Below are 57671 nucleotides of genomic sequence, written 5' to 3'. Positions count from 1 at the left end.
ACGGCACCACGGCAAGATGCTCGGCCGCGGCAACAGGCGCGATGTCCCGCTCGTACCCGGCCCGCTCCACCAGGTTGTAGTGCGGCTGCACGGCCACCGGCAGCGTGAACCCCTCACGGCGGGCGATGGTGAACCACTCGCGGATCCGGTCACCGGTGTAGTTGGAGACGCCGATCGTGCGTACCTTCCCGCTCTTGACCAGGGCGTCGAAGGCGCCTGCGGTCTCTTCGAGCGGGGTGTTCGCGTCGTCGTAGTGCGCCCAGTACAGGTCGATGCGGTCGGTGCCGAGCCGCCCGAGCGACGCGTCCGCCGCGGCCGCGATGTTCGCCGCCGCGAGCCCGCGGAACTGCGGGTGCTGGCTGACCTTGGTACCGATGACGACCTGATCCCGGGTGCCGCGGGCCTTCAGCCAGGCGCCGATGATGGTCTCCGACTCGCCGCCGGAGTTCCCGGGAACCCACGCCGAGTACCCGTCCGCCGTGTCCAGGAAGTTCCCGCCCGCCGCCAGATATGCGTCGAGCACCTGGAACGAGGTGCTCTCATCGCTGGTCCAGCCGAAGGTGTTCCCGCCCAGTGCAAGCGGAAATACGTCGATGTCACTTCCGATGCTGACGTTGCTCATGAACGCCAGCCTGCCACCCCGTACCCAAAAGGTCTGAGTGATCTCATCTGGCGGCCAGGATCGGTACGCGTCGCAGCGCTCCCGCCAGCACGCCACTGACCGTCACGAAGACCGCGGCCAAGGCGACCACCGCGACCCATCCCCCGCCCGACCAGGCCGCACCCGACAGGCTGCCGAAGACCGACGATCCGGCGTAGTACGCGAACAGATACAGCGACGCGGCCTGCCCGGCGGGCACATCCCCGGCGTGCGCCCGCACCGGGACCCACCCGCTGGCGAGGCCGTGCACGCAGAAGAATCCGCCGGTCAGCAACGCCAGCCCGACGATCATGACCGGCAGGTTGTCCGGCAGCGTGAGCAGCAGCCCGGCCGCCGTGAGCAGGCAGCCGAACGGCATGACCGCCCGCCGCCCGTACCGATCGGCGAGCCGCCCGGCGACCGTGGAACTGAGCGTGCCCACCGGATAGATCAGGAACACCGCACCGGCGGCGGCCGCGCTCAGCCCGAACGGTGCGCTGGTCAGCCGGAATCCGAGCGCGTTGTAGACGGCCACGAACGCGCCCATCGAGCAGGCGCCGATGGCGTACAGGCTCAGCAGCGCCGGATCGGTGAGCGCCCGCCAGGTCATCGCCGCTTGCCGGCGGGGCACGAAGTTGCGGGACGCCGGCAGCAGCGCCAGCACCAGCCCGGCGCAGACCAACCCGATCACCGCGACGGCGGCCAGGGCCCACCGCCAGCCGAACGCCGAGGCAACCGTTCCGCTCGCGAGCCGGCCCACCATGCCGCCGAGCGCGGTCCCGCCGATGTACAGCCCGGCGGCCCGCGCCTGGAACGAGGCCGGCAACTCCTCCCGCAGGTACGCGGTCGCCACGGCGGGCAGTCCGGCGAGCGCCACTCCTTGAGCGAGGCGCAGCCCGAGCAGCGCGTGCCAGCCCGGCGCCGCCGCACACGCCAGCCCGATCAGTCCGGAAAGGATCAGCGACAGGTGGATCAGCGGGGTCCGGCCGACCTTCTCCGACAGCGGCCCGGTGATCAGCAGCGCCACCCCGAGCCCGATCGTGGCGAACGACAGCGACCACGCGCTCCGCGCCGGGGTGACGCCGAACGCGGCGGACAGCTCCGGCAGCAGTGCCTGAGTGCTGTAGAGCAGCGCGAACGTCGCCACGCCCGCGGCGAACAGCGCGATGGAGATCCGGCGGTAGGTGCTCACCAGGCCACTGTTCGCCGCTCGTCCGGATACGTCCAATGCATAGAATTCATGGCTGTCATGCGCTGAACGTATGATGAGCGTCGTGCAGATCGACGACCTCCGCGGCCTGATCGCCCTGGGTGAGCATCGCCACGTCACCGAGGCGGCCGCCGCGCTCGGCACCACCCAGCCGACGCTGTCCCGTCTGCTCTCCCGCCTGGAGTCCGAACTAGGAGCCCGCCTTTTCGAACGCGATGCGAAAGGCGTCCACCCCAACCCGCTCGGCGACCTCGCCCTCGTCGCGGCGCAGGACCTCGTCGACCGTTACGACCGTCTGCGGATGGACCTGGCCGGCCTGTTCGACCCGGAGTCCGGCACGGTCCGGCTCGCGTTCCTCGATTCGATGGCCACATCCCTGGTCCCGCGCATCCTGCACGACGTCCGCGAACACGCCCCGCGCCTGCGCGTCGAGCTGCGCCAGGAACCCGGCCACGAAATCCTCGCCGACCTGGACGCCGGCGTCTCCGAGCTGGCGCTGACGTCACCGCGCCCACCCGGCCCGTACGGCTGGCTCCCCTTGCAGACGCAGACCCTCGCCCTGATCGTCCCACCGGGCCACCGCCTCGCCACCCGCCGCGAATGCCGCCTCTCCGAAGTGGCCGGCGAGGACTTCGTGACGATCCCCCCGGGCTTCGGCTTCCGAGCCCTGGTCGACGACCTCCTGACCACGGCAGGCGTGACCCCGCGCATAGCCTTCGAGATCGGCGACCTGGCTACCGTCGAAGGCCTAGTGGGTGCGGGCCTGGGCATGGCACTGGTCCCCGAGCGCTTCGCCGGCGCCACCGGAACCATAAAAATCACCCTGACCGCCCCCACCGCCGAACGCGTCGTCGGCCTGACCTGGCGCAACGACCGCCCGTTGACCCCGGCCGCGGCCCGCTTCCACACTTTCCTGGCCACCACCGCCCCGTACCCCTGAAAAACCGCGACGGTCGCGCCAAGCGCGCCCACTCACCCCCTTCCCTGGGTACGCCTGACGTCAGGCCCATCCCTGGGTACGCCTGACGTCAGAGGCTCCGGTGCGGCGCGAGCCCGTCGAAGACGATCGTCAACGCCCGCTCCCTGACCTCGGCGTCCCGATGAGCGGCTCGCGACATGGCGACCAGCAGCGCATAAACCTCAGGCAACTCGACATCGTCCCGAACAGCCCCAGCCTCCTGAGCGTTCCGCAGCAGCGCCCCCACCACCTTGCGCAGCTCGTTGGACGCCCGAAAAGCCGCGTCCTCCTTCCCGGTCTTCGTCTGGCCGGGACTCTCCTGATCGGCGTCGAACAGCGCGGTCCCTATCGCAATCTTTGTAGGCGCATCCGCGACAAGCCGCCGGAAGACCCCGAAGAACGCAGCACCAGCATCCGCAGCCCCGAGCTGAACCGAAGCCTCCTCCCGCAACCGGTCGAACCGCCGCACCAGCACAGCCCGCAACAGCTCCGCCTTGGTCGGAAAGTGCCGAAAAACCGTGGCGACCCCAACCCCGGCCAGCCGAGCCACCTCCTCAGTAGAGGCCGAAGCCCCACCCGCCCCGAACACCTCCTCCGCCACATCCAGGATCCGAACCCGATTGGCCTGAGCATCAACACGAAGAGCCTTGTTTTCCGAAGTCACCACTCCATAAAATCGGAGTCTCCACTTCGGATCAAGATGTTCCCACGACAGGAGCCCCGTTGAGAACCCCGAGCGAAGTCTTCAAATCCCTGGTCAACGGCGTGTCAGAGGGCAACTGGCAAGCCCTCCCCGATCTGTACGCCGAACACACCGACGTGTCCCACCCCTTCGACCCGCACCGCTCCCCCGCCCTGCGAACCCGGGATGAGCTACGCGAACACTTCCACCCCACAGGCGAAGGCCCCGACATCAGACGCCAAGCCACCAACATCACCATCCACGAGACAACCGACCCCGAGGTATTAGTCGCCGAGTTCACCTACGAAGGCACCGCCGACCAAATCCCCTTCACCCAGCCGGCCATCTTCGTCCTCCGAATCCGAAACGGCCAGATAGTCGAATCCCGCGATTACCTGGACCCCCTAACCACAGCCCAAATCCACAACCGCTTGGACGCCGCAGTAAAAGCCACCAAAGCGCGAACCAAACCCACCAATCAACCGCAATAGAACCCCGAAGAGCCCGCGCCCCCAAGCAGGCCGACCGAACCCACCCAGCCGGCGGACCCCGACCACCAAGTGCTGAGCCAACAGGTTCTCGCCCAACCAAGCCCGAACGCGCGGACTCCGAATCCGCAAACGCGACAGCATCAGGCTCAAGAGCAGCGGAAACAAAGCCCTCCGACTCCTCCAACGCGACACCCTCAACCACCGACTCCGCAGCCCCAGGCACAACGAACGGCACTAGAACGGCCTGCCCAGACGCGGGCACGGGCGGGGACGGCTCTGGCTCAAATGCGGACGGCCCAGACATGGGCACGGACGGCACGGGCACGGACGGCACGGGCACGGACGGCACGGGCACGGACGGCACGGGCTCAGATGCGGACGCCGGTGGCGTTACGGCACTGACTTGCCCGCTGCCAGCCTCAACGCCAGGCCGATCATCGGCGCTGCCCGGTCGGCCGTCCGCAGCCTGGCGCTCCACCGGGCTCCCCTCCGGACGCTCCACCAAATTCCGCCCTGGCCGCTCCACCGGGCTCTGCCCTGTGCGCTCCACCGGGCTCTGCCCTGGCCACTCCACCGGGCTCTGCCCTGGCCACTCCACCGAACTCTGCTCTGACCGCTCGACCGCGAGGCCAGAGCCGGTATCACCGGCCACCTCACGAAGGCGCCGCAGCTTCTCGGCATGACGGCGCTCAAGGCCCCAAGCGCGGTGCCGCTCATGCTGGCGGCGGAATTCCTCAGCCTCGCGCGAATAGTTGCGGCGTGCCGTCCGATCACGCCACGTCGCCAATTCGGCCCTGCTGAACAATCCCTGCTGCCCCCGCATGGCACCATTATTTCAGGCCCCGGCAGCGCCATATCAGTATTCGATCACGCCAATTCCAGCCCAGAAATTCAGCAGACGAAAATAAAGTCACGCCAAAGCTATCCCCGCCCGCCACGAGGTCGCGCTATAAAGGACGCCGCGGCCCCGGCGAGGGGCCGCGAGGGATTCGTCTATATTTATGATTTTGCTCGGTGCCTACGAGACGGGTCGAGACATGAGGCGTAAGCGGGGGGCGCTCGCCGCGGCGGCGGTGGTCATCGTCGGCGGTCTGGTAGCGGTTGCCGTGCTGTCCGGCAGAGTGAGCCACCAGGCTGCGGCCTCGCAGCCCAGCGACCTGACCATCGACGCGTCAGTGCCCGAACACAAGCTGCTGCAGGACGCCTTGCGCATCGACATGGACAGGCAGTCGGGCGAATCGCGGCACTTCGCCATGGTCCCGGCGAGCCGGCCCCCTGACCTGCTCAGGATGGGCAGCGGCTCCAATCGGACCGCCTCCGATGGGACCGGCTCCGATGGGACCGACTCCGTGGTGGATTCCTATCAGTTCGGCGAGCAGTGGTTGCACGCCCTCGTGGAGCTGTCCGAGCAACCGACCGAGACCTGCGCGAGCATCCGTGCCGAGCAATCGCTGGGGATGTGTGTGCGGGATGGAGACCTCGACGCGCCGGCGCTGCGGCACCTGACGGTCTACTTCACTGGCAACGTCAGCACCACGCCACGGGCCGGCGACCCGGAGACGGACCGGGCGCAGAAGTTCTGGAGCGAGACCGACATGGTGCCCATCACCGAGGCCGCCTGGTTCGCCGACCTGGTCGCCCGCGGCAAGGCCGCAGCCGACCTGGTCGCGCGCGGCAAGGCCGCCGGTCACCCGTGAGCCTGGAGGACTGAATGAAGCTGGGCCCGCCGGACGTCAGACTGCGGGAGGCCTGGCTCGCTCACTACGCGGCGTGGCCCGCCGGGGCTCACCTGGACGCTGCCGGGCTGCGGGACGGGGATGACCCCCGCAGTGAACAGGGCTTCGCCGTCTGGGTCGCCAAGTTGCTGGCGTGCGCGGACCCGCACCAAGCTCTCCCACCAGGCAGGTCGCGCGCTCCACCTACTCGTGGATCACCGAGGACGATGCGGTTCTGGGTTCGGTCGAGCTGCGGCACGACATCGACCACCCACTGCTGCTCGATGCGGGCGGGCACATCGGATACAGCGTGCGCCCCGACTACCGCGGGCGTGGGATCGCGACGTGGGCGTTGAACAATGCCCTTGACCAGGCCAGGGACAGGAGCATGGACCGGGTGCTGCTGACCTGCTCACCGGAGAACACCGCGTCGGCACACATCATCGAGAAAGCCGGCGGGATCCTCGAGGACGTCCGCGAGACTGTCATCGGACCCAAGCGCCGGTACTGGATCAAGCTCTGAAGAAAGAAGAAAGAAGAAAGAAGAAAGAGGTGGGCGCAGGCTGGTCAAGGAGGGTCGACCTAGCCTGCGCCCTGCTCACAACCTGAGCGGCTAACCGCTCAGGACGTCGTCGTGCTCGGCACCGCCTCGGCGGTCAGCCGCTCGGCTGACGCGATGACCCCGGCCGGGGTCGGGGCGGTTCCGGGGGCGTGCGGCTTGCCCTCGAGGTCGTACGCCAGCTCGGCGTGCTCGACGATGTCGATGCCGGCTGCTTCCTTCTCGGCGGACAACCGGAAACCGATCGTCTTCTGGATGACGAAGGCGATCAGCAGCGTCACCACGAAGGAGTACGCCAGAACCGCAGCCGCCGCCACCGCCTGCTTGCCCAGCAGCGTGAAGCCACCGCCGTAGAACAGACCGGCCTGGCCGCTCGGGGCGTCCTCGACACCGAAGAGGCCGATGAGCAGCGTGCCGGCGAGGCCGCCGATCAGGTGGACGCCGACCACGTCGAGCGAGTCGTCGTACCCGAACTTGTACTTCAGCGATACCGCGAGCGGGCAGATGGCACCGGCGATGGCACCGATCGCGAGGGCGCCGAGCGGGCTGACCGCACCGCAGGCCGGGGTGATCGCGACGAGGCCGGCGATCGCGCCGGACATGCCGCCGAGGGTGGTGGCGTGACCGTTGCGCAGACGCTCGACCAGCAGCCACGACAGGATCGCGGCGCAGGTCGCGTTGAACGTGGTCAGCATGACGATCGAGGCGCTGTTGCCGGCCGCGAGGGCGGAGCCACCGTTGAAGCCGAACCAGCCGAACCAGAGCATGCCGGCGCCGAGCGCGACGAACGGCAGGCTGTTCGGGCGGGCCTGCTTGGGCCAGCCGGTGCGCTTGCCGACGATCAGGACCACGGCGAGCGCGGCGACACCGGCGTTCATGTGCACGGCGGTTCCACCGGCGAAGTCGACGGCGCCGAGCTTGTTGGCGATCCAGCCGCCGATGACGCTGCCGTCGGCGGAGTCGAACGCGAACACCCAGTGCGCGACCGGGAAGTAGACGAGCGCGCCCCAGAGGCCGGCGAAGAGCAGCCACGGGCCGAACTTGACCCGGTCGGAGACGGCGCCGGCGATCAGCGCGGTGGTGATGACGGCGAACAGCGCCTGGAAGATCGCGACGAGCGCGGGCGGCAGGGTCGCCGCTTCGTCACCGGCAACGAAACTGCCGAGGCCGGCGTATTCGGTGATGTTGCCCAGCAGGCCGAGGCCGCCGTACGAGTCACCGAAGACCATCGAATATCCGAAGAAGGTCCAGAGCACGCCGACGACGGCGACGGCTCCGAAGACCATCATGATCATATTGAGTACGGAACGAGAGCTGACCATGCCGCCGTAGAACAGGGCGAGGCCAGGAATCATCAGCGCGACGGCCATGCTGGCCGCGAGGATAAAGGCGGTACTTCCGACGTCCAAGAGGAGGCGACCCTTCCGTCTACTGTCATAAAACAAAAGACACCGAGAGTAAACGTGAAGGTTGTTGCTGCGAAGTTTCAGCGATGCGGCGCTACCGCGTCCGGGAAAGCGATCACCGACAGGAACCGGATCGGCAGTTCGACCAGGTCAGCAGGGCCGTGCGCGCCTTCGCCGTCCATCTGCAGCGAGTCGCCCGGCGTCAACCGGTGGATCGCCCGGCCGTGGGCGTAATCCATGACGCCTTCGAGCATGTAGATGAACTCGGTGCCGGGATGCTGGAACAGCGGGTACGTCTGGCTCTTCACGGTCAGCGTGACGTACAGGCATTCGAGACGGCGGTGCTCGCCGCGCAGTGAGCCGAGCAGCTGGTACTCGTGGCCGGCCTGGGAGCCGTCCCGGACGATCGCGGTGCCGCCGCCGGCCGGCACGAACGACGACGGCCGTTCGGTCTCGGCGCCGCGGAACAGGCTGGTGACCGGCACGTCCAGACCCCCGGCCAGAGCCGCGAGGGTGCTGAGGCTGCACGAGGTCTGCGCGTTCTCGATCTTCGAGAGCATCGCTTTGGAGATGCCGATCCGGGTGGCGAGCTCGGCGACCGTCAGGCCGTACTGATTGCGCAGCTCACGGACGTTGCGCCCGATCGCCACCTCCAGCTCGACCCCGTCGACCGGCTCACCGGCGGCTCGTTCCCGCGCGGTTCCGGCATTGTTGCGAAGTAGCGTCACCCAGCAACCCTAAGCAGCGGCGCCAGGCATCGTGCCAGGGCGTCGGCTCCCGCATCCGCATCGTCGTCCTCCACATGCTCCTCGGGAGCGTGCGAGATCCCGGTCGGGTTGCGCACGAACAGCATCCCGGTCGGCACATGACTACCGAGAACTCCCGCATCGTGCCCGGCGCCGGTGCCGAGGACAGGCGCGCCGGGCAAAGCAGCACAGAGAGAAGAACGCAGCGACGCGTCGAAATGGACGGTCGGGCTGAGCGATTCCTCGGTCACCGACGCCGTGCACCCCTCCGACGCGGCAAGCGACGACGCGGAAGCCGCGATCCGCGCCACCAGCGACGCCGTGACCTCGTCGGACGGATGCCGCACGTCCAGCCACACCTCCACCCGGGAGGCGATCACGTTGGTGCCGCCCGGTACCGGCTGGATCCGGCCGACGGTCGCCCGCGCGTCCGGTTGCTGCCGCGCCAGGTCACGCACCGCCACGACGATCGCCGCGGCCGCCACCATCGGGTCGCGCCGGTCGTCCATCAGCGTCGTCCCGGCGTGGTTGCCCTGCCCCCGCACGGTGATCCGCCACCGCCCGTGCCCGAGGATCGCATCGCCGACCGCCACCGGCTGACCGAGATCGATCAGCCCGCGACCCTGTTCGACGTGGAGCTCCACGAAGGCGGACAGCGACTTCAGCCGGTCCGGGTCCGGTCCGATGTGGCGCGGGTCGATGCCGGCGCCGGCCAGGGCCTCGGCGTAGCTGACACCGTCAGCATCGGTCAGCCCACGGGCCCGGTCCGGGTCGATCGCCCCGGTCATCAGCCGCGAGCCGAGACAGGCCACACCGAAACGCGCGCCTTCTTCCTCGGGAAACGCCGCGATGGCGAAAGGCCGGTCGCCCAAGGCGCCCTCATTCAAGAGCCGATCGTACGCACAAAAAGCCGTAGCGATTCCCAGAGGACCGTCAAACGCGCCCCCACCGGGAACCGAGTCGAGATGACTGCCCGTGACGACAGCGCCCGTAGAAGAGCCTGCGGAGTGCCAGGCCCACAGCACCCCGTTCCGGTCGACCTCGACGTCGAGGGAGCGCCGCGCCGCCTCGCCGCCGAACCATTCCCGCAGCTCCAGCTCGGCCGGGGTCAACACGAACCGGCTATATCCGCCACGGGCCCGATCGCGCCCTACTCCGGAAATATCAGACATCAGTGACGGTACCGAGGTGATCACGAGACGCCCCGGGAACGGAATCGGAATCGGTCCGGTGCCGGCGCCGCCCCGGTCGCCGTGTCGGCGATGAGAGAACCGAGCAGCGGCGCGAACTTGGCCCCGTGCCCGGAACAGGGTGACGCCACCGTGATCCCGTCAACCGTGTCGATCACGAAGTCCTCGTCCGGCGTCATCGTGAACACGCAGGTCGTCTCGGCGTACGGCGTGGGATCGAGGCCGGGCAGGAACCGTTCGACATAGCTGATCACCCGCTTCCGGTTCCGCGGATCGACAACGCCGTCGTTGAAGGCGGACGACGCGATGCCGGAACCGCCGTTGTACTCGGCGAGCTTCTGCCCCCGGAAGCCGGCGTCCCGCCCGCCCGGCAGGCTGTAGGTCATGATGTCGTCCCGCTTGTGAATGAAGGTCGGCCAGTCCACGCCGTGATCGCGGTAGGGGAAGTGATATGCCTGCTCCTGGCGAATCCGCAACGGCGGCATCAGCGCCCGCAGCGACGGCAACTCGTCCAGCAGCGTCGGCAGCCACCCACCGGCGGCAAGGACGACGTGATCGGCGGCCAGCGAGTCGCCGTTCGCAGCGGAGAGCACAAACCCATCATTGTCCCGAAAAATCCGCTCAACAGGCCAATCCGTCACCACGGTAGCCCCCGCTTCCACGGCCAGCGACGTCATCGCGTGCACCGCCGCCGACGCATCAAGAACCCCGGCATCCGGGTGCCACAGCACCGGCCCGTCGAAGTTGATCCCGGGCCACCGTGCAGCGGCCTCCTGAGCGGCCAGCAGCTGATGCGAGACCCCCGCCGACTCCAGGATCGCCGCAAGCGCGACCGGATCCCGCAGCGATCCGAAGTCCAGCGATCCGGTGCGACGGATCAACTCGACCCCCGCGGCTTCGGTGAGGCAATGCCATTGCGAGCGGGCCGCGACGACAAGATTCGTATAAAAAGCGGCCGGGTACGCGTACCGAAAGATGCGGGCCGAACCGTGCGAGCTGCCCTGCGGGTTGGCGGGCGTAGCCCGCTCGAGGAGCGTGACCGACTCGCCGCGCTGAGCCAGCCGCCAGGCGGTGGCGGCGCCGGTGAGCCCGGCGCCGACGACGACGAAAGAACGGCTCATGAACCAGGGATCCAGGACGTGCCGGCGAGAGGAACCCGGGCCATCGCGGCTGCCTCGATCGTGATCGCGACCAGGTCCTCCGGCTCCAGGTGCGTGACGTGGGCCTTGCCGCAGGCGCGGGCGATCGTCTGCGCCTCCATGGTGAGAACCCGCAGGTAGTTGGCGAGACGGCGACCGCCCTCGATCGGGTCGAGGCGCGCCGCAAGCGCGGGGTCCTGGGTGGTGATGCCGGCCGGGTCGCGGCCGTCCTGGAAGTCGTCGTAGAAGCCGGCGGCCGAGCCGAGCGCCTCGTATTCGGCGTTCCAGCGCGGGTCGTTGTCACCGAGCGCGATGAGCGCGGCGGTGCCGATCGCGACCGCGTCCGCGCCCAGGGCCAGGGCTTTCGCCACGTCGGCGCCGGTACGGATGCCGCCGGAGACGATCAGCTGGACGCCCGTGGCGCCCTGGCGGTGCACGCCGAGCTCCTGCAGCGCCTGGACCGCCTGCGGGATCGCGGCGAGGGTGGGGATGCCGACGTTCTCGATGAAGACGTCCTGGGTGGCGGCGGTTCCGCCCTGCATGCCGTCGACCACGACCACGTCGGCGCCGGCGTGCACGGCCAGCTTCACGTCGTAGTACGTGCGGGAGGCGCCGACCTTCACGTAGATCGGCTTCTCCCAGTCGGTGATCTCCCGGAGCTCCTGGATCTTGATGGTGAGGTCGTCCGGGCCGGTCCAGTCCGGGTGCCGGCAGGCGCTGCGCTGGTCGATGCCCTCGGGCAGCGTCCGCATCTTCGCGACCCGCGAGTTGATCTTCTGGCCGAGCAGCATGCCGCCGCCGCCCGGCTTCGCGCCCTGACCGAGAACGATCTCGATGGCGTCGGCCCGGCGCAGGTCGTCCGGGTTCATGCCGTAGCGCGACGGCAGGTACTGGTAGACGAGGTGCTGGGACTGGCCGCGCTCCTCCGGCGTCATGCCGCCGTCACCGGTCGTGGTGGACGTGCCCATCGCCGACGCGCCCCGGCCGAGCGCCTCCTTGGCCTGCGCGGACAGCGCGCCGAAGCTCATGCCCGCGATCGTGACGGGGATGTCGATGTGGATGGGCGACGAGGCGTTGCGGCCGCCGAGGACCACGTCGGTGCCGCACGACTCCCGATAACCCTCCAGGGGATAGCGGGACATGCTGGCGCCGAGGAACAGCAGGTCGTCGAAGTGCGGCAGTGGCCGCTTCGCGCCCCAGCCACGGATGTCGTAGACGCCGGTCCGGGCCGCCCGCTGGATCTCTGCGATCGCGTTCCGGTTGAAAGTGGCGGATTCCCTCATCAGTATTCGTTCCCCGCGTTGAAGTGGTAGAGCTGCCGGGCGGAGCCGTATCGCGTGTAGTCAGCGGTGTCGTCGTCGGGGAAGCCGGCCCGATCCAGCAGGTCCCGCAACTCGGTGTGATGCTCCGCCAGCATGTCCTTGGCGATGCAATCCGCGCCCAGCGAGGCGACCTTGCCGCGGACGTAGAGCCGCGCCTCGTAGATCGAGTCGCCGAGGGCCTCCCCCGCGTCACCGCGGACCACGAGGCGGCCGGCCTGCGCCATGAACGCGCTCATGTGCCCGATGCTGCCGCCGACCACGATGTCGGCGCCCTTCATCGAGATGCCGCAGCGGGCGGCCGCGTCGCCGGTGATCACGAGCAGGCCGCCGTGTGCGGTGGCGCCGGCCGACTGGGAGGCGTTGCCGTGCACGCGTACCGATCCGCTCATCATGTTCTCGGCGACGCCGACACCCGCGTTGCCCTCGATGATCACGTCGGCGAGCTGGTTCATCCCGGCCGCGTAGTAGCCGCAGTGTCCGTTGACGACCACGGACAGCGGGCTCCGGAGTCCGGCCGCGACGCTGTGCTTGCCGTTCGGATTCTTCAGCCGGGCGCGGCCGTTCTTGAGGCGGTGCAGCGTCCGGTTGACGTCCCGCAGGCGCTCCGCACCAAGATCAAAGGTCATCGCGTCCATGCGTAGATCCGTTCCGGCTCGGGTTCGAAGATGCGGGCGTTCTCGATGCCGGGCAGGCCGACCAGGGCGCGATATTCCGAGGCCATCGCCACCCACGCATCGGTTTCGGCGATCACCGCGGGCTTGCAGGCGATGGCGTCGCGGACCACGGCGAACGAGTCGCGGTTGGAGACGAGCAGCGTGTAGAAGCCGTCGAACTCGGCACACAGGCTCTTCAGCGCCGACTCCACGTCCCGGCCGTCGGCGAGCTGCTGGGCGACGTACCGCGCGCCGACCTCGGTGTCGTTGTCGCTGTCGAACACCACGCCCTGTGCCACGAGGTGCCGGCGGATCGTGGCGTGGTTGGCGAACGATCCGTTGTGCACGAGGCACTGGTCCGGGCCGACCGCGTACGGATGCGCTCCGGACGACGTCACCGCCGACTCGGTCGCCATCCGGGTGTGTCCCACACCCTGCCACCCTTGCGCCTGTGGGAGTTGGAAACTCTCGGCGAGCACGCGCGGATGCCCAACCCCTTTGAGTACGGTCACATCAGCGCCGAAACCAGCGATGAGTGCATCGGGGTATTCGCTGCGGATTGCATTGACCAGCGTTTCCACGGGCACCGGCGCGTTGATCACCGTGGTGGTGCCGAGTTCGATGACGGTGGCGTCGGCGATGCCCGCGATCTTGTCGATCTTCGCGTCGAGCACCGTCACCGTGGCGTGACCCGGCGGCGACCACACCGGGTCGCCGTACACCGCGACACCGGCCGAGTCGGCGCCGCGTTCCTCCATCTCGCAGAGCATCCCGGTCAGCAACTCGCCGAGTCGCGGGTACAGATCGGGGTCTCGCAGATGGAGACCGACGATTCCACACATGGGTCGGAACCCCCTTCAGAACGCTTGCAGGTACTGGTTGATCTCCCAGGGCGACACGGCGCTGTGCCAGGCGAAGAACTCGTTGCGTTTGATCTCGGCGAAGTACGCGGCCACTCCCCCACCGGCCGCGTCCAGCACCCCGGTGAGCAGGTCGTCGGCCTCGAAGGCCTGGATGGCGTCGAGCAGGGTCAGCGGCAGCGGATCGCTCTTGGTCTCGCCGGCGCCGGGCTGCCCCGGGTCGAGCGAGCGGTTGATCCCGTCCAGGCCCGCGCCGAGAGCGCCGGCGATCGCCAGGTACGGGTTCGCCGACCCGTCGCCGCCGCGCAGTTCGACACGCTGGTCGTCGGGGACGCGGATGTAATGGGTCCGGTCGTTACCGCCGTAGGTGGCGTGCCGGGGTGACCAGGACGCGCCGGACGTGGTGGCGACGGCGCCGGTCCGCTTGTAGGAGTTGACCGTCGGGGCGAGCAGGGCTTGGAGGGCGCAGGCGTGTTCGAGAACGCCCGCGACGAAGGCGTAGGCGGTGGCGGAGAGGCCGAGGCCTTTTTCGTCGGTTTCTGCCGGAAATATCGGCTTACCATCTGATGTCAGCGACATGTGCAGGTGCAGTCCGTTGCCGGTGCGGTCGGCGAACGGCTTCGGCATGAACGTCGCCGTCATCCCCCGCTGCTCGGCCAGCATCGTCAGCAGGTACCGCAGCGTGATCACCCGGTCGGCGGTGGTCAGCGCTTCGGCGTACTCGAAGTTCTGCTCGAACTGGCCGTTGCCGTCCTCGTGGTCGTTGGCGTAGTTGCCCCAGCCCAGCTCGTTCATGGCCCGGGAGATCTCGGTGAGGTGGTCGTACATCCGGGTCACGCCGCGCGCGTCGTAACAGGGCTGCGCCGCGGTGTCGAGCGTGTCGGCCGGCCGCAGTCCACCCTTGCCGTCCCGCTCCACCAGGAAGTATTCGACCTCGGCACCGACCCACGGGGTGAAACCGGCCTCGGCGGCACGGGCCAGCATCGCTTTGAGGATCACCCGGGGCGCGTACTTCCACGGCACGCCGTTGACGTGCGGGTCGCAGTGCACGATCGCGAGGCCGGGCTTCAGGAACGGCACCGGGGTGAACGACGACGGGTCCGGGATCGCCATCAGGTCCGGGTCCTTCGGCTGCTGGCCGATGGCGCCGACGGCGTACCCGGCGAAGCCGACACCCTCGCTCGCCAGGGTCTCCACGGCCTCGACCGGCACGAGCTTGGCGCAGGGCTTGCCGCGCAGGTCGACGAAGAGCGCCAGGATGAACCGCACATCGGCCGCCTCAGCAAGCCGTGCGAGTTCCGATGCTTGTGCCACGTGACCTCCCTGAAGATGATTCTTCACAAGAAACTCTGTTTCGCAAGAGTGAACAGAATCTCTGTTACAGGAAGCCACGCGTTCCGTTACAGGCCGGGGCACCCCCATCAATCGATCATGAGAGGATCCCGGGCGAATCACGATGGGCGTCGATGCCCGTCGCGCACGGGGAGGAAAGTGCATGTCCCAACTGAAGAGATGGCTGGCGCTCGCGGTCGCGACAGTGGTCGCCGTCGCGCTGGCGCCGGCCCCGGCGTCCGCGGCCGACACCGCGTTCCGGGTGATCACCTACAACGCCTGCGGCGCCAACATCGGCGCCACGGCGCCGAGCCCGTCGAACACGTCCTGCTCCTACCTGAACACCGGATCGAGCCTCACCGCCTGGGCGACCCAGATGAAGAGCCAGATCCTGCTCGACGGCGGCAACCAGGCGCCCGACGTGGTGATGTTCCAGGAGATGTGCGCCGGGCAACGTGACCTGGTCAAGGCGCAGCTCGCGACCCTCGGCACCTACGGCGTGGCCTGGACCAGCAACCGCAACCACGGCGTGTGCGGCGGCTGGGCCGCCGGCCAGTACGCCTTCGGCACCGCGATCTTCGTCCGCAACGGCGCGGCCACCCTGCCGGTGCTCACCGAAGAGCTCAAGCCGCTCGATCCCACGACGCCGGCCACGCTGCGGCGGCACCTGCTCTGCACCACCGCCGGTGTCGGCGGACGCGACTCGCTGATCTGCGACCTGCACACCGACGGGGCGAACATCGACGAGGGCGCCCCGCAGGCGATGGCCGCGATGACCCGGTGGGCCGGGACACGGCCGATCATCTTCGGCGGTGACCTGAACGCGGACCCGACCGACCCCAACCTGAACACGTACTACGGCATCGAGGGCGGCGCCGGCCCGTTCACCGAGGTGGACCAGGGCAACGAGCCGTTCTTCGACCCACGGTGTGCCGCGCTGTTCGCCTGCCGGTCGGGCGCTCTGACCACCGCGGACCGCAAATTCGACTACCTGTTCGCCTCGTCGAACCGGATCACCTGGACCGCGAGCAAGGCGATCACACCGAAGGCCGGGACGCTCACCCACGTGCCAGACCACTACGCCCTGCGCGGCGACGGGATCTGGGCGGACGAGAAGGTCCGGCCCGGCGCGCCCTACGTCGAGCCGCCGAGCACCGGCGTCGGCGGGTACGGCGTGGTGGACAGCTTCAACTGGACCGGCGTACGGGACGCGACGACCGGCCGGTTCGCCGGCGGCGACACTCTCGACGACCTGATCGTGCGGCGCTGGAACGGCGACCTCCAGCTCTACCGCAACCTGGGCAGCAGCGGACTGGACGCCCCGGCGCTGCTGCGGACCGGGGTGGACGGCAAACGGGTGGTCTCCGGTGACTTCACCGGCGACGGCAGCGACGATCTGGTGCTGCTCGGCACGACCGGGACGGTCTCGCTGTTCCCCGGCGACAACGCCGGCCATCTCGGCGCGGCCCGGACGCTGAAGACCGAGGACTTCTTCGTCGGCGCCGCCGACATCACGGCCGGGGATTTCACCGGCGACGCCATCGCCGACCTGGCGGTCCAGTGGACGAGCGGCCGCCTGTTCATCTACCCGGGCCAGGCCGACGGCACGCTGGGCGGCTCGATCAACATGAGCGACGCGGGTTTCCTGTCCACCGGCGCACCGAACGGGATGATGGCCGGCGACATCGACCGCGACGGCCGGACCGATCTGGTGCTGCGCCGGCTGGACGGCTCGCTGATCTCGTACCCGGGAAGTGTCGACGCGACCGGCAAGCCGCTCCTGGGAGCGGAAGTGACGCTGAAGGCCGCGTCTGCCGTGCGCCCGCTCTTCGAGGTCGTCGGCGACCTCTCCGGTGACGGCACGGACGACCTGGCGGTCCGCTGGAGCAGCGACACCGGCAAGTTCAAGGTCTACCCGTCACCGGCCACCGGCATCGACCCGGCGCTCGGCGCCGATCTGGCGGTGGCGAGCCACGGCACCGGATTCTTCGGCGCGACTCAGCTGTCCGCCGGTGACCTGAACGGCGACGGCCGGACCGACCTGGTGGCCCGCTGGTCGTGGGGCAACGCCGAGCCGTTCCTCAACCGGGGTGACGGCACGTTCGCGAAGGGCGCGATGCTCGAGTCGGCGTACCGATGGCGCTCGGTCGTGAACGTGGTGATCGGGGACTACACCGGTGACGGCAGGGACGACGTGCTGCTGCGCCGGCCGGAGGGAACCGGCACTGTCACCCTGCACCCCGGGACCGGGACCGGCGGCATCGGTACGGGAGTCGCCGTGGCGCCGCCGGCCGGCACCGTCTGGAACGACGCCGAGGAGATCGTCGGCGGCGAGTTCACCGGTGACGCCGGCGACGACCTTGTCGTCCGGCGGCGTGCGGACGGAGTGGTCACCCTCTATCCGGGCACCGGAACCGGCGGCTTCGGTGCCGGGACCGTGCTGCGGCCGACCACGAACAACTGGCTCGGAGCGCTCAGCATGACGGTCGGCGACTTCAGCGCCGACGGCAAGGACGACATCGTGGTCCGCTGGACGTCCGGTCGCGGATTCCTCTATCAGGGCGACGGGAATGGTGGCATCGGCGGCTCGTCCGAGCACTGGCCGATCGGCGCGGTGAACGCGGCGGCCTCGATTCTCCCCTTTGGTGGCGGCGACATCGTCGTGAAGTGGAGCGACGGCAGCACCCGCCTCTATCCGGCCGGCGCTGTCTCGGACGGATACGTCAACGTGCGCTCGTTCGACCAGCACTCCGGCGTCGACCACTTCGAGTACGCAGCGGATTCGGCGACGACCTGGACCAGCGTCCCGGCGCACCTCGGCACCGGCCGATTCCGGCCGGCCGCTGATGTCCAGCAGTTGAGGATCGTCACCGTCGACAAGGCCGGCAACCGCTCGGCGGAAACTCTCCTCGACCTCTAGACGCTGAAGGGGGCCCTTCCGGGCCCCCTTCAGTCACGGCGTCGGGAACTCCTCGACCGCCTTGCCCTCCATGTAATCCGCGAGGGTCCGATAGACCGCCGGGTTCACGATGTCGTGGGACATGCGGTCGGTGTGGTTGGCCCAGTCCGGGTTCGCCAGGTAACCGGCCACCACCAGCGACCGGGTGCCGACCACCAGCGCGGCCGTCTTGTCGTTGTCGGTGGTGCCGGTCTTGCCGAACACCGGATGGCCGACCACGCTGCGCACCTGCGGCGCCGTCGAGCCGGCGCAGTTGCCCAGCTGGGCGCGGTCGCCGACCGGGCAGCGGGCCGCGTCGAGAGCCTTGCGGGCCACCGAGGCCGTGGTCGCCTGGGTGCACTTCGACTTGCCGGTGTCGATCTTCTCCCCCTCGGAGGTGGTGATCGACGCGATCGGGGTCGGCGTGCAGTACTTGCCGTCCGCGGCCAGGGTGGCGTACGCGTTGGCGATGTCCAGTGGCGTCGACGCCGAGGTGCCCAGGGTGAACGAGCCCCAGTCCGCCGCGGAGTTCTTCGCCAGGTCGGCGTCGTCGGAGTTGCGGAACGTGATGCCGAACTTCTGCGCCACGTCGACCACCTTGTCCGCGCCGACCCGTTCCTGCAGCGGCACGAAGTACGTGTTCACCGACTTGCCGAACCCGGTCCACATGTTGAAGTTGCCGGCCTCGCTGGCCGAGGCGTTGCTCGGGCACCAGTAGCCACCGCAGGACGACGAGGAGTTGTCCCGGTACTGCGACTTGTACTTCGCCGGCGAGTTGATCGTGGTGTCCAGCCCCATGCCCGCTTCCAGAGCCGCGACCATGGTGAACATCTTGAACACCGAGCCCGCCTGATAACCGGCGATGTCCGAGCTACCGGTGATGATCGGGTTCGTGGTGTTCGGGTAGGTCGCCCGCACACCCTGCCTGGCCAGCGCCGGGTTCGACGACAGTGGATTCTGCGGATCGTCCGCGTCGTCGATCTTGTATTTACGGTTGGCGGACAGGGCACGGACCGCTCCGGTGCCGGGCTCGACGGCCGCCAGCATCAGCGCGTTGCGATTGGTGTCGTTCGTCTGAGCGACGATTTCCTTACGCGCATCGGCCTGTGCATCGATGTCGAGAGTCGTGACGATGCGGTATCCGCCGCTCTTCAGCAGGCGCTCACGATCGTACGATGTCTCGCCGAAGGCGCTCTGGCCCAGCCACCAGCGATAGAAATAGTCGCAGAAGAAGCCCCACTGGTTTTTCGCCACATTGACGCAGCCGCTGCTCGGCCGTTTCGTGGTGCGGCTGATCTTCACCTTCTTGGCCTTGGCGGCCTCGTCGGCGGTGATCTGCTTCATGCTCACCATGTTGTCGATGATGTAGTCGCGCCGGGTCAGGGCCTGCGGATATCCGCTGTCGGTCGTCGGGTCGAACGCGGTCGGCGCCTTCACCATGCCGGCCAGCAGCGCGGATTCGGCCACCGTGAGATCGGCCGGTTTCTTGCTGAAATACACCTGCGAGGCGGCGTTGATGCCATAGGCGCCGTTGCCGAACGGCGCCATGTTCAGATAACGCTCCAGGATCTGCTGTTTCGTCAGTTCCTTCTCGACCTGGATGGCGTATTTCATCTCGCTGAGCTTGCGCGACGCGGTGTCCTTGGTCGCGTTCACGACCTCCTGCGGATCGGTCGCCGAATACGCGAGTGCCATCCGCACGTATTGCATGGTCAGCGTGGAGGCGCCCTGCCGGCCGCCGCCCTGGTTGTTGTTGACGAACGCGCGGGCGACACCCTTGACGTCGACGCCGTTGTGCTCGTAGAACTTGTGGTCCTCGGCCGCGACGATGGCGTCCTGCATGTTCTGCGAGACCTTGGCGAGCGCGACGTCGCTGCGGAACTCGTCGTACATGACGGCGAGCTGTGTCTTGCCGTCCGAGGCGTAGACCCGCGACACCTGCGGTGAGGCCTGCGTGATCAGTTCGGCCGGCAGCTCACCCAGCTCGTCGCTGCCGGCCTTGGCGGCCAGTCCGGCGATCGCGACGGCCGGAAGTGAGGCGGCGGAGACCACGAGCGCGGCGAGCAGGCCACACATGACCAGGACGCCGGCGCTGCGGAGCGGATGAGGTTTGTTGCGGGCAGTCACCCCAACCAGGCTAACCACCAAGATCGCCACTACGCAGCTCAAGCGGAATTCGTCACAGTTGGTAACCAAAGTGGTTTTCGGTTTTGAGAGCCCGGCGGGTTCGCCGGGCTCTGTCATTCTTTGTCGGGGTCAGGCAGGCTCGACCGGGAGCCACAGCTCGCAGGTGGCGGTGCTGAAATCGGCTGAGAGGTCCAGGATCGCCACGATCGACGGGCCGGGCCGCAGCCGCCACGGGTTCGACGGGAACCACTCGGTGGCGGTGGCCGCCCACGCCGTCTGGAGCGCGTCCGGGTGCGGCCCGCTCGTGCGGAACACCGCCCACCGGCCGGCCAGCACCTCGATCACGTCGAGGTCGTCCGGCACCTCCGTCGCACTCGTGACCGCGACTCCATGCAGATAGGTCAGCTCGCTGCCCTCGGCGGCGTCCGGGTCGACACCGTCGGTGACCTGCAGTAGACCGGCCGGCTCGGTGTCGCTCAGCGCCTTGAGCCGGCCGTGCTCGGACACCGGCAACGACGCGATGTGCTGCTGGATGTGTGGGTTGATCCCGCGATAGATCAGCGGAACGCGGACGGCGTGCCCGATCAGCCGGTACGCGGGTTGGTCGGCGATGCGGACGTCCATGGGGGTGCTCCCTTCAACGGTCAGGCGGAACCTGAGCTGCGGTTGTGAACGAAGGGGGCCACCGTCGCGGCGTACGTCACCGGGGCCGGCGCCGTGCACGGCTCGGAACGCGCGGCCGAATGCCTCGGTTGACGCGTACCCATGCCGCACCGCGATGCTGAGCAGGTCCTCCTCGCCGCGGATCACGGCGGCGGCCGCTACGGTCATCCGGCGGCGGCGCACGTACTCCGACAGCGGCATAGCGGCCAGCGACGAGAACATCCGGCGCAGGTGGTACTCGGTGGTGCCGGCCGACCGGGCCAGCGTGGTGAGGTCGAACTCGCCGTCCTCGACCAGGTCGACGATCCGGTTGAGCGCTGCGATCATCTCGGCCTCCCTTCGAGCACTAGCCTGGCCGGGGGCGTACCGCCCGCGCCCGACCGTAGAGAACCGATCCGATGAGTTTCGGTCCTGGCGCCGGTCTACCCGTTTGTGAACACGTTGACTGAAGGGACCACCGCGATGGCAAAGGTAATCTCCACACTCTTCATCTCCGCCGACGGCGTCGCCGAGATCGACCCGGACTGGCACTTCCCGTACTTCGACGAGAACATGGGCCGGGCCGTCACCGAGGACTACGAAGCGGCCGACGTGCTGCTGATCGGCCGTTCGACGTTCGACAGCTTCGCCGGCGCGTGGCCCGACCGGGAGAACGCCGGCGGCGAGGACGCCCCGTTCGCCAAGCAGATCGGCGACATGCGCAAGGTCGTCGCCTCCCGGCAGAAACTCGAATTCACCTGGCGCAACTCCGAGGTGATCGACGGCGAGCTGACCGACGCCGTCCGCGCGCTCAAGGCTGACGCGTCCGTCAAGGGCATCCTCATCCCCGGCTCGATCTCCGTGGTGCAGCAGCTGCTCGCCGCGGGGCTGGTCGACGAGCTGCGTCTGCTCGTCCACCCGGTGGCCGCCCGCAAAGGCCGGAAGCTCTTCGACGAGGGCGACGTCGCCTATCACCTCAAGGTGTCCGCCACCGAGGCCTTCCCGACCGGCGTGATCCGGGTGATCTACGTTCCGGCCGAGCCGCCCGCACCGGCCGGTTACGACGACGCCAAGGGCCAGGTATAACAGCGCGTGTGACTGGAACCGAACTGTCCCGGGCCGAGGTCCGTGTGCTCGACGCCATCAACGAGCAGACCCTGGTCGACGAGCTCGTCGCGCTGATCCGCGTCCCCAGCGTGACCGGCACCGACGCCGAATCCGACCTGCAGCACTGGCACGCCGGCCAGCTGACGGCACTCGGGTTCGACGTCGACACCTGGAAACTGGACCTGCGCGAACTCGCCGCCCATCCCGATCACCCGGGCACCGAGGCACCGCGCACCGAGGGGTACGGCGTTGCCGGCACCCTCGGCCCGTCCGGTGTGCCGGCCCTCGTGCTGCAGGGCCACGTCGACGTCGTACCCACTGGTGACCTCGGCAAATGGGACGACGGTGACCCGTGGAGCGGGTCGATCCGGCAGAACGCGGTGCACGGCCGGGGCGCCTGCGACATGAAAGCGGGCGCGGCCGCGAACCTGGCCGTGGCCCGCGCCCTGGTCGCCTCCGGCGTCACCCTGGAACGCCCGTTCGCGCTGCACACCGTGGTCAGCGAGGAGGACGGCGGCCTCGGCGCGTTCGCCACGATGCTGCGCGGCCACCGCGCCGAAGCGGCCGTCATCACCGAACCGACCAGCGGCAACGTGGTGGTGGCGAACGCCGGCGCGCTGACCTTCGAACTGCGGGTACCGGGCCGCGCGGCACACGGCAGCACCCGGCTGGCCGGGCACAGCGCGATCGACGCGTTCCTGCCGGTGCACGCGGCGCTCGGTTCGCTCGAACGTGCTCGGAACGCGTCGCCGGATCCGATCTTCGACGGCAACACGCTGCCGTACCCGATCTCGATCGGCACGATCCGCGCCGGCGACTGGGCCAGCAGCGTCCCCGACCTGCTGATCGCCGAGGGCCGCCTCGGTGTCCAGCTGGGCGAGCCGCCGGCGTCAGCGCGGGCCGCGCTCGAAACGGCGATCGCGGACGTCTGCCGCCGCGACCCGTGGCTGCGCGACCATCCGGTCTCGGTGACCTGGCCCGGCGGTCAGTTCGCCAGCGGTCACATCGCGGCCGGCCATCCGCTGATCGGCGAGGTCCTTGGTTCGATCCAGGCGGTGGAGGGCCGCTCGGCCGCAACGAGCGCCGCGCCTTACGGCAGTGATTTGCGGCTTTACACGGGCTTGGGCGGCATTCCGACGCTGCACTACGGCCCGGGCGACGTCCGCTTGGCGCATGCCCCGCGCGAACTGGTCGACATCAACGAGCTGATCCGCACCACCCGAACCCTGGCCGTGCTCACGGCCCGCCGCTGCAACGCCCACCTCTGACCCACCCACCCACCGGCCCGCCGCCCATCCGTGCCCGCAGGTCGCGCCCGGGATCGGCCGGAAGCGTGTCGACTTCAGGTTCAATTCGCGCCCGAAGTCGACACGCCCCGGGCCGGGCTCTGGTGCGTGTCGACTTTGGGGTGCAATCCGCAGCAATTCTGTGGATGATCAGCGGGTCTGGGCGGCGCGGCGGCTCTCGTTGCGAGGTGCCGTTCGGATCTTGTGCGCCCCGGCCGTCCGATCGACCACAAACGCACGAGTTTCCAGGGCTGCCGCCCGTGACACGTCGATTTCAGGTTCTCCGCGAGCATCCTGGTCACGCACTGCCACCACAAACGGTGGAGAGCGCCAAACCTTGGAAACCTATGGTGCCCAGAACACCCACGGGTTTCCACGATCCGGCCGGCAACGGCGGCACCTCTACCCGGCGCTCGCCCTCCGTGACGGTCCGGCGAGACGAGTAACGCCGACCGGCTACCCGGCCACACACACGCTTCGAATCCGCCAGCCGCCCAGAAAGCGTGTCGACTTCGGGTCCAATCCACGCCCCAATTCGACACAACCCAGGCCGCGAACTGATGCGTGTCGAAATGGGGTGCAATCCGCACCCGAACTCGACACGCACCGGGCGAGTCCACGCCCCGTCACGGGCTCGGGCCCTGGTCCAGCCAACCCACCGTGTGCGCTCAACGCCGTTACGGGAGACCACCGTGTGCCCCTGTCACCCCTGGCCCCTTTCGGTCTGGCGGCCCTCGGTCAGCAGGTCCGGATCCGGGTTGAGGCTGCGGTTCCGGGTGGGCTGGCCGCCCGCGCGCCCGGAAGCATTGCAACTGCATTGCAACGCGGGTTAGCATCGTTGGCAATGCAGTTGTATTGCTTTCTCTGGAGGCTCCCATGCTCGTCGTTTCTCTTGCTCAGGCCGCGGATGCCGGGCTCGTCGGCGGCAAGGCCGCGGCGCTCGGGGAGATGATTCGGGCCGGGGAGAACGTTCCCGACGGATTTGTCGTCACCACCGACGCCCACCGGCAGGGGACGATTCCCCGGGACGCGATCGACGCCGCCTACAACGAGCTCGGCGGCGGCGCTGTGGCGGTGCGGTCCAGTGCCACCGCTGAGGATCTTCCCGGCGCCAGCTTCGCCGGGCAGCACGACACGTTTCTCGACGTGACCGATATTGACAACCTGCTGGCCGCGATCGCCAAGTGCTGGGACTCGGTGCGGACGCCGCGCGCCGTGGCGTACCGCGAGACGCACGACGTCGACGAACCCCTGATGGCCGTCATCGTGCAGCGGATGGTTCAGGCATCGACGGCCGGCGTGCTCTTCACCGCCGACCCGGTCACCGGTTGCCGCACGTCGATGCTGGTGGAGGCCGCGAACGGGCCCGGCACCGGTGTTGTCGACGGCACCGCGCCGGTCGTCCGATCGGTCCCCGCCGAAACGAGCCCTCTGCGTCAGGCCGGCGAGCGGCTGCAGGCACTCTTCGCGACACCGCAGGACGTCGAATGGGCGATCGATCACGCCGGTGAGTTCTGGCTGCTGCAGTCGCGGCCGATCACCACGCTCTTCCCCGCACCGCCGGCGCACGACGGGCCGCTGCCGCGGATCTATGTCGAATTCGGTCACGTTCAGGGCATGCTGCGCCCGGTCACGCCGATGGGCATGTCCAGCCTTCAGCGGATGATCACTGGGATGCTGGCGGCTCTCGGCGTACACGCGGAGGTCGTCGACATCGGTGGGCGACTCTATGGCGACCTGTCCGACCTGGCCCGGAGCCCGTCAGCCCGCAAGCGGCTGGTCAAGCTGATGGCCGTCGACTTCGGCCCCCGCGCACAGGCGGTCATGGAACACGTCCTCGCCGACCCGCGATTCGCTCCCGCCCCGAAAGCCGAAAAATCAAAAGCCGACAGATCAAAATCGGCCTTGGGTACGGCTTTTCGCGCGGTCACCGGAATCCTCCGCGCGCTCGCCAGCCCCGAGTCGGCGCGGCTGCGCGTCCTGGCGGCGGTGGAGCGGCTCCGGCTGAGCGCGCCCGCTCCGGCCGGCGTGACCACGCTCGCGGACAGGCTTGCTTTCGTACGCGCGGACGACCCCGACGACACCATCGCCGGCGACCTGACCTGGCCGATCGTCGCCGGACTGCTCGCCGGCGCGGTACCCGGTGAACTGCTGAAAGGCATCGCCGCCGCCGACGAGATCCAGACCGTGCTCGGCGGGATGCCGTACAACGTGACGATCGAGATGGACCTGGCGTTGTGGCGGCTGGCGCAGGGTGCTGCCGCCCACCGTGACCTGCTGCTGGAGACGCCCCCGACGGACCTGGCCGCGCGGTATCTCGACGGCTCGCTGCCGGAGATCGGCCTGTCCGGGTTCCTGGAGAACTACGGACATCGCGGTCCGGCCGAGGCCGACCTGGGCGTGCCGCGCTGGTCCGAAGACCCGGCGGGGCTGTTCGCCGCGATCGCCAACTACTTACGCGTGACCGATATGGACCAGTCGCCGGAGGCCCGGTTCGCCTCCGCGGCGGCGGCCGGGGAGGCCGCCCTGGCAGATCTGGCCCGCCGTGTCCGTCGGCAGCGCCCGGTTCGGGGCCGGCTCGCCGTGTTCCTTCTGCGTCGTGCACGGGCGTTGTCGGGGCTCCGCGAATACGGCAAGTTCGCCGGGTTGTACCGCCTTTCCAGCGTACGAAAGCAATTGATGTTGATTGGCTCTGATCTTGTTGGGCTCGGGGTTTTGTCGGTGGCTGGTGACATCATGTTTTTGACGCTGGACGAGGCGGAGGCGGCGGTGCGTTCCGGTGCGGATCACCGGGGTCTGGTGGACGCGCGGCGGGCGACCTATCGGGCCGAGTCGCGGCGGCGGCACGTGCCGGTGGCGTTGCTGTCGGACGGGACCGATGTGGAGACGACGCTGCCCGCGTCCGTGGCGGGCGACGGGTGGCAGGGGGTGGGTGCGTCGCCCGGGCGGGTGACGGGGCGGGCGCGGATCGTGCATGATCCGGCGGTGGCGCGGATCGAGCCCGGCGACATCCTGGTGGTGTCGACGACTGATCCGGCGTGGACGCCGTTGTTCCTGACCGCGGGTGGCCTGGTGAGCGAGACCGGCGCGGTGATGGCGCACGGGCCGACGGTGGCGCGGGAGTACGGAATCCCGGCGGTGATCAGCGTCCCCGGAGCCACCTCGTTGATCACCGAGGGCGAGCTGATCACCGTGGACGGGGCCGCTGGAACGGTGAGCGTCGCAAGCACGGCCGGATTGAGCGCCGCGGACGGCGAGCCAGATGCCGCGGACGGCGAACCAGGCGCTCCGGACGGCCAGCCACGCGCTGCGGACACTCCGGCTGGTTCTGTCGGGGGCTCGTGAAAGCATCGCTGGCATGCCGAAGAAGGTGGACCGTCAGGAGCGGCGCACGCAGATCGCCGACGCGCTGATGCGGGTCGCTGCCCAGCAGGGTCTGGAAGCGGTCAGCCTGCGTCACGTCGCCGCCGAGGCCGGAGTGTCGGCGGGCATGGTGCAGCACTATTTTCGCACCAAGGACGAGATGATGACGTTCGCGATGGACGTGGTCCGTGACCGCAACGAGGCTCGGATCACGGCGGCGCTCGGCGCGCTCGGCCCGGCGCCGGAGCCTCGGGATCTGCTGCGGACTTTTCTGGTGACGGTGCTGCCGCTCGGCGACGAGTCCCGGGCGGACGGGCGGGTGGCGCTGGCGTTCCTGGCGTACAAAGCGGTCCGCCCGGCGTCGGCGCCCGCGCTGCGGGAGGAGACCGCCCAGATGGTGTCCTTCATGGCGGGGCTGCTGCCGGACGGCGACGAGAAAGCCGCGGCGGGGTTGCTGGCGCTGATGGAAGGGCTGGGGATGTACCTGCTCGGCGGTCAGTACACCGACGCCGAGGCGTTGGCGGCCCTCGACGCTCAGCTCGAGCGGCTGTTCTGAGGGAGCCGGGACGCTATGCCGTCCAGCAGCAGGGTGAGCGCTGCCGGATAGGCGCTGGCCACCATTTCGGCTGCCAGCAGCGGCGCCGCCTCCGCCAGATGCGGATGGGTCGCGGCCGGCAGCCGGCGATATGTCGACTGCCACATCTCCTCGTCCGAGTGCAGTGCCGCGTTCGGCAACGCCAATGACGCCGCGTCCAACGCCGCGAACGCCAGCGTCTGGTCGATGAAGGCGTGATAGATCGGCACCGCCTCGGTCACCGATAAACCCGCTCCGCGCAGCACTCCCAGGACAGCCTCGTCCGCTGCCAGCTCGTTCGCCCGGCCGGTCACCCGGCTCGTGGTCAGCACCGCCGCCTGGGGATGCGAGACGTACGCGGCATGGATGCGCCGTCCGAGCGTACCCAGGTCGTCTCGCCATGATCCGGAGGGTGACCAACCGTCGAGAGCTTGACCGATGAGGGTGTTGCCGATGGCGAGCGTGAGCTCGTCCATGCCGCGGAAGTAGCGGTAGAGCGTGCTCGGATCGCAGTCGAGGGCGAGGCCGAGGCGGCGGGCGGTGAGGCCGGTGCTGCCGTGCTCGCGGAGCATGCGCAGGGCCGTCGTGACGATCAGTTCCTCGGACAGGACGGTGCCGCTGCGGGTGGGCCGGCGACGGCGGCGGCGGTCCTCGGGAACGACGATCTTCGGCATGCGACCACGATAGCTCTTATGCCAACGCAGTTGACCATAGTGATGACAACGACGTTTGATCAGGGAAGCAACCCGAGGAAAGGAACTTCCCATGCGTATCCTGCTGGTGGGTGCCGGCGGCGTCGGCACAGCCATCACACGGATCGCCGCCAGGCGCCCGTTCTTCGACGAGATGGTGGTCGCCGACTACGACCTGTCGCGGGCGCAGGCCGCCGCGGCAGCGACGAACGACCCGCGGTTCCGTGCCGAACGGATTGACGCGAGCGACGTCGAGGCCGTCAAGAAGCTGATCCGCGAGGTTGGAGCGGACTTCCTGCTCAACGCGACCGACCCGCGCTTCGTGATGACGCTCTTCGCCGCCGCCCAGGCCGAGAAAACCGGTTACCTCGACATGGCGATGTCGCTGTCCCGGCCGCACCCCGAGCGTCCCTATGAGCAGGTCGGCGTGATGCTCGGCGACGAGCAGTTCGCGCAGGCCCGGCAGTGGGAGCGCAACGGCAGGCTCGCGCTGGTCGGCATGGGTGTCGAGCCAGGGCTCTCGGACGTCTTCGCCCGCTATGCCGCCGACGAGCTGTTCGACGAGATCGATGAGATCGGCATCCGGGACGGGTCGAACCTGACCGTCGACGGCCTGGAGTTCGCGCCCAGCTTCAACATCTGGACGACGATCGAGGAGTGTCTGAACCCGCCGATCGTCTGGGAGAAGGACCGGGGCTGGTTCACCACGGCGCCGTTCAGCGAGCCCGAGGTGTTCGACTTCCCCGAGGGCATCGGGCCGGTGCAATGCGTCAACGTGGAGCACGAGGAGGTGCTGCTGATCCCCCGCTGGGTGGGTGCGAAGCGGGTCACCTTCAAGTACGGCCTGGGTGAGGACTTCATCCGCACTCTGCAGACGCTGCACGCGCTCGGCCTGGACCGTACCGAAGGGGTGATCGTTCCCGGACCGGCCGGCCCGGTGAGCGTCTCGCCGCGTGACGTCGTCGCCGCCGGTCTGCCGGACCCGGCGAGCCTCGGTGCCCGGATGCGCGGCAAGACCTGCGCGGGCACCTGGGTCAGCGGGATCCACCAGGGCAAACCCCGCGAGGTCTACCTCTACCACGTCGTCGACAACGAGTGGACGATGGCCGAATACGGCTGCCAGGCCGTCGTCTGGCAAACCGCGATCAACCCGGTGGTGGCTCTGGAACTCGTCGCCGGCGGAACGTGGACCGGCGCCGGCGTGCTCGGGCCGGAGGCGTTCCCGCCGAAGCCGTTCCTCGACCTGCTGACCGCGTACGGCTCGCCGTGGGCGATGCGGGAGCAGCAGCCCGCTCACGTGTTACCGACCGTATAACGTCCGGTAACCTCGCCCGGATCGGCGCGGAACCCGCGCTAGCCTGCTGAAATGATCCAACCTGCCGCGCGCACCACCCGGCGCGGTGACCTGCCGGTTCCCGGTCAGCGCCGGCCGAGTGACTCCGCGGGCGCGGTGCTGCGCGCGGTCCTCGATCACGGCCCGATCGCCCGCAGCTCGATCGCCCGCGCCACCCGGCTCTCCGCGGCCTCGGTGAGCGGCCTGGCCGGGTCCCTTCTGGAGCACCGGTTGATCCGGGAGGTTCCGGAGGCGGCCGGGCCGCCGGGGATCGGCCGTCCGCACGTCCCGCTCGACATCGACGGTGACGCGGTCGCGGTGATCGGCGTGCACATCGCAGTGCCGCGGACCACGGTGGCGTTGCTCGATCTGCGCGGCCGGATCCTCGCGCAACGTCAGGACCTGCACCGGGACAAGCATCCCGACTCCGTGATCGCGGCGCTGATCGAGCGCATCGCCGCCCTGCGTCACGATCACGGCGCGAGGCGGCGGGTGCTCGCTCTCGGTCTCGCGACCGGCGGCTGGGTCGATTCCTCCCAGGGTACGGTCGTCGAGCACCCGGCCCTGGGCTGGAACGACGTCCCGATCGGCGCGGCGCTGGCCGGCGCGACCGGGCTGCCGGTGCGCATCGACAGCAATTCCCGGGCCCTGCTGCGCGCCGAGCAGCTGTTCGGCGCGGCGGCCGCGCAGGCCCGCGGCAGTGCGGTGCTGCTGTTCGTCGGCAACGTGGTCGACGTGGCGTTCTCCAGCGGCGGCGTGATCCACCAGGGTCCGCGATCGGCGGCCGGTGCGGTGGCGCATCTTCCGGTCGAGGGGTGCGACGAGGTCTGCTCGTGCGGGCGTACCGGCTGCCTGCAGGCCGCGGTGTCCGAGCGGGTTCTGGTCCGGCGGGCTCTGGCGGCGAATCTGATCGCGCGGCCGGACATCCACGGGATCGTCGACGCGGCCCGGGACGGCAGTGCTGAGGCCTTCGCGCTGCTGGACGAACGTGCCCGCCTGGTCGGCCGGGCCGCCGCGCTGCTGCACGACCTTTTCGATCCGGAGGTCCTGTTCGTCGCCGAGGGCGGCGCCAACCGCCTTCCGGAACCCCTCGAGACGGTACGCGCGCAGATGCGCCCCGGCGTCGCCGGCACCGTCCGGGCATCGAGTTTCCCGGCGCACGTGCTGGCCACCGCCGGAGGAGCGGTCGCCCTCGATCACGTCTACGCGGCACCGCTGTAACCAGCCGTTACTTAATTCAATGCGGTGCATGCTTGCCTCTTAATCCTATATGCATAGTATGAGTTCAGGACGGCGGTGCACACGCTGACCTGCGAATTCCCCCTGCCCTCCTTCACTCCTGTTCGGAGGACCATCGATGAACACGCCACCCCGGAAAGCCGTGGTCGCTGCCGCCGCCCTGCTGACCCTGAGCCTGCTCAGCGCCTGCGCGAAGGACGAGGCCGGCGCGAGCCTGGAACTGACCTCGGCTCTGCCCGACTCGGTGCCGAGCGGCACCGAGCTTCGGCTCGGCGACCCGCAACTGCAGTCCGTCATCCAGGCGTCCGGCCTCGACAAGGAGCTGACCGACGCCGGTGTCACGGTCGAGTGGGCCAACATCAGCGGCGGCCCGAAGAGCATCCAGGCGTTCCGCGCCGACAAGCTCGACTGCAGCGCCGTCGCCGACATCCCGTCGCTCTTCGCCGCCTGGACCGGTACCGCCACGAAGATCGTGTTCCAGGCCGTCACGATCGACCCGCTGAAGTTCCCGATCTACCAGCTCGGCGTCGCGCCGGGCGTGAGCGTCACCTCCCTCGCCGACCTGCGGGGCAAGAAGATCGCCTACAGCGCCGGACAGGCACAGGGTGCGCTGGTGCTGCGGGTTCTGCAGAAGGCCGGGCTCAGCCAGAAGGACGTGACCCTGGTCGAGCTGACCAGCAACGGTGACTCGTACGTGACCGCGCTGGGCAGCAAGGCTGTCGACGTGGCGCCGATCGCCGCGGCCAACGTGAAGATCTACAACGCGAAGTACCCGGGCGCCACCGCGATCAACACGGGCATCCGGGACGACGCCTCCACGCTGTACTGCCTCACCAAGTCCGTCGAGGACGCGGACAAGGCGGCGGCGTTGAAGGCGTATGTCGCTGTGCGTACCAAAGCCTTGCTCTGGGCGAACGAGCACCCGGACGAATACGCGAAGGCCTATTACCAGGACGTCCAAGGTCTCAACGAGGCCGACGCGAAGGATGTCGTCGCGACCGACGGCAACAAGGGCGTCCCGGCCACCTGGGACAACGCGATCAAACGCCTGCAGGAGACCGCCGACCTGCTCGCCACCGAACAGAACCACGAGAAGCTCGATGTGAACACCCTGGTCGACCGGCGGTTCGAGAAGGTGCAGGCCGAGGCGGCCGGCGCCCAGGTGGTCACCGGTGATGCGGCATGACCACGACAGTCCACGCGCCTCCGGACCTGGAGAAGTCGACTGACGATCGCCGAGTCGTACGCAAGAGGCTTGGTCCTGGTAAGCGGATCCCGTTCGCGTTCTGGATCGGCCCGGCGCTTTTCCTCGCCGTCTGGGCGGCAGGCTCGGCGACCGGGGTCATCTCCCCCGCCATCCTGACCGCGCCGTGGGATGTCGCGATCGCGTTCCAGGACCAGTGGGTCAACCACGACCTGCTCGGCAACATCCTCTCCTCGCTGCAGCGCGCCGTGATCGGCCTGGCCCTCGGCGTGATCACCGGCGCGGTGCTCGCGGTGCTCTCCGGCCTGTCCCGGATCGGCGAGTCGCTGATCGACGGGCCGATCCAGATCAAGCGGTCGGTGCCGACGCTCGCGCTGATCCCGCTGTTCATCGCCTGGTTCGGCATCGGCCAGGAGATGAAGATCGTGACCATCGCCCTGATCACCCTCGTGCCGATCTATGTGCACACCCACAACGGCCTGCGCAGCATCGACGGCAAGTACGCCGAACTCGCCGAGACCATCGGCATCGGACGCGGTGAATTCATCCGGCACATCGTGCTGCCCGGCGCGCTGCCCGGGTTCCTGCTCGGCATGCGGTTCGCGGTCACCTCGTCGATGCTCGGCCTCGTCGTCGTCGAGCAGTACAACGCGGTCGCCGGCATCGGCCACATGATCACCCTCGCCGAGCAGTACGGCCAGACCGACGTCATCGTGGTCGGCCTGGTCATCTACGGCGTGTTCGGGTACTGCGCCGACAGCGCCGTCCGACTGACCGGAAGGAAGGTGCTGGCATGGCGTCGCACGTTGGAGGACTAACCCAAACTGCTGTGCGGGTCAGGAACCTGCACCGCAGCTTCAGCAAGAACGGCGGCGTGCTCAACGGCCTCGACCTGGACATCGCCGCCGGTGAATTCGTCGCGCTGATCGGCCGCTCCGGAACCGGCAAGAGCACCCTGCTGCGAGCACTCGCCGGCCTCGACCGCGGCGTCGCCGGGCACGGCCAGATCGCGGTACCGGAGAGCGTGTCGGTGGTCTTCCAGGACTCCCGGCTGCTGCCCTGGAAACGCATCCTGGACAACGTCGTCTTCGGCCTGCGGGGCAGCGACGCCGGTGCGCGCGGACGGCAGGCCCTCGCCGAGGTCGGCCTGGCCGGACGGGAGACGGCCTGGCCGTACCAGCTCTCCGGCGGCGAGCAGCAACGCGCCGCGCTGGCCCGCTCGCTGGTCCGCGAACCGCAGCTGCTGCTCGCCGACGAGCCGTTCGGCGCGCTCGACGCACTGACCCGGATCCGGATGCACGTCCTGCTCCGCAAACTCTGCGAGGCCCACCGGCCGGCCGTGCTGCTGGTCACCCACGACGTCGACGAGGCGATCGTGCTCGCCGACCGGGTGATCCTGCTCGACGACGGCGTGGTGCGCACCGACGTACGCGTGGACCTGCCGGACCGCTCCCGATCCAGCGCCGGATTCGCCGAGCTGCGCACGTTCCTGCTGGACGAACTGGGTGTCGAGGAGGAGAACCGATGACCCGTCAGCTGCATTTCAACCTGTTCCTGCACGACACCGGACATCACGAGGCGTCCTGGAGACTGCCCGAGTCCGACCCGTACGCCAATCTGTCGTTGCAGGCGCATCAGCGCCTGGCTCGCATCGCGGAGGACGCCAAGTTCGACTCGGTCTTCCTCGCCGACAGCCCGGTGCTCTGGAGTGATCCGGGCCGGCGGCCGTCCGGCAAGCTGGAACCGACGCTGCTGCTGGCCGCGCTGATCGGCAGCACCAGCCGGATCGGGCTGATCGCCACCGCGTCGACCTCGTACAACGAGCCCTACAACCTGGCACGCCGATTCGCCTCGCTCGACCATCTGAGCCAGGGCCGGGCCGGCTGGAACATCGTCACCACCGCCGGCGACGCGGCCGCCCGCAACTTCGGCCTCGACGACCAGCCGCTGCACCGGGCACGGTACGAACGTGCCGACGAGTTCCTCGAAGTGTCCACGAAGCTCTGGGACAGCTGGGCCGACGACGCGATCGTGGCGGACAAGCAGGCCGGGGTGCACGCTCGTTCCTCGCACGTCCGGAGCGTGGATCATCACGGCGAATTCTTCCGGGTGGACGGGCCGCTCAACGTGCCGCGCTCGCCGCAGGCCTGGCCGCTGCTCGTGCAGGCCGGGTCGTCGGAGGACGGCAAGGAGTTCGCGGCGAAGTGGGCCGAAGCGGTCTTCACCGCCCAGCCGACGCTCGCCGAGAGCCAGGCCTTCTACGCCGACCTGAAACGCCGGGCCGCGGCCGCCGGTCGCGACCCCGATCACGTGGTGATCCTGCCCGGCATCGTTCCGGTCATCGGCGACACTTCCGCCGAGGCCCGGGAGCTGGAAGCCGAGCTGGAACGGCTGATCGCGCCGCAATACGCCGTCGCGACGCTGGCCTACACGCTGCGGGTCGACCCCGCTCGCCTGGTGCTGGACGAGCCGCTGCCGGCTGACCTGCCGGACGAGGCCGAGATCGAGGGCGCGAAGAGCCGCCGCACGCTCATCGTGGATTGGGCGCGACGAGAAAACCTGACGGTGCGCCAGCTCATCGGCAAGCTCGGCGGCGGCCGCGGCCACCGCACATTCACGGGTACGCCCAGCGAGGTCGCCGACACGATCCAGGAGTACTTCGAGAACGGGGCCGCCGACGGGTTCAACATCATGCCCGCTGTGCTGCCGTCCGGTATCGAGGCGTTCGCCACGAAGGTCGTACCGATCCTCCAGGAGCGCGGGCTGTTCCGCACCGACTACGAAGGCACCACCCTGCGACAGCACTACGGGTTGCCGCGCCCCTCGAATGTTCTTGATCCGATCGGAGTCCGATGACCATCCCCCTGCGCCCGTTCGGCCGTACCGGCGTGAAAGTCAGCGCCCTCGCGCTGGGCACCATGATGTTCGGCTCGCGGGGCAACCCCGACCACGACGACAGCATCCGGATCATCCACCGCGCGCTGGACGCCGGGATCAACCTGGTCGACACCGCCGACGTGTACAGCCAGGGCGAATCCGAGGAGATCGTCGGCAAGGCGCTGCTGGGCCGCCGCGACGACGTCTTCCTCGCCACCAAGTTCCACGGCCAGATCGGCGACGACCCGAACCACTTCGGCAACTCCCGCCGCTGGATCATCCGCGCGGTCGAGGACAGCCTGCGCCGCCTGCGGACCGACCACATCGATCTCTACCAGGTGCATCGGCCCGAGGAGGACACCGACTTCGACGAGACGCTCGGCGCCCTGTCCGACCTGGTCCACCACGGCAAGATCCGGTACATCGGCACGTCGACGTTCCCGCCGTCGGCGATCGTCGAGGGCCAGTGGATCGCCGAGAAGCGTGGCCGGGAACGGGTCGTGGCCGAGCAACCGCCGTACTCTCTGCTGGCCCGCGGCGTCGAGCGTGAAGTGCTGCCGGTCGCGGCGCGCTACGGCCTCGCGGTGATCCCGTGGAGCCCGCTGGCCGGCGGCTGGCTGACCGGCAAGTTCCGCAAGGGCGCGTCGCAGCCGCCGTCGAGTCGTCTCACCCGGCAGCCGGGGCGCTTCGAGATCGACGCACCGGAGAACGCGGCCAAGCTGGAGGCGGTCTCGGCGCTCGCCGAGCTGGCCGCGCAGTCCGGGTTGTCGCTGATCGAGCTGGCCCTCGGTTTCGTGCTGGCCCACCCGGCGGTGACCGCACCGATCATCGGGCCGCGTACGTTGTCGCAGCTGGAGGACCAGCTGGGCGCGGCGTCGGTGGTGTTGAGCCCGGACGTCCTGGCCGAGATCGACAAAATCGTCCCGCCCGGGGTGACGCTGTCGGACAGGGACCGTGGCTACCAGCCACTCAAGGGCGGCGGCACAGCGCTCGGCGGCGCGGCGCTCGGCGGTCGGGCATGAGCCGGCCGACGTTTCTCTGGTACATCCCGAACACCGTGCAGGCGGGGCATCGCGGTGACGACGCCGTCGCCGGTTACGGCAGTCTGGACCACTCGACCGACCTGGCACTGACCGCCGAGAAACACGGCTGGGAGGGCGCGCTGATCGGCACCGGCTGGGGCCGGCCGGACACATTCACCGTGGCCACCGCGATCGCCGCCCGGACGACGAGGTTCCGCCCCTTGGCGGCGATCCGGCCCGGCTATTGGCGGCCCGCGCACTTCGCCGGCGCGGCCGCGACGCTCGATCATCTCAGCGGCGGCCGCCTGCTCGTCAACATCGTGAGCGGCCAGGACAACCTCGCCGCCTACGGCGACGTCGAAGGAGATCAAGCCCAGCGGTACGCCCGAACGAAAGAGTTCATGCGCCTCGTCCGCCGCCTGTGGACCGAGGAGAACGTGACGTTCGAGGGTGAGCATTTCCAGGTGACGAACTCGACGGTGGCGCCGCGTCCGCTCGGTAGCGGGCCCCGACTGTATTTCGGCGGAGCCTCCCCCGCTGCCGAACGGGTAGCCGCCACCGAAGCCGACGTCCAGCTGTTCTGGGGTGAGCCGCTCGACGGCATCGCCGACCGTGTCGAACGCCTCCGCAAGCTCACCAATGACCTGGACCGGGATTTGCCGGAGCTGGAATTCGGTCTACGCATCACCACTGTCGTGCGGGACACGACCGAGGAGGCGTGGCGTGACGCCGAGGCCAGGGTCGCCGAGATGGCGGCCCAGTCGTCGGCATCGCATGACCGCACGCTGGACCAGCACCGTGGACCGGCAGTCGGCCAGCAACGTCTGCACGATCTGGCCGAGCGTGGCGACGTGCTGGACTCGTGCCTGTACACGGCACCGGGCCGCTACGGCGGCGGCGGTGCGGGAACGACGTGGCTGGTCGGGTCGGCGGATGAGGTGAGTGCGGCGCTGCTCAAGTACGCCGAACTGGGGATCAGCCATTTCGTGCTGTCCGATACGCCGTACAAGCGCGAGACCGCACGGGTGGGCGACGCGTTGATCAGCCGCCTGCGCGAAGCCATCACGCCCTGAGTCGTTCGTCGCCCGAGAAGCGGTGGTGAGCCCACCTGAATTCGACACACAGGCCACGCCCTGCGTGTCGAATTCAGGTCCGAATCACGCCCCAACTCAACACACACCAGCGGGCGGGCACACGCGGGGCCAGACGCAGGCCGGACGCGGGAGGGCACACGCGAGGCCGGACGCACGCAGGCATGGACGAGCCAGCCGCGAGCGGCATGGACGAGGCCGGACGCAAGCGGGCGTGGACGGGCGAGCCGTAGCTCCGCCACGGAATCCGCCCGTCATTCCGTGGCTCGCCTACGGCTGAGCCCGGCCGGCCGTCGTCCAGGCACGGAAACGCCCCGCCATTCCAGGCCTGAGCTACGGCAAGCCCGCCGCCGGGCTACGGCAAGCCCGCTGCCGGCTGTGTCAGGCAGGTTCGGGCCTGTCCGCCCGGCAACTCGACGAGATAGACGGCGGCCACCGTCGCCTGGACCGGCATGGGGAACGCCGACACCACCTCGATCACCTGCGCCTTATCGGTGACGCCGACCGCGAGTGTGCAGTGCGGCACCAGAGCGTCCGGCCGGTAGTAGGGCCAGATCCCATCGACAAGCGGCTCCAACGCCGAGTGAACCCGCCGGTGCACCTCCAGCAGACGTGACGACGGCACGACACCGAGAAACGCGGGAGCCTCCCCGGTCAGGAAGAACCCGAGACTGCCCAGCGTCAACGGCAGCCCGACGGCCTCCGCCAGCACCGGCCGCAGGACATCAGCGATCCGCACGAGATCCCCGCCGGAGAACACCGACAACGTGACATGCGGGTGGTGATCAGCACCGGGAATTCCGCCCAACGACCGAACACCCCGCTCGTCGAGCGCGGCCCACATCCGGCGAACATCAGCGTCCGCCCGCTCGTCGAGAAAAAGCTCGATCGCGTACAGCACGACTCGCTCCTGCCCCTGGGTCTTCTTCTTCGAAGGCGAGCGTGCTGGGCTCGCGAAGCGGCGATCCCCGCTGGGCGCTGCTGGTGGGCGGCGTCCTGCTCACGATGCTGACAGTGGCGCTCCAGCCGGCCACCGAGAGGCGCGGCTGCTCGAACTACGGCGGCAATGGCAACGGCACCGCCTTTTCCGACGAGATCTGGGACTTTTAGCCAGAATGGACCGCTCGCTGCCGGTCTTGAGACGCCGAGTTCGAGCCGCGGTCTAAAAAGGCAAGCTAACCCGCTCGACAAAGTGGATCATGCCAGGATGATGCTTCACGGGGTTACGGTCTCCACCGATCAGGTCGGCAGTTCGGGCTTTCGCGCCCGCGTCGGCCAGCAGGTCACGTTCGGGCTCAGTCTTTACCTGGCCACGCCCGATTTTCCGGAGATCGTGGGCCGGGTGGTACCGGCCGTTCGAGACAGTTTCTACGGCGGCTGCGTGCTCGTGGCCGGCGACGTCCCGTTCCACGTGACAGCGGATTCGACCGACCAGGAATCCAGGATCAACGATCAAAAGAACGAGCCTTCGGTACGCCTGAACGGCTCGATCTCGCTCGCCGACGACTACATCATCGACGAGGTCCGGCAGGGCTGGGATCTCGACCTGACCAGGAGCTGGCTGGTCCACCGGATCGTGCGGCTGCGGCCCGACGGCGTGCGGGAACCGGTCAACGCCATCGTGCACACCCGGGACATCAGCAGCTATCTCATCGACATCGAGCGTGCTTAGGGCGTACCCAAGAAAGAGCGTGAGCCCCGGCAGGTGATGGACCCGCCGGGGCCAAGGGCTCAGCGACCCGCGCCGGCAGGCGCGGAAGCGGACACCGCGCGCAGGATGTCGTCGACGCGGTCCTTCGCGTCGCCGAAGAGCATGGCGCAGTTGTCGCGGAAGAACAGCGGGTTCTGGACGCCCGCATACCCCGACGCCATCGAGCGTTTGAAGACGATGACCTGGTCGGCTTCCCAGACCTTCAGGACCGGCATGCCGGCGATCGGGCTGGTCGGATCGTCCATCGCCGCCGGGTTGACCGTGTCGTTGGCGCCGATCACCAGGACCACCGAGGTGCCGGCGAAGTCGTCGTTGATCTCGTCCATTTCCAGGACGATGTCGTACGGAACGCGCGCCTCGGCCAGCAGCACGTTCATGTGCCCGGGCAGCCGGCCGGCCACCGGGTGAATGCCGAAGCGCACGGTGATCCCGCGGTCGCGCAGCACCCGGGTCAGCTCGGCCACACCGTGCTGGGCCTGTGCCACCGCCATGCCGTACCCCGGTGTGATGATCACTGAGTCCGCCGAGGTCAGCAGGTCGGCCACGCCTTCCGCGTTGATCTCGCGGTGCTCGCCGTAGTCCTTGTCGCCGGCCGGACCGGCCTCGATGCCGAAACCGCCGGCGATCACCGAGAGGAACGACCGGTTCATGGCCTTGCACATGATGTACGACAGGTACGCACCGGACGATCCGACGAGCGCGCCGGTCACGATGAGCAGGTCGTTCTCCAGCAGGAACCCGGCGGCCGCGGCGGCCCAGCCGGAGTAGCTGTTCAGCATCGACACCACGACCGGCATGTCGCCGCCGCCGATCGAGGCCACCAGGTGCCAGCCGAGCAGCAGCGCCAGGATCGTGACCACAATCAGCAGCCACAGGCTCGGCGCGATGACGAACCAGGCGGTCAGCGCGACGAAGGCGACAAGTACCCCGACGTTGATCAGGTTCTTGCCGGGCAGCATCAGCGGGCTCGACTTGATCCGCGCGGAGAGTTTGAGGAACGCCACGATCGAGCCGGTGAAGGTGACCGCGCCGATGAAGACGCCGATCACGACTTCGGCGCTGTGGATGCCGAGCATGCCTTCCACCTGGAGCAAGGCGCTCTCAGCACCGCCCGGAGAGGCCTCGACGTGCAGGTAACCGTTCCACCCGACCAGCACCGCGGCCAGGCCGACGAAGCTGTGCAGCAGAGCGATCAGCTCCGGCATCCCCGTCATTTCCACTTTTTTCGCGCGATAGAGTCCGATAGCGGCACCGGCCAGCGTCGCCACCAGCAGCAGTGCCAGACCAACGCCGCTGATGTCACTCGTGATCGCCAGCGCGACCGTCGCCACCAGCGCCACCGCCATGCCGGCGACACCGAAGCTGTTGCCGGCCTTCGCGGTCTCGTGTTTGGACAACCCCGCCAGCGCGAGGATGAAGAGCAGCGCGGCAACGATGTAGGCCGCCTGCGCCGAGGTCTCCACGGTCATCGGATCAGCTCCTCGAGAACATGGCGAGCATGCGGCGTGTCACCGCGAAGCCACCGAAGATGTTGATGCTGGCCAGCAGGGTCGCGACGAAGGCGAGCCCGGTGACGACGGCGTCGCCGTGGCCGATCTGGAGCAGCGCGCCGACCACGATGATCCCGGAGATCGCGTTGGTGACCGACATGAGCGGGGTGTGCAGGGCGTGGTGCACGTGCCCGATCACGTAGTAGCCGATGACGATCGCCAGGGCGAAAACGGTCAGGTGCCCCCGGAGTGCGGCCGGGGCGAGGGCGGTGAGCAGGAAGAGCGCAGCGGCTCCCCCGCCAACGATAGCGAGGGGATTTATCGGCTTTTTTACCGCTTTAACCGGAGGCGCGACTGCCACGGCAGCCGGAGCAGCCGCGGACACCGCCACCACCGGCGGCGGCCACGTCAACTCACCCTCATGCACCACAGCGATCGACCGCTGCACCACATCCTCGAAGTCAACGACCAGCTGACCGTCCTTCTCCGGAGTCATCAGCTTCATCAGATTGACCAGGTTGGTGCCATACAACTGAGAAGCCTGCGCCGGCAACCGCCCCGGCAGATCCGTGTACCCAATGATCGTCACCCCGTTGGCGGTCACCACCACCTCACCGGGCACGGTCCCTTCGACATTGCCACCGTTGGCGGCGGCCATGTCCACGATGACGCTTCCCGGCTTCATGCTCGCGACCATCGGCGCGGTGATCAGTTTCGGCGCCGGCCGTCCGGGGATCAGTGCCGTCGTGATGATGATGTCGACGTCGCCGGCCTGCGTCGCATAGAGACGCGCGGCCCGCTCGGTGTAGTCGTCGGACATCTCCTTGGCGTACCCGGTCGACGACACCTCGACGTCGGCTGCCTCCACGGACAGGTATTCGCCGCCGAGGGAGCGGACCTGGTCGGCTACTTCGGGGCGGGGGTCGGTCGCGCGTACGATAGCTCCCAGGCTGCCGGCCGCGCCGATGGCCGCAAGGCCGGCCACTCCCGCGCCTGCGACCAGGACTTTCGCCGGGGCGACCTTGCCCGCGGCGGTGACCTGACCGGTGAAGAACCGTCCGAAAGCGTGCGCCGACTCGACGACCGCGCGGTACCCGGCGATGTTCGCCATCGACGACAGCACGTCTAGCGACTGCGCCCGGGAGATGCGTGGAACCGCGTCCATCGACAGCGCCGTGATCGGCCGCCGGGCGAGATCGGCGACCAGATCGGGGTCGAGGCGCGGGTTCAGCATCCCGATCACGGTGGTGCCGGGGGCGAGCCGGTCGAGCTGCTCGGCGGGTGGCGGGTTGATCGCGAAGACGATGTCCGCGGCCAGGGGGTCGCCGATGGTCGCTCCGGACTGGGCATAGGCATCGTCCGAGAACGATGAACCGGCTCCGGCTCCGGACTCCACGACCACGTCGTATCCGAGCTTGACCAGCTGCGCCACAGTGGCAGGCGTGGCTGACACCCGCCGCTCACCCGGATGAGGGTCACGCGGTACACCGATGATCATCATTGACTCCCGGTTTGAAGTTGACCAAGACAACGTGGGGCGCGGGTCGTTGGTTCAACGCTTGTTACTCGTCAGTAGGGAGAGGCTAGGGGTTCGCGCGCCAAAAACACAGAGCCCGTCGCACTTAATGTCACCGGAGCATCACAGACCAGGCAACCCGTGTCACTCACCCCGCGGAGATCATCCCAAGCCTTGGCGCTTCTTCTTTCGTACGCCTTAACGCAGGACGTACCGCAGATAAGCGGAAGCGTGCTCCGTCGCCACCTTCGCCGCGGCGGTCTCGCCCAGCGTGTCGACCATGACGAAATCGTGGATCAGCCCCTCGTACCGCTCCGTCACGGCGGAGACGCCGGCCGCGCGCAGGCCGGCCGCGTACCCTTCGCCCTGCTCCCGCAGCACGTCCGCCTCCGCCACCACGACCAGCGCCGGCGGCATGCCGGTGAGCCGTTCGTCGGCCCGGCGCGTCACCACGGCAGGCTCGCTGCGCCGCACCTGACGCCACATCCCGGACTGCCGCATGATCCAGTGCTCGGTGGCCCGCCGGTGATAGGAGACCGTGTCGAAGCCGTCGATCATCGGGTAGAGCAGCACCTGCCCCACGAGACGGTCCTTCGCGGACATCGCGACCGCCACGGCGATGGCCGCGCCCGCAGCGTCACCGGCCACCGCGATCCGGGTGGCGTCCACGGTGAGCCGCGCCGCGTGCGCGATCACCCACTCCAGCGCGGCGCGGCACTCCTGGACGGCGGCCGGGAAACGGTTCTCCCCGGAGTGCCGATAGTCGACGAACACCACGGCGGCGCGCGCCCGCAACGCCAGCTCGCGGGTCAGCCCGTCGTAGGTGAAGTCGTCGCCGAGGATCCAGCCGGCGCCGTGGGTGAAGAGCACGACCGGCAGCACTTCGGGCTCACCGGCCGGACGTACCACCCGGATCCGGATCTGTCCGTCGATGTCGAAGGTCTCGATCGCGACATCCGGCGTACGTGTCGCCTGGATGCCGACGTCCTCCGCGCTGCCCCAGTGGCGCCGTAGCGATGTCGCGTCCGTCATACCGGCAGATCCTGACGGCGCGGGCCTGCGGCTACATCCGTCAAATGACTGCCCGCTCTTCGTGAGTCGGTTGACGGATGGCAGTACGGCCGGCCCCGCCGAGACTGGAGTCCATGACCGACGAAGAGCTGCGCGGACAGGGATCACCCGGCAGTCCGGCGCGGGGCTGCGGGCCCGGCATGCCCGGCGAGCCGTCCCAGCAGGACTACACCCACCCCTCCGCCGGATGGGGTGCGGCCCGCAGCGTCGGTCAGGTGCTGATGCGCAGCCGCGAACCGATCGCCGGCGCGCGGGCGATGCTGCGGATGAACCAGGAACGCAACGGATTCGACTGCCCCGGCTGCGCGTGGCCGGACGACCCGAACGGGCTGCACCTGGACCTCTGCGAGAACGGCATCAAGCACGTCACCTGGGAGATGACCGGCAAGCGGGCGGACCCGGCCTTCTTCGCCGCGCACACGGTCACCGAGCTGTCCGGCTGGAGCGACTTCGACCTGGAGAACGCCGGCCGCCTCACCGAGCCGATGCGGTACGACGCCACGTCGGACCACTATGTCCCGGTCAGCTGGGACGAGGCGTTCGCCCTGGCCGGACGGCATGTCCAGGCTCTCGACAGCCCGAACCAGGCGGCTTTCTACACCTCGGGCCGGCTCAGCAACGAGGCCACGTTCCTCTACCAGCTCTGGGCGCGCGAGCTCGGCACCAACAACCTGCCGGACTGCTCCAACATGTGCCACGAGGCGAGCGGCCGGGCCCTGCAGGCGTCGATCGGCACCGGCAAGGGCACCGTGACGATCACCGATTGGGAGCAGGCGGACAGCATCTGGGTGATGGGCGTGAATGCCGCGTCGAACGCTCCTCGGATGCTCACGGCGCTTTCCGACGCGTACAAAAGAGGGTGTGGGATTGTCCACATCAATCCGCTGATCGAGGTGGCGTCACGGCGCACGATCGTGCCGCACGAATTCGTGGCGATGGGCACTTTCCGGTCGACGCCGACCGGCACCATGGACATTCAGCCGCGCATCGGCGGCGATCTGGCATTGATGCGCGGCGTCGCCAAAGTGGTTCTCGAAAAGGACGCCGTCGACCACGAATTCCTGAATCGGTACGCCACCGGCCTCGACGATTATCGCGCCGTTTGTGCGGCGACCAGCTGGGACGAGATCACCGCTTCCTCCGGCGTCGACGAGGACACGATCCGCCGGCTGGCCGACGTCTACATCGCCTCCGAGCGCACGATCATCAGCTGGTGCCTCGGCGTCACCCAGCAGGAACACGCCGTCGACACGATCCGCGAGATCACCAACCTGCTGCTCCTGCGCGGCAACATCGGCAAACCCGGCGCCGGCCCGAGCCCGATCCGCGGCCACAGCAACGTGCAGGGAAACCGCACCTGCGGCATCGACCACCGCCCGAAACCGGAATTCCTCGACCGTCTCGCCGCGGCCTGCGGCATCAACCCGCCGCGCGAACACGGCCTCGACACCGTCGGCGTCCTGAAAGCCATGACCGAGGGCAGCGTGCGCGTTTTCGTCGGCATGGGCGGCAATTTCGCTATGGCGGCGCCCGATACGTCGTACACATTCGCCGCTCTGCGCAAATGCGCACTCACCGTGCAGGTGAGCACGAAGCTGAACCGCAGCCATCTCGTTCACGGCACCGACGCGCTGATCCTGCCCTGCATCGGCCGCACCGAGACCGACATCCAGGCCTCCGGACCGCAAGTGATCACCGTCGAGGACTCGATGAGCATGGTCCACGCCTCCCGTGGCCGTCGTAGGCCGGCTGCGCCGAGCCTGCTCTCCGAACCCGCGATCATCGCCGGCCTGGCGCGCGCGTCACTGCCTTCCTCGGGTACGCCCTGGCAGGCCTACGTGGAAAACTACGATCGGATCCGGGACACGATGGGGCAGGTGCTCGACGGTTTCGAGGACGTCAACCGCCTCGCCCGCCAGCCACACGGCTTCCGCCTGCGGCAACCCGCCCGCGAGCGGGTGTTCCTGACCCCGAGCGGCCTGGCCGAGCTGTCCTCCGCGCCGCTGCCGTCGGTTGACCTGTCAGGCGGACTGCTGATGCTCGGGACGATGCGATCGCACGACCAGTGGAACACCACGATCTACTCGGACAACGACCGCTACCGGGGCCTCCGCAACCTGCGCACCGTGATCTTCATGAACCGGGATGACATGGGCCGTCTGGGGCTGTCCGAGTTCGATCACGTCGACATCACCAGCGTCGCGAAGGACGGCAGCGAGCGGTCGGTCTACGGCTATCGGGCGGTCGGTTACGACATCCCGGCGGGCAACGCGGCCGGCTACATGCCGGAGATGAACATCCTCTGCCCGGCCGGCGACTACAGCGAGCAGAGCGGCCAGCCCCTGATGAAGCACCTCCGAGTCCGAGTAACCCCGGCACCGTGAGAGGCGGGCTGACATCGGGCGCTCAGGAAGTTCGGCTACTCTCCGTGCCCGTGACGCGTTTCCGGTTCTTGCCCGCCGCCCTGTTCTGCGCCTGCCTGTCCGTGCTCGCGGCGTGCAGCTCCTCCCCCGCCGAGCCGACCGCGGCCGCCGCTTCCAGTGCCGGCGCTTCCTCGGCAGGCGCTTCCCCGGCCGGTGCCGCGGTCACCACCGTGGTGGCGGACAAGGCACTGTGCAAAACGCTGAACACGGCGGCGACAGCCCTGCGAACCGGCATCACCGAAGCCCAGCAGGAAGGCGGCGGCGTCAAGGCCGCCGACGCGAAGCGAACCTTCATCAAGTTCCACACGACGGTGACCGAAGCCCTGGCCTTCGCCGAGACCAGCGACGTCAGCACAGCGGCCAAGGCCATCGCCGACGAGCTGGACAAGGCCGCGAAAGCCACCGACCCGATCAGCAGCGCCGCCGACTCCAACTTCGCCAGGCTGGGCACCGACCTAACCGAAGCCTGCAAAACCGCCGGCGTAACAGTGATGTTCTAACCCCACCGACGCGGCCCAGCTCCACCCAGCCCAGCCCAGCCCAGCTCCACCCAGCCCAGCCCAGACCGGCCCAGCCCGGCCCGGCCCGGCCCGGCCCAGCCAGGTCGGGCCTGCCTGGCCCCGGCGCCCGCTCCCCCGCGATGTTGGCGAGCACGGCCCACCCTGCGCGTGGGTCGCCCCGAAGAACGGCTCCGCGGTCGGCGCACGCCAGTCCGACCGCTCAAATGCCGCGAATCCAGCACATAGACGCAGCGCCGGGAGAGCCGCCTGATCAAAGTCAGCGACCGTGACCCAGCTACGCGGAACCGAATCGAGGGCACACGGTGGGTTCGGGCCCACGTGGACACCGGGGCGCCCCGCGCCGCCTCGCGGGCAGCTTTACAACACTGCCGGTTGATGGAAAGCCCGCTGGCAGCGGACGCCCGGCCGTGATCACCTCCGGACCCGCAGCGATCGTGGTCCCCGAACCACACCCCGAGGTGAACCAAGGCCCAAGATCGCGCAGACCCCAACGAGCGTGTCGACTTCAGGTTCGCTACGCCCCCAAACTCGACACACACCCCGCGAAACGCCCGCCCGTGTCGATTTCAGGTTCGATACGCACCTCAACTCGACACACAACAGGGCGAGTGCTCGCGGAATGCCCCGGCAAGGCGAACCGGACCCGGCCGCCCGCACGAGCAGCCGCCCAGGGCGAGCAGCCACCCAAGGCGAGCCGTAGCCCAGATAGGTCATCGCAGCCTCATGACCTGTCTGAGCTACGGCTCGCCCCTGCCAGGACGACACCTACGGCGCCAAGACACACCCCGCCACAGTTCAAACGTCACGCATCCCCCGGCAAACCGCTCCCTCGATTGACCAGCAGTGGTCAACACAGCCAGCCAGCCGAACGACACGAGACCGGCTCGCAGTGTCGTCTTCGACAGGTCACCCCAGCGCTGAGCACCAACCAGACCGGCCGGCGCTCACCGCACACCCCGCCCAGCGAGCCAGTAAGGAAAGTGCAGGTTGCCCCGGGTTCAACTCGCCGTGCCAGGATCCACTAATGCGTGTCGATGAATACGTGGAGACCTTGAGGGTGGACGGCCTCTCCCTGGCCGCAGCCGCCCAGCACGCCGGGCTCACCGCACCGATCGCCGGCTGTCCCGGGTGGCTGGTCCGCGACCTACTGACGCACCTCGGCGGAGTTCACCGCTGGGCCGCCGCACACCTCAGAACCCAGAGCCCCGAACCCCTGCCCGACAACGAATTCTTCACGGCGCCGGCCGACGACACCACCGTGCTGGAATGGTTCCGCACCGGACACCACGACCTCGTCGAAACCCTGAAAGCAGCCAACCCAGCGATGCACTGCTGGACCTTCCTGCCCACCCGATCGCCACTGGCGTTCTGGGCTCGCCGCCAGGCCCACGAGACCGCCATCCACCGCGCCGACGTCGAGGCCACTACCTGCGCGGTCTCGTCATGGACGCCGGCCTTCGCCGTGGACGGCGTCAACGAGCTGGTCAAAGACCTGTTCGCCGGCTCCCAACGCCTCGCCACGAACCCTCCGACCAGCATCGCGCTCTCCGCGAGAGACGCCGGGGTCGCCTGGACACTCATGCTCGACCACACCGGCCTTCGCGTCCAGGACGGTTTCCACCCCGCCACTCTGACGATCGAAGGCACCGCCTCCGACCTCTACCTGCTGCTCTGGAACCGCACCGGCCTCGACCGGCTCGACACGACCGGCGACCAGCAGGCCCTGGAAACCTGGAGAACCAAGGCGAAGATCACTCGGGACCCTTGACGAGGTCAGGCCGGCCGACGAGGTCAGGATCGTCGACGAGTTCCCGCGGCGGCCGCACCGTTCCGGCGATCATCGCCGCCAGCCCGAACAGCACAGCGATCACGATCAGCGCCCGCAAAACCGTGATCCGGTCGCCGAGGAAACCGATCGTGGGCGGCCCGGCCAGGAACGCGCAATATCCAATCGACGCGATGACACTCACCCGGGCAGCCGCGCGCCGCGGATCGTCACCGCCGGCACTCATCCCCACCGGGAAACCGAGCGACGCGCCGAGGCCCCAGAGCAGCGTGCCGGCATACATGAACACCGGCGACGGCCCATAAACAAACAGAACAACCCCGACAATCCCGATCACGGTCAAAACCCGGACCACTTGGGTACGCCCAAAGCGGTCGAGCAGTCCAGGCCCGAACCACCGCCCGATCGTCATGGCGGTCAAGAATCCGGCGAAGGCGAGCGTCCCGAGCGCCGGGGACACGCCATAGCCGTCGATCGCGGCGACGCTGATCCAGTCGTTGCCGACACCCTCCGCGAAGGCGAAGGTCAGAACAAAAAGGCCGATGAGCAGCGTACGCGGCTCGCGCCAGGCGGTAAGCGCACTGACCCGTGGCAGTTCCTCGGCACCCGGTTCCGTCTCGTCGTGATCCGGAACGAACTTGCGGGCCTGCCAGACCACCCCGGCCACCACGACCACCGCGACGACGGCCAGGTGCGCGGCGACCGACACGTGCACGGCGACCATGACCGCGCCGAGCAGCGCGCCGGCGACGGTGCCGAAGCTGAACCCGGCGTGGAAACGCGACATGATCGACCGGCCGAGGTGGCGTTCCACGACGGTGCCCTGGACGTTCATCGCCACGTCCCAGGCGCCGTTGGCGAACCCGAGCAGGAACAGGCCGATCACCACCGGCACGATGCCGACGGCCGAGCCGAACGCCGCCGTCGCCAGGCCGACGCCGAGCAGGGCCGCCATCCCGATGACCGTCCGGGACGAGCCGACCCGGGTGACCACCGGCCCGGACAGCGGCAGGGCCAGCAGCGAACCGGCGGCAATGGCGAGCAGCACCAGGCCGAGTGCCGCCGGGTCGAGTTCGAGATGGTCGCGGACCTGGGGGATCCGCGACGCCCAGCTGGCGAACGCAAAGCCCGAGCCGATGAACGCGGCATAGGTAGCCGTGGTGGCGGCACGGACCGTTGCCGGCGGCGGCGCGGTGGTCGACGTCATGTGTACAAGCGTACGCAACCGCGCCACCGATTTATCCGAAGGCAGGTTCCGGAACTCGGCCGGCCGGGTGGAAGGCCCGGTACTTGCGCAGCCGCAGCACCAGCCATCCGAGACTGAGGATCGCCAGGATCACGTACGCCACGACCGAGCCGAACGAGTCCCACGCCGTGTGCAGGGCGACCGCCCCGGCGAACGTACCGACGAAGATCAGACCATTGCGTACGCTCGGCGCGCTCGCCAGCATCCACAGCGCTCCGCAGGTCAGCCCGGTCCACGCGGTGTGCCCGGCCGGCGAGGTCAGTCCGCGGACCAGCAGTGTCTCCTCCAGGGCGCCGACGTTGCCGTTCGAGGACAGCAGCGCCGTGAAGGCGTACCCCATGGTTTCCAAGGCCGCGAAGCCCATGCCGCTGGCGACGCCGATGACCAGGCCGTCCGACGGCAGGCGGCGCTTGTGCCGGACGATCACCGTGAGCAGCACGAGCACCGGGACGATCAGTTTCGCCGTCTCCTCGATGAGCGCGACGAACAGCATCGGCAGGGTGCCCAGGTCGTGCAGCGCGTCGAATTCCAGAGTGCCGGCCACGATCAGGCCGACAACGCCGCCGAAGAACGCGGTGAGCAGCAGGACCGACGCCGGCACCTGCCACTGCCCGGTCCGTGCCTGCGCGAATGTCAGGAACGCCGCCGGCACCGTGCTCGCTCCGAGCAGGATCAACGCCGGTACGAGGTTCGGGTTCTGAGTTTTGACCAGGGTGCGCAGCACCAGTAGATAGAGCGCCAGGCCGATGACAAGGACAGCCACCCAGCCGAGGCGACGGAACCACTCACGCATCATGCGAACATCGTGCGGCATATCGAGCGCGAAGCCATCGGTAAACTTACTGCTCGCCGAGAAACCCTGGCCCGCTCGCCGCCGAGACGGGAAGATCACGGGATGAGCGAACCTCCGGTGATCACCCGGGTGACCGGGCACCTTGGTCATATCACGCTGAACCGGCCTGCTGCCATCAACGCTCTCACCGCGGAAATGGTCGAGCTCATTACGCGTACCCTCGCTGGTTGGTCGGTCGAAGACCGCGTCCGAGCTGTCGCGATCGACGGCGCTGGGGAGCGCGGGTTGTGCGCCGGAGGCGAGATCCGGGCCATCCACGCGGACGCCGTGTCGGGCGGGACGGCGTCGCTGGGGTTCTGGGCGGAGGAGTACCAGCTCAACGCGACCATCAACGAGTATCCGAAACCGATCATCGCGCTGATGGACGGCGTGGTGATGGGCGGCGGGATCGGGATCTCCGGGCACGCGTCGGTGCGGGTGGTGACCGAGCGGTCCCGGCTGGCGATGCCGGAGGTCGGTATCGGATTCCACCCCGATGTGGGCGGATCGTGGCTGCTCAGCCACGCGCCCGGCGAGATCGGTACGCATCTGGCCCTGACCGGCTCGGCGATCGGCGCGGGCGACGGGATCGCGGCGGGACTGGCCGACCATTTCGTGCCGTCCGCCCGGCTGCCGGAGTTGTTGGCCGCGCTGTCCGAAAGTGATCCGCACTCCGCTTTGCTGTCGACGGAGACCGGGCCGCCGCCGGCTGATCTGGATCGGACATGGATCGACGAGTGTTATGCCGGTGACGACGTCGCCGTGATCCTCGACCGGCTCACGAACCACGCGCATCCTGCCGCGCAGGCCGCCGCCAAGGAGATCGCCACGAAGTCACCGACGTCGCTGGTTCTGACGCTGCGGTCGTTGCGCGCGGCGGCCGGTCTGCCGAACCTGCGGGCAGCCCTCGACGCCGAACTGCGGCTGTCCGCGGTGATGCTGCGGCTGCCGGATCTGGCCGAGGGCATCCGCGCGCAGATCATCGATAAGGATCGGCGTCCGCGGTGGCAGCCGGCTTCCTTGAAAGACGTCGTACCAGGTCCTGCGTGACCGCGACGCCGATGAGGACGATCAGTGCGCCGACCGGCTGGTTCCAGTGCAGGTGCTCGCGCAGGATCAGCACGCCGACCACGGTGGCGACCACCGGCATAAGGTAGGTCACCGACGACGACGTGCTGACGCCCGCCACCCGGATCACGTGGAAGTTCAGCACGAACGCCAGCCCGGTGCCGAGCGCGCCGAGCGCCAGCACGCAGAGGATCACGTCGGTGGAGAGATCGAGCGGGTTCGGCGGCGCGCCGGCGAACAGCGGCGCGACGATCGCAAGCTGGGCAAGAGCGGACAGCAACTGCGCCCCGGCCATCGAGACCCCGCTGCCGGCCCGGCCGGCGATGAACTTCTTCTGGTACGGAATGGCGACGGCGTAACACATCGCCGCGGCGAAGCACATGAGCTGCCCGGTGAACTGGGAGCCGCCGACACCCTGCCACACGCCGAGCACCACGAGGACACCGGCGAACCCGATGCCGATGCCGGCGACCTTTCGCGCAGTCAGCCGCTCGGTGCGGAACACCAGCGCCGCGAGCGGCAGCGCGACCAGGGGCGTGGCCGCGTTCCAGATCCCGGCGAGCACGGACGACACGCGCTGCTCACCGAACCCGAACAGGGTGAACGGCACCACGACCCCGAGCAGCGCGACCACTTGAAGATGTCCCCAGAGCCGCCAGTCACGCGGGAGCCGGTCGCGGGTGATCGCAAGCGCGACGACCAGGACGAGCGCGCCGGCGGCGACCCGTCCGAACGTAAGCCACAGTGGATGCAGCTCCCGTACGCCGACCTTGATGAACAGGAAGCTGGTGCCCCAGATAGCGGCGAGCGCCAGGTAAGCCGGAAACCATCGGCGCATCTCAACCCGGCCGTCAGGAGCAGTAAGCACAGTCACCCCTGACACTCTGCCCAACCCGCCCCCAATCCGCGCGCAATTTCCCAGGCCCACAGAGCCAGCCCCTCGCCGCCGAGCAGACGGCCGGCGGGAGCCGGGCTGCGGGAGCCGGGCTGCGGGCAGCGGGAGCCGGGCTGCGGGCTGCGGGAGCCAGTGGCCGGCAGCCGGAGCCGGGAGCCCGGGGGCGCGGAATCCCGGGGCCCGGGGGCGCGGAACCCCGGCGCGACGGCGTGGGGCCGGGGCGGGAGCTGAGCCGTAGCTGGGAGACGTTATCGGACCCGCATAACGTGGCTGACCTACGGCTCCGAGGCACGAGCCGTAGCTCAGACCTGTTATCCGACCCGCATGACATATCTGAGCTACGGCTCGCCTGCGGCATCCGACACGCACGGCCGGAAACGCACCGCCAGAAGCGCCCGTCCGTGTCGATTTAAGGTGCGATTCGCGCCCAAACTCGACACGCGTGCCGGAAAGCGCGCGCCTGTGTCGACTTGGGGTTCGATACGCGCCCTAACTCGACACGCATCAGCGCAGGGGCCGCTCCGAGGCCGGCGCGGCGGCCAGTTCGCCGGCTCGGACGACCAGCACGCACCTGGAGCCCGGCCCGAGCCCGGACGGCCAGCCCGAGCACGGACGGCCGGCCCGGGCCCGGATGCGCCTCGGCGGGGACGGTTGGCTCGCCAGGGGGTGACCTTGGCCGGCTGGTTCTCACAGTTGTTTCGCGGGGTCTGAGGCAGCCGTGAGAACCAGCTGGATTGGATCTCGCGGGTGACTACGGGTGGGCTTTGGGCGTACCCAAGAGGGGTTTTCCGCCCGGCTCACCGAATTCATCGGGGTGGCGGCAACAATTTCGCGCGGGCCCAGCGCTATCTGGATCTAATGGCGCAGAACACGGTGAAATGGGCGAATAGGAACTATTCCGAAGATATGCGCAGCGTGGCGCTCACGACGCTCGCATCAGCAGGGCCAGCTCATACGGAATCTTCGACACCTTGCCGATCGGCCGCCGGGGCACCCGCACCTGGCGGCCGATCACCACCACACACCACTCCCCCGGCCGTGGGTCCCCGTAAAGCGTGGCCGGTCCCGCCTCTGCGGCTCGCGGTACGGGCTCGACCCGGACGGTGAACTGCCGGGCCGCGGTCGCCGGTTCGGTCAGCATCACCACGATCTCGACGCCACTGTCGATCGCCTGAACAGCCCGGACCGGCTGCGGCTCGGCCAGGAACCGGCGCAGTACCCGCCGCCGGCTCCCGGCCCTGACCAGCAGCGCGACACCGGCACCGGCCACTGTCACGAGCGGCAGAAGCAGAACGGTGATGTCGTACGGCTCGCTGCTCAGCTGCCGCAGCCCGGCGTCGTCGACGAGCACCTCGACCCGGCTGCCCACCGGATAGTCGGCGGGTTCGAACACCTCCAGGTAATACGAGTCGCCGTTGTCCAGGTCCACGCCGATCCGGGTCTCGTGGTGCTCACGCACCACCGCGCCGATAACCGAAGATGACGCCTCCTGCGCGGTGACCGCGGCCTGATGCCACAGCGTCGCGGTGATCCCGGCGAGCGCGGCGCCCACGAGGAACGTCCCGACCAGCACCGGCCGGGTGATCGACGGCAGGCGCTCCAACTCGGGCGGCCGCTCACGCCGCACATCGCCAAGATCGCCAGTCGAATGCCCCGCCCCGGCCACGACCGCCGGATACCGCAGCCGGGCCACCGCGACCGTGACCGCGAGCAGGACGAGGGGCAGCGCCACATGCCAGCCCATCCCCACGTCCTCGATGCGGTCGGCGATCGGCCACAGCACCGCGCAGACAACCGCCGCGACCACGGCGGACCAGCGGTGCAGGTAGGACATCACCGGGACGGCGGCGAGGAGGCTGATCCCGACCGAGGTCAGCGGCTCCGGCCCGCAGGTCACGGCCGAGCAGGGCACGTAGGGCATAGTGACGACGATCAGCACGACGATCGTGACGGCGACGCCGACGACCAGAAGATCGGCACGGGGATGGGGGCGCACGCCACTATTCTGCACTGTCACCACAATGGAGCGCCTTTTAGTGCGTACGCCGGAAATAACGGGAAAAGGCCGCGTCGCGGCCGTCACATCACGCGGCAGGGGCTCGCGGGCCTTTGAATCGGATTAGAAACAGCTGAGAAATCTCTGCTGTTTAGCGTCCCCGCCTAGTTGATCATTCAACTCCTGTTCCTTAGGAGCATTGTATGAAAATAGGCGGATTACTCCTCTCAGTAGTCCTCACGCTCGCGATCCCGGTAGGAATATCCTCGCCGGCGAGCGCAGCGCCGACCGCATCGAAGACCACCCCCACGACGACGCTGCCTGATCCGACGGCGCGTGGTCCCTACGGCCATCAGGTGATCCAAGAGGCCAAATTCGGTCTCGCCACGATCCAGGAACCGAACTCGGACGGCGCCGCCCCCACCGCGGGCACCTCTCAGGCGTCCGAGCAGGTCGAGATCCGTGGTCAGCTCTACATGCCGGACTGGTCGCTGCGCACGAAGCCGTCGCCGCTGATCGTCCTGGTGCACGGCAACCACGGCTCCTGCGACTCCGGGCAGGTCTCGGCGACCATCACGTGTGCGGAGTTCAAGCACAACGAGAGCGGGTACGCCTACCTCGCCGAGAACCTCGCGACCTGGGGATACACGACGTTCTCCATCTCGCAGGACCAGCTGATGATGCGGCAGGACAGCAACAAGGGCAAAGGCATGCACAACCGCCGCATGCTGCTGGCCGCCGCTCTCGACGCGATCACCGCGGCCTCCAAGAAGACCGGTCTGCCGATCGACGAGCACACCACGATCGGCACGGTCCTTTCCGGTCACCTCGACATGAGCCGCATCGGCATGATGGGCCACTCGCGCGGTGGTGACGCGGTCACCAACTTCATCGATTACAACCGGATCCGCACCGACGGACCGCGGTACCCGATCAGCGGTGTCATCTCGCTCGCGCCCACCGATTACGAGCGCAAGGCACCGTACGGAATGCCGTACATGACGATTTTGCCGATGTGTGACGGCGACGTGTCGAACCTGATGGGCGCCCGCCAGTTCGAGCGGGGCCAGACGGTGAATTCCGACGACCCGTACCCGAAGATCCAGGTCGAGCAGCTCGGCGCGATCCACAACTGGTACAACTCCGTCTGGTACGCCGACGGTGGCGCGGACGGCCAGGCCAACAACGACGCTGCCTGTGGCAACTCGGCGCCGTTCGCGACGAACAACGTGCACCCGAACAACCTGCGGCTCTCCGGTGCGGCCAGTTCCACCGACGACGCCCTGAATTACAAGATCAACAACACCGACCCGCTGAACCCTCTCGTGAACACGAAGATCTCCGGGGACGTCGCGCGGATGGGTGACCAGGAGAAGCTCGGCCTCGCCACGATGGCCGCGTTCTTCCGGCGCTACATCGGTGGTGAGGGCGCGTTCGAGGCGTACATGACCGGCGAGCTCGCCAACACCGCCGACCACCTGCAGGTCCCGGCGTCGGCGTGCCCGACCAGCGAGTCCGGCACCCGGATCGGCTGCGAAGAGCGGGTCAACACCAACTACTACGCGGGCTCGGGTACGCGCGTCGACCTGATCACCCCCGAAGTGGAGAACCCGCTCGGTCTCAACGCCCTCGGCGGTTCGCTGAGCGGCAGCGGCTTCGCCGACCCGTACGCCCAGGCCGCCGGCGTCACGCCCAAGCCGGCGACGACCATCGGTGGATACGACTGGTGCAACCCCGAGCCGCAGGACTTCGCGCCCGCCCAGCTCGGCAAGACCGGTGTCCCGCTCGCCGCCAAGCAGTGCCCGCTTCCGGCGGCCACCGCGCTCGGCGGACAGAACGGCACCCGGGAGAACGCGCCGATCAACCACTCGTACGGCCCGCAGCTCACCCTCGCGTGGGAGCAGGGCTCGGACGCCACGCTGACCGCGCGGATCCCGGACGACGCGAAGAACATGAAGTCGCTGGAGGCTCTCGCGCTGAGCGCCGCGGTGAACTTCTTCGACACCCGCAACCCGGGCGCCGACAACCGCGGTGACAACACCCGTGATCCCGCCGGTCCGTCGTGGCCGAACGAGAAGCCGACTTCCTACAACCCCGCCTCGACCACCCAGAACTTCGAGATCGTGCTGTCCGACACGGACGGCAACGAGGCGAGCGTCCAGGCCGGCGACCCGCGCTGGGGCAACGCCCTGCACATGTCGACCGGCACGAACACCCCGAACACGCACATCGTGCTCGACCAGATCCGGGTGCCGCTCAGCGAGTTCGCCTCGCAGGGTGTGGACGTCAGCTCGCTCGCGAAGCTGGAGTTCCGCTTCGGTACCGGTGACCTGCCGCAGTCCGGCTCGATCCAGATGGCCGACGTGCGGTTCCAGGAGAGCGCCTCCGGCAAGCAGATCCAGTCGGACGGCGTCACCAAGGCCAACGGTGCGGGTTACGGCAGGTTCGACTACTCCGTTCGCGCTTCTTCTGCGGAGGCGACCGGCAACGTCTGGACCGTCGACGACGACAAGGTCCAGTGCCCGGCCGCGCAGTTCACGTCGATCCAGACGGCCGTCACCTTCGCCTCGCCCTGGGACACCATCGTGGTCTGCGACGGCCTCTACCAGGAGTCGTCGACCCCGCTGAACCACAACTCCAACCCGGTGCAGTCCGGCGCCAAGAACGGCCTGACCATCACCAAGCCGCTCACCATCAAGGGCACCGGCGCCGACAAGGTGACCATCGAACCCGACCAGAGCCTCGGCACCCTGGCCGGCACCGAGCCGTACCTGCGCGACGGCGGCGGCAACGTGATCACCGTGTCGCGGCAGTCGCTCGGCTCCACCGACACCAACGAGATGTTCGTCGACATCTCCGGCGTCACGATCACCTCCGGCGACGTCTGGGCCGAGGCCGGTATCGCGTACTTCGGCGCGGCCGGCAGCATCTCCGACAGCGTCGTGGGCCCGCTCAAGACCGCGACAACCCCGGAGGAGACCTCAGCGCATCCGCACGGCTGGGGAATCATCAAGACCGGAAACATCCAGGGTACGGGTACCGGCACCGTCGAGAGTGAACTCACCGTCTCGGACAGCCTGGTCACCGGCTTCCAGTCCGGCGGCATCCTGTTCGACGGCGCCCGGGGCAAGGACGGCGCCGCGGAGAACCTGGTCCGCAGCGGCATCCGCTACCACGGATACGTCGAGGACACCGTTGTCACGGGTTCGAGTTCGGCAACGTCGGTGGGCGTTCGCTACACCGGCGGCACCGACGGATACGTCGACTCCAGCCGGATCAGCGGTACCGCGGTCGGCCTGCTGCTGGCCGACTCGGGCACGGTCACCGCGACCGGCGACGTGCTCAGCGGCAACGGCTACGCGGTCTACAACGCCGACGCCACCGGCACGACGGTCCGGACGGATGCCCCGGTCACCGTGTCGAAGTCGTACTTCGGCAAGGGCAAGCCGGCCGTCTCCGAGGGTTCCTCGGTGATCGTCAGCAAGCCGCTCTCGTCGGCGCCGCACTCGGTGCCGACCACCGCCGGCCGCGTCACCGACAAGAAGCCGTCCGCCACCATCGCCGATCCAGGCCGCAAGACGGACCTCACCGTCGGTGAGACCATCAAACCTTTGGTACGCGCAACCGACGACTTCGGCATCAAGTCGGTGACCCTGCTCGTCAACGGATCCAAAGCGGGCACCGTCAGCACCACGCCGTACCAGCTGGAGTGGACCCCGACGGCCAAGTACGCCGGCAAGAAGGTCTCCCTCGAAGCCCTGGTCGTCGACTCGTCCGGCAACGTCAAGGTCTCCGACGACGTGACGGTCAGCGTCAAGCCGGTCATCCCGGCCCCGACCGTGACGATCACCAAGGTGAACGCCAAGGACGCCTCGGTCACGGCGGCGGTCAACTCCGCCGGTGTCGTCACCCTCAGCGGCGACAAGGTGATCACGGCGGTCAAGAAGCCCAGCAAGGCGGACACGGTAACCCTGCCCGTCACGCTGACGCCCGCCGGCCGCGACCAGCTGAACAAGGCCGGCCGCCTCGACGTGACGGTAACGGTCACCTTCGAGAACGCCACCGGCACCACAACAAGCCAGCCCACCAAGCTGACCCTAACCAAGAAGAAGTAACACCCCACCACCGAAACGGGCCCTCTCTCCACAACCGGAGCGAGGGCCCGTTTCGCACACCGGAGGACGCACCCACCGCAGGCCAACCGCGATGCCCACGCCGAGCGTGTCGAGTTCGGGTGCGATACGCGCCCCAAATCGACACAAGCGAACGACTCACGGGGCGCGTGTCGACTTCGGGTGCAAATAGAACCGTTAGTCGACACGCTCCGGTGGCGCTGAGCGCCAGCTGGTCCGGCTGGCGCTCAGGGTCCGTCACGCCGCTCGCGAAACAGCACCGGACGCCAGCTCGAGCCGCCCGGCTGGAGGCCAGTGCCGACGCTGCTGGTCAATCGAGGAAGCCACACCCTCGGGGAAGTGCGATGTCGAGCCGTCAGGATCAGGCCGTTCGATCTCCGGCCTCCGACCGAGGCCTGTTTGCCAGATGGCCGGTGTGGTGCCAGGGCGCCGCCGGCCTATCGCGATCGCGGCGTGTTCGGGTGCGGCAATTTTCGGTGCCGAGGGGCGAGCCGATGCTCCTATGGATGTCAAGTGGTGGGTGGGGTGTGGTTGGTGGTGATGATTTGGTAGATCTCGCGTGCTATGTAGCGTTTGAGGCAACGG

46 protein-coding genes (1 of these 46 running past the window's edge) are annotated in these 57671 nt (G+C 68.6%); 24 read left to right on the top strand and 22 right to left on the bottom strand.

All coding sequences use genetic code 11. The annotated features are described in order from the left end of the window. A protein-coding gene (locus tag B0I29_RS36755; protein ID WP_111653774.1) for an aldo/keto reductase crosses the window boundary here: on the bottom strand, positions 1 to 622 show its 5' portion. 320 nt of this gene lie to the left of the window's left edge; only the first 622 of its 942 coding nucleotides appear in the window; it begins with the start codon at positions 620 to 622; its stop codon lies off the left edge, out of view. 43 nt (positions 623 to 665) lie between these two features. Next, a complete protein-coding gene (locus tag B0I29_RS36750) occupies positions 666 to 1832 on the bottom strand; it encodes an MFS transporter (protein WP_245973057.1) in 1167 nt (388 codons plus the stop codon). A gap of 82 nt (positions 1833 to 1914) precedes the next feature. Between B0I29_RS36750 and B0I29_RS36745 the strand changes: the two genes are divergently transcribed. After that, a complete protein-coding gene (locus B0I29_RS36745; RefSeq protein WP_111653889.1) occupies positions 1915 to 2790 on the top strand; it encodes a LysR family transcriptional regulator in 876 nt (291 codons plus the stop codon). Positions 2791 to 2878: 88 nt separating this feature from the next. On the opposite strand, the gene B0I29_RS36740 is transcribed toward B0I29_RS36745, so the two are convergent. Next, entirely contained in the window at positions 2879 to 3283 is a 405-nt protein-coding gene (locus tag B0I29_RS36740) for an SbtR family transcriptional regulator (RefSeq protein ID WP_342768398.1), read from the bottom strand. A gap of 248 nt (positions 3284 to 3531) precedes the next feature. Between B0I29_RS36740 and B0I29_RS36735 the strand changes: the two genes are divergently transcribed. The 3 genes from B0I29_RS36735 to B0I29_RS36725 all read left to right on the top strand — a co-directional run bounded on the left by B0I29_RS36735 (position 3532) and on the right by B0I29_RS36725 (position 6219). Further along, positions 3532 to 3981: a nuclear transport factor 2 family protein gene (locus tag B0I29_RS36735; protein ID WP_111653772.1), complete on the top strand. Its 450-nt coding sequence runs from the start codon at positions 3532 to 3534 to the stop codon at positions 3979 to 3981. A 1037-nt stretch (positions 3982 to 5018) separates the two neighbouring features. Continuing rightward, positions 5019 to 5678 (top strand): hypothetical protein, encoded by a 660-nt coding sequence (locus B0I29_RS36730; RefSeq protein WP_146617014.1) that lies wholly within the window; start codon positions 5019 to 5021, stop codon positions 5676 to 5678. Positions 5679 to 5850: 172 nt separating this feature from the next. Beyond that, complete coding sequence (locus tag B0I29_RS36725; RefSeq protein ID WP_181558162.1) at positions 5851 to 6219, top strand: GNAT family N-acetyltransferase; 369 nt, start codon at positions 5851 to 5853, stop codon at positions 6217 to 6219. Between the two features lie 98 nt (positions 6220 to 6317). Here the strand turns inward: B0I29_RS36725 and B0I29_RS36720 are convergent, their stop codons facing one another. The 8 genes from B0I29_RS36720 to glnT form a co-directional block, all read right to left on the bottom strand. Then, entirely contained in the window at positions 6318 to 7664 is a 1347-nt protein-coding gene (locus B0I29_RS36720) for an ammonium transporter (protein WP_111653769.1), read from the bottom strand. Positions 7665 to 7741: 77 nt separating this feature from the next. Continuing rightward, on the bottom strand, positions 7742 to 8389 hold the full coding sequence (locus B0I29_RS36715; RefSeq protein WP_111653768.1) for a helix-turn-helix domain-containing protein: 648 nt from the start codon (positions 8387 to 8389) through the stop codon (positions 7742 to 7744). Further along, positions 8386 to 9630, bottom strand: coding sequence for an allantoate amidohydrolase (locus B0I29_RS36710; RefSeq protein ID WP_281270947.1), 1245 nt, complete (start codon positions 9628 to 9630; stop codon positions 8386 to 8388). Before B0I29_RS36710 ends, B0I29_RS36715 begins: the two co-directional genes overlap by 4 nt. Beyond that, positions 9600 to 10718, bottom strand: a complete 1119-nt coding sequence (locus B0I29_RS36705) for an FAD-dependent oxidoreductase (RefSeq protein ID WP_111653766.1) — start codon at positions 10716 to 10718, stop codon at positions 9600 to 9602. The genes B0I29_RS36710 and B0I29_RS36705 overlap by 31 nt, the downstream gene beginning before the upstream one ends. Next, positions 10715 to 12019 (bottom strand): FMN-binding glutamate synthase family protein, encoded by a 1305-nt coding sequence (locus B0I29_RS36700; protein WP_111653765.1) that lies wholly within the window; start codon positions 12017 to 12019, stop codon positions 10715 to 10717. The genes B0I29_RS36705 and B0I29_RS36700 overlap by 4 nt, the downstream gene beginning before the upstream one ends. Continuing rightward, the gene (locus B0I29_RS36695; protein ID WP_111653764.1) at positions 12019 to 12693 is read right to left on the bottom strand and encodes a GltB/FmdC/FwdC-like GXGXG domain-containing protein; all 675 of its coding nucleotides are present in this window, start codon (positions 12691 to 12693) and stop codon (positions 12019 to 12021) included. The genes B0I29_RS36700 and B0I29_RS36695 overlap by 1 nt, the downstream gene beginning before the upstream one ends. After that, positions 12681 to 13553, bottom strand: a complete 873-nt coding sequence (locus B0I29_RS36690) for a class II glutamine amidotransferase domain-containing protein (RefSeq protein ID WP_111653763.1) — start codon at positions 13551 to 13553, stop codon at positions 12681 to 12683. The genes B0I29_RS36695 and B0I29_RS36690 overlap by 13 nt, the downstream gene beginning before the upstream one ends. Positions 13554 to 13568: 15 nt before the next feature. Continuing rightward, on the bottom strand, positions 13569 to 14885 hold the full coding sequence (glnT, locus tag B0I29_RS36685; protein ID WP_220091527.1) for a type III glutamate--ammonia ligase: 1317 nt from the start codon (positions 14883 to 14885) through the stop codon (positions 13569 to 13571). Positions 14886 to 15066: 181 nt separating this feature from the next. On the opposite strand from glnT, the gene B0I29_RS36680 reads away from it, so the two are divergent. Continuing rightward, positions 15067 to 17823, top strand: a complete 2757-nt coding sequence (locus B0I29_RS36680) for an FG-GAP-like repeat-containing protein (protein WP_111653761.1) — start codon at positions 15067 to 15069, stop codon at positions 17821 to 17823. Positions 17824 to 17856: 33 nt separating this feature from the next. Here B0I29_RS36680 and B0I29_RS36675 read toward each other — a convergent pair whose 3' ends face one another. Both B0I29_RS36675 and B0I29_RS36670 read right to left on the bottom strand, forming a co-directional pair. Continuing rightward, positions 17857 to 19917, bottom strand: a complete 2061-nt coding sequence (locus B0I29_RS36675; RefSeq protein WP_221403003.1) for a transglycosylase domain-containing protein — start codon at positions 19915 to 19917, stop codon at positions 17857 to 17859. Between the two features lie 180 nt (positions 19918 to 20097). Beyond that, complete coding sequence (locus tag B0I29_RS36670; RefSeq protein WP_111653759.1) at positions 20098 to 20958, bottom strand: AraC family transcriptional regulator; 861 nt, start codon at positions 20956 to 20958, stop codon at positions 20098 to 20100. A gap of 135 nt (positions 20959 to 21093) precedes the next feature. Between B0I29_RS36670 and B0I29_RS36665 the strand changes: the two genes are divergently transcribed. From B0I29_RS36665 to B0I29_RS36650, 4 genes are all read left to right on the top strand, one after another. Then, positions 21094 to 21696, top strand: a complete 603-nt coding sequence (locus B0I29_RS36665; RefSeq protein ID WP_111653758.1) for a dihydrofolate reductase family protein — start codon at positions 21094 to 21096, stop codon at positions 21694 to 21696. A gap of 8 nt (positions 21697 to 21704) precedes the next feature. Continuing rightward, complete coding sequence (locus B0I29_RS36660; protein WP_245973055.1) at positions 21705 to 22985, top strand: ArgE/DapE family deacylase; 1281 nt, start codon at positions 21705 to 21707, stop codon at positions 22983 to 22985. 894 nt (positions 22986 to 23879) lie between these two features. Further along, the gene (locus tag B0I29_RS36655; RefSeq protein WP_111653757.1) at positions 23880 to 26348 is read left to right on the top strand and encodes a PEP/pyruvate-binding domain-containing protein; all 2469 of its coding nucleotides are present in this window, start codon (positions 23880 to 23882) and stop codon (positions 26346 to 26348) included. Positions 26349 to 26361: 13 nt separating this feature from the next. Then, positions 26362 to 26922: a TetR/AcrR family transcriptional regulator gene (locus B0I29_RS36650; RefSeq protein ID WP_111653887.1), complete on the top strand. Its 561-nt coding sequence runs from the start codon at positions 26362 to 26364 to the stop codon at positions 26920 to 26922. Here B0I29_RS36650 and B0I29_RS36645 read toward each other — a convergent pair. Further along, positions 26901 to 27614, bottom strand: coding sequence for a TetR/AcrR family transcriptional regulator (locus tag B0I29_RS36645; protein ID WP_111653756.1), 714 nt, complete (start codon positions 27612 to 27614; stop codon positions 26901 to 26903). The genes B0I29_RS36650 and B0I29_RS36645 overlap by 22 nt on opposite strands. 91 nt (positions 27615 to 27705) lie before the next feature. On the opposite strand from B0I29_RS36645, the gene B0I29_RS36640 reads away from it, so the two are divergent. The 8 genes from B0I29_RS36640 to B0I29_RS36605 all read left to right on the top strand — a co-directional run bounded on the left by B0I29_RS36640 (position 27706) and on the right by B0I29_RS36605 (position 36380). Beyond that, positions 27706 to 28947 (top strand): saccharopine dehydrogenase family protein, encoded by a 1242-nt coding sequence (locus B0I29_RS36640; protein ID WP_111653755.1) that lies wholly within the window; start codon positions 27706 to 27708, stop codon positions 28945 to 28947. Between the two features lie 51 nt (positions 28948 to 28998). Then, entirely contained in the window at positions 28999 to 30186 is a 1188-nt protein-coding gene (locus B0I29_RS36635; RefSeq protein WP_111653754.1) for an ROK family protein, read from the top strand. A gap of 136 nt (positions 30187 to 30322) precedes the next feature. After that, positions 30323 to 31390, top strand: coding sequence for an ABC transporter substrate-binding protein (locus tag B0I29_RS36630; RefSeq protein ID WP_111653753.1), 1068 nt, complete (start codon positions 30323 to 30325; stop codon positions 31388 to 31390). Then, the gene (locus tag B0I29_RS36625; protein ID WP_111653752.1) at positions 31387 to 32226 is read left to right on the top strand and encodes an ABC transporter permease; all 840 of its coding nucleotides are present in this window, start codon (positions 31387 to 31389) and stop codon (positions 32224 to 32226) included. The genes B0I29_RS36630 and B0I29_RS36625 overlap by 4 nt, the downstream gene beginning before the upstream one ends. After that, positions 32202 to 32936 carry an ABC transporter ATP-binding protein gene (locus B0I29_RS36620; RefSeq protein ID WP_111653751.1) on the top strand — a complete coding sequence of 245 codons (735 nt, stop codon included), beginning with the start codon at positions 32202 to 32204 and terminating at the stop codon, positions 32934 to 32936. Before B0I29_RS36625 ends, B0I29_RS36620 begins: the two co-directional genes overlap by 25 nt. Then, positions 32933 to 34264, top strand: a complete 1332-nt coding sequence (locus tag B0I29_RS36615; RefSeq protein ID WP_111653750.1) for an LLM class flavin-dependent oxidoreductase — start codon at positions 32933 to 32935, stop codon at positions 34262 to 34264. The genes B0I29_RS36620 and B0I29_RS36615 overlap by 4 nt, the downstream gene beginning before the upstream one ends. Before the next feature lie 2 nt (positions 34265 to 34266). Beyond that, positions 34267 to 35307, top strand: a complete 1041-nt coding sequence (locus tag B0I29_RS36610; protein ID WP_375790649.1) for an aldo/keto reductase — start codon at positions 34267 to 34269, stop codon at positions 35305 to 35307. After that, the gene (locus B0I29_RS36605; RefSeq protein ID WP_111653748.1) at positions 35304 to 36380 is read left to right on the top strand and encodes an LLM class flavin-dependent oxidoreductase; all 1077 of its coding nucleotides are present in this window, start codon (positions 35304 to 35306) and stop codon (positions 36378 to 36380) included. Before B0I29_RS36610 ends, B0I29_RS36605 begins: the two co-directional genes overlap by 4 nt. Before the next feature lie 373 nt (positions 36381 to 36753). On the opposite strand, the gene B0I29_RS36600 is transcribed toward B0I29_RS36605, so the two are convergent. After that, on the bottom strand, positions 36754 to 37299 hold the full coding sequence (locus tag B0I29_RS36600) for a 2'-5' RNA ligase family protein (RefSeq protein ID WP_111653747.1): 546 nt from the start codon (positions 37297 to 37299) through the stop codon (positions 36754 to 36756). A 41-nt stretch (positions 37300 to 37340) separates the two neighbouring features. Between B0I29_RS36600 and B0I29_RS46095 the strand changes: the two genes are divergently transcribed. Next, positions 37341 to 37508, top strand: coding sequence for a hypothetical protein (locus tag B0I29_RS46095; RefSeq protein ID WP_181558161.1), 168 nt, complete (start codon positions 37341 to 37343; stop codon positions 37506 to 37508). Positions 37509 to 37605: 97 nt separating this feature from the next. Next, positions 37606 to 38070 carry a hypothetical protein gene (locus B0I29_RS36595; RefSeq protein WP_111653746.1) on the top strand — a complete coding sequence of 155 codons (465 nt, stop codon included), beginning with the start codon at positions 37606 to 37608 and terminating at the stop codon, positions 38068 to 38070. Between the two features lie 59 nt (positions 38071 to 38129). Here the strand turns inward: B0I29_RS36595 and pntB are convergent, their stop codons facing one another. The 3 genes from pntB to B0I29_RS36580 all read right to left on the bottom strand — a co-directional run bounded on the left by pntB (position 38130) and on the right by B0I29_RS36580 (position 42147). Further along, complete coding sequence (pntB, locus tag B0I29_RS36590; protein ID WP_111653745.1) at positions 38130 to 39578, bottom strand: Re/Si-specific NAD(P)(+) transhydrogenase subunit beta; 1449 nt, start codon at positions 39576 to 39578, stop codon at positions 38130 to 38132. A gap of 4 nt (positions 39579 to 39582) precedes the next feature. Next, positions 39583 to 41097, bottom strand: a complete 1515-nt coding sequence (locus B0I29_RS36585; protein ID WP_111653886.1) for a Re/Si-specific NAD(P)(+) transhydrogenase subunit alpha — start codon at positions 41095 to 41097, stop codon at positions 39583 to 39585. 216 nt (positions 41098 to 41313) lie between these two features. Next, entirely contained in the window at positions 41314 to 42147 is an 834-nt protein-coding gene (locus B0I29_RS36580) for an alpha/beta hydrolase fold domain-containing protein (protein ID WP_111653744.1), read from the bottom strand. Positions 42148 to 42260: 113 nt separating this feature from the next. Here B0I29_RS36580 and B0I29_RS36575 point away from each other — a divergent pair, with 113 nt between their 5' ends. The 3 genes from B0I29_RS36575 (at position 42261) to B0I29_RS36565 (ending at position 46898) form a co-directional block, all read left to right on the top strand. Beyond that, positions 42261 to 44570, top strand: coding sequence for an FdhF/YdeP family oxidoreductase (locus B0I29_RS36575; RefSeq protein WP_111653743.1), 2310 nt, complete (start codon positions 42261 to 42263; stop codon positions 44568 to 44570). A gap of 50 nt (positions 44571 to 44620) precedes the next feature. Further along, positions 44621 to 45109 (top strand): hypothetical protein, encoded by a 489-nt coding sequence (locus tag B0I29_RS36570; RefSeq protein ID WP_111653742.1) that lies wholly within the window; start codon positions 44621 to 44623, stop codon positions 45107 to 45109. 1045 nt (positions 45110 to 46154) lie between these two features. Then, a complete protein-coding gene (locus B0I29_RS36565; protein WP_111653741.1) occupies positions 46155 to 46898 on the top strand; it encodes a maleylpyruvate isomerase family mycothiol-dependent enzyme in 744 nt (247 codons plus the stop codon). Here the strand turns inward: B0I29_RS36565 and B0I29_RS36560 are convergent. Together B0I29_RS36560 and B0I29_RS36555 are read right to left on the bottom strand one after the other, a co-directional pair. Beyond that, a complete protein-coding gene (locus B0I29_RS36560) occupies positions 46882 to 48123 on the bottom strand; it encodes an MFS transporter (protein WP_111653740.1) in 1242 nt (413 codons plus the stop codon). The two genes, B0I29_RS36565 and B0I29_RS36560, sit on opposite strands and share 17 nt — an antisense overlap. Positions 48124 to 48154: 31 nt before the next feature. Beyond that, on the bottom strand, positions 48155 to 48958 hold the full coding sequence (locus B0I29_RS36555; protein ID WP_245973053.1) for a PrsW family intramembrane metalloprotease: 804 nt from the start codon (positions 48956 to 48958) through the stop codon (positions 48155 to 48157). Positions 48959 to 49057: 99 nt separating this feature from the next. On the opposite strand from B0I29_RS36555, the gene B0I29_RS36550 reads away from it, so the two are divergent. Continuing rightward, entirely contained in the window at positions 49058 to 50044 is a 987-nt protein-coding gene (locus B0I29_RS36550; RefSeq protein WP_111653739.1) for an enoyl-CoA hydratase/isomerase family protein, read from the top strand. Here the strand turns inward: B0I29_RS36550 and B0I29_RS36545 are convergent. Beyond that, a complete protein-coding gene (locus B0I29_RS36545; RefSeq protein WP_375790646.1) occupies positions 49974 to 50936 on the bottom strand; it encodes a DMT family transporter in 963 nt (320 codons plus the stop codon). The two genes, B0I29_RS36550 and B0I29_RS36545, sit on opposite strands and share 71 nt — an antisense overlap. Before the next feature lie 943 nt (positions 50937 to 51879). Then, positions 51880 to 52953: a hypothetical protein gene (locus B0I29_RS36540; RefSeq protein WP_111653737.1), complete on the bottom strand. Its 1074-nt coding sequence runs from the start codon at positions 52951 to 52953 to the stop codon at positions 51880 to 51882. A gap of 356 nt (positions 52954 to 53309) precedes the next feature. Here B0I29_RS36540 and B0I29_RS36535 point away from each other — a divergent pair, with 356 nt between their 5' ends. Continuing rightward, positions 53310 to 57068, top strand: a complete 3759-nt coding sequence (locus B0I29_RS36535) for an Ig-like domain-containing protein (RefSeq protein WP_245973050.1) — start codon at positions 53310 to 53312, stop codon at positions 57066 to 57068. Positions 57069 to 57671 lie beyond the last annotated feature (603 nt).

The organism is Actinoplanes lutulentus, assembly GCF_003259845.1.
GTDB classification, from domain to species: Bacteria; Actinomycetota; Actinomycetes; order Mycobacteriales; family Micromonosporaceae; genus Actinoplanes; species Actinoplanes lutulentus.
This window is presented reverse-complemented; position numbering and strand designations above follow the sequence as displayed.

Bases quoted from the DNA above. Each gene is read 5' to 3' on its own strand.
- B0I29_RS36730 (WP_146617014.1), top strand. From the start codon at position 5,019: ATGAGGCGTAAGCGGGGGGCGCTCGCCGCGGCGGCGGTGGTCATCGTC.
- B0I29_RS36705 (WP_111653766.1), bottom strand. From the start codon at position 10,718: ATGAGCCGTTCTTTCGTCGTCGTCGGCGCCGGGCTCACCGGCGCCGCC.
- B0I29_RS36700 (WP_111653765.1), bottom strand. From the start codon at position 12,019: ATGAGGGAATCCGCCACTTTCAACCGGAACGCGATCGCAGAGATCCAG.
- B0I29_RS36695 (WP_111653764.1), bottom strand. From the start codon at position 12,693: ATGGACGCGATGACCTTTGATCTTGGTGCGGAGCGCCTGCGGGACGTC.
- B0I29_RS36690 (WP_111653763.1), bottom strand. From the start codon at position 13,553: ATGTGTGGAATCGTCGGTCTCCATCTGCGAGACCCCGATCTGTACCCG.
- B0I29_RS36680 (WP_111653761.1), top strand. From the start codon at position 15,067: ATGTCCCAACTGAAGAGATGGCTGGCGCTCGCGGTCGCGACAGTGGTC.
- B0I29_RS36675 (WP_221403003.1), bottom strand. From the start codon at position 19,917: ATGTGTGGCCTGCTCGCCGCGCTCGTGGTCTCCGCCGCCTCACTTCCG.
- B0I29_RS36670 (WP_111653759.1), bottom strand. From the start codon at position 20,958: ATGATCGCAGCGCTCAACCGGATCGTCGACCTGGTCGAGGACGGCGAG.
- B0I29_RS36665 (WP_111653758.1), top strand. From the start codon at position 21,094: ATGGCAAAGGTAATCTCCACACTCTTCATCTCCGCCGACGGCGTCGCC.
- B0I29_RS36655 (WP_111653757.1), top strand. From the start codon at position 23,880: ATGCTCGTCGTTTCTCTTGCTCAGGCCGCGGATGCCGGGCTCGTCGGC.
- B0I29_RS36650 (WP_111653887.1), top strand. From the start codon at position 26,362: ATGCCGAAGAAGGTGGACCGTCAGGAGCGGCGCACGCAGATCGCCGAC.
- B0I29_RS36645 (WP_111653756.1), bottom strand. From the start codon at position 27,614: ATGCCGAAGATCGTCGTTCCCGAGGACCGCCGCCGCCGTCGCCGGCCC.
- B0I29_RS36640 (WP_111653755.1), top strand. From the start codon at position 27,706: ATGCGTATCCTGCTGGTGGGTGCCGGCGGCGTCGGCACAGCCATCACA.
- B0I29_RS36635 (WP_111653754.1), top strand. From the start codon at position 28,999: ATGATCCAACCTGCCGCGCGCACCACCCGGCGCGGTGACCTGCCGGTT.
- B0I29_RS36630 (WP_111653753.1), top strand. From the start codon at position 30,323: ATGAACACGCCACCCCGGAAAGCCGTGGTCGCTGCCGCCGCCCTGCTG.
- B0I29_RS36625 (WP_111653752.1), top strand. From the start codon at position 31,387: ATGACCACGACAGTCCACGCGCCTCCGGACCTGGAGAAGTCGACTGAC.
- B0I29_RS36620 (WP_111653751.1), top strand. From the start codon at position 32,202: ATGGCGTCGCACGTTGGAGGACTAACCCAAACTGCTGTGCGGGTCAGG.
- B0I29_RS36615 (WP_111653750.1), top strand. From the start codon at position 32,933: ATGACCCGTCAGCTGCATTTCAACCTGTTCCTGCACGACACCGGACAT.
- B0I29_RS36605 (WP_111653748.1), top strand. From the start codon at position 35,304: ATGAGCCGGCCGACGTTTCTCTGGTACATCCCGAACACCGTGCAGGCG.
- B0I29_RS36595 (WP_111653746.1), top strand. From the start codon at position 37,606: ATGATGCTTCACGGGGTTACGGTCTCCACCGATCAGGTCGGCAGTTCG.
- pntB (WP_111653745.1), bottom strand. From the start codon at position 39,578: ATGACCGTGGAGACCTCGGCGCAGGCGGCCTACATCGTTGCCGCGCTG.
- B0I29_RS36585 (WP_111653886.1), bottom strand. From the start codon at position 41,097: ATGATCATCGGTGTACCGCGTGACCCTCATCCGGGTGAGCGGCGGGTG.
- B0I29_RS36580 (WP_111653744.1), bottom strand. From the start codon at position 42,147: ATGACGGACGCGACATCGCTACGGCGCCACTGGGGCAGCGCGGAGGAC.
- B0I29_RS36575 (WP_111653743.1), top strand. From the start codon at position 42,261: ATGACCGACGAAGAGCTGCGCGGACAGGGATCACCCGGCAGTCCGGCG.
- B0I29_RS36565 (WP_111653741.1), top strand. From the start codon at position 46,155: ATGCGTGTCGATGAATACGTGGAGACCTTGAGGGTGGACGGCCTCTCC.
- B0I29_RS36560 (WP_111653740.1), bottom strand. From the start codon at position 48,123: ATGACGTCGACCACCGCGCCGCCGCCGGCAACGGTCCGTGCCGCCACC.
- B0I29_RS36555 (WP_245973053.1), bottom strand. From the start codon at position 48,958: ATGATGCGTGAGTGGTTCCGTCGCCTCGGCTGGGTGGCTGTCCTTGTC.
- B0I29_RS36550 (WP_111653739.1), top strand. From the start codon at position 49,058: ATGAGCGAACCTCCGGTGATCACCCGGGTGACCGGGCACCTTGGTCAT.